Raw genomic sequence first — 57,671 nt, forward strand, 5'->3', positions numbered from 1 at the left:
GGAACTCTTCAATTTGACCACTCTGGTCAATGAGCTTTAGCTTTTTCAAAGCTAAGAATCTACAACTCTTATGATATAATCTACATAAAAAAGTAACTAATTTGAATAACCAAAATAAAAGTAAAAAAATATTTCTTCTATATACACTTATCAGCATTGGTTTTTTAATCTTTTTAAGTGTAATGCTGCTAACAGTATTAAAATCTCGCCACCTTCCATCTCTTTACACTGAAGAATCTTCTAAAGCACAAAGAGGCTCAATAATAAGTGCTGACGGATTTCATATTGCAACAACAAAAAAGCTATACAAAGCAGTTGTGAACACTCACTATATAGACCCGCAAAAGATGGAACTATTTGTTGAACTTTTTAGCATCTACTCTGGAATTAGTTTAAAAGAGATCAAAAAAAGACTCGGGAAAAGAAAAGGTGTTGTTGTTCTAAGCTACAACATTCCTGAAAAAAGAGCACAGTACTTAAAAAAACTTGCCTTTGAACTCAGGCGTTACAAAGTGTTTGTTGAGAGAAAAAATCCACGAACAGGACAATCTACCCTTCATGGATTAAGTATAATTGAAAGTGGAGAGAGCAGAGAATACCCTTATGGAGATCTTTTAACACCTATAATTGGTTATCCGCATAAACTAGAAGATGATGGCTACACATATATAAAAGGTGTAAAAGGTCTTGAAAAAAGGTTTGAAGAAGCTCTAGCTGCGAGGCAAAATGAAATTAGCCAAGGCAAAAGAGATGTAAACGGATACATCATATTAAATAAAGAAAGTTTCTCAAAACCGTATATTAACGGCCTTAATATAAAACTTAATATTCCTGTCGGATTGCAAAAAAGAGTAGAGAAGATGCTTGACTCAATGAAAGGTGAATTAGAAGCCAATCAAATCATCTGTGCAATTATGAACTCTAAAAATGGTAAAGTAATTACTATGGCTAGCTCAAACAGATTTATGCCAAAGAACATTCAAAAAAGTGACTACCCATCTTTAAACAGTGCAATGACAGAATATAGTTTTGAACCTGGAAGTGTTATTAAAACAATCACGTTTGCCATACTTTTGGACAAAGGCCTTGTAAACCCTTATGATTTAGTTAATGGACATAATGGTCGCTTTCAAATAGGAAGAAAAATTATAACTGATGAGCATAAATATGATTGGCTTAGTGCAGAAAATGTAATAGTGCACTCATCAAACGTGGGCATTGCTCAACTAGCTCAAAAACTAAGTGGTTTAGAATTCTATGATGGTCTTAAAAGTTTTGGTTTTGGTCAATCTTCTACACCTGATTTGATGTATGAAAAAGAAGGTTCAGTCCCAAGTAGTACAAGACTAAGCAATGAAATATATAAAGCAACATGTTCATATGGTTACGGGATGCAAGCAAACCTTATGCAGCTTATTCGTGCTTATAGTGCTTTTAATAATAACGGCAGAATAATAACTCCAAAAATAGTGAGTAACTTTATAGATGCAAGAGGAAATAACATACCAATAGAAAACGGAGAACAGGTTCAAGTAATAAAGAGTTCTACGGCTAATAGAATAAAAAAAATACTTATTAAAACCGTAAATGAAGGAACAGGGACAAAGACAAAAACAGATGGCTTAATCATTGGTGGGAAAACTGGAACAGCACATAAGGTTGAAAAAGGACAATATGTAAACAAATACAATACAGCCTTTTTAGGTTTTGCGAACGATCAAGAAAGCAAATATACTATTGGTGTAATTGTAATTGAGCCTAAGAGTAGTCAGTTCGCTGCTCAAACTGCTGTACCTGTTTACAAAAAAATTATTGACATAATGGTTGAAGAGGGGTATCTAAAGCCAAATATTGTCAAGTAATCTAGTATTACCAACTTTTGCTTCTACTAAGATCACTGTATTTCCTATCTCGACTTCTTTTATTATCTCAAAATCACGGTTAAGTATTTCTACATAAGAAATTTCTAATGGGGAAAGTATCTCTCTCATCTTTTTTATAATCTCCTTAACATCCACTATTCCTGAAGAAAGCATCTTTGCAGCTATGTGAAGTGATGATGAAATCTTTAGTGCCTCTTTTCTCTCTTCTTTTGATAGATATACGTTCCTGCTGCTAAGTGCCAGACCGTCATTCTCTCTAACAGTATCTACTGCAACAATTTCAACACTCATAAAGAACTGTTTAACCATTAAGCTTATAAGGTTTAACTGCTGTGCATCTTTTTTTCCAAAGTAAGCTTTTGTTGGGTTCACAATATTTAAAAGTTTCATCACCACTGTTAAAACGCCGTTAAAATGTGACGGACGGCTAGTTCCTTCTAAAACAAATCCACGAACATTAGGTGCTAAAATACTAACTTCATCACTGTCATATATATCTGTTGCATTTGGAAAAAATAGAATATCTACACCACTCAGCTCACAGATTTTTTTATCTGCCTCATCTTTTCTCGGATATTTATCTAAATCCTCGCCTTTTAAAAACTGCGTTGGATTGACAAATATTGAAACTATCACAATTTCATTGGCTTTTCTTGCCTCTTTTATAAGAGTAATATGCCCTTCATGCAGAGCACCCATAGTTGGAACAAAACCGACACTTCGATTTCCTTGAAAACCAACTGTTTTGTCATAATTTTTTAAATACTCTTTTAACTCTAATGGAGTAGAAATAATCTTCATTTTAAGCCTCAATTTAATATAATCGCATTATATAACAAATAGGTTTATTTATGGACAACTACGAATACACAGAACTCTTAAAAAATTTAAATTTAAAAATGAACAACATTACTGGTGTTGTAGAACCTGATAAACTAACAAGCAGACTAGAAGAGATAGAAGAACTGGAAAACGATCAGGACTTTTGGAACGATGCTGATAATGCCGCAAAAATTCAAAAAGAAAAAACACAACTTCAAAGAAAACTAGATAAATATTCAATTGCAAAAGATGCTATCACAGATGCTCTGGAGCTTTATGAGATGGCTAAAGAAGAAAACGATGAAGACTCAATAGAGTTGTGCTTCAGCGATGCTAGTGACTTAGAACAACTTATCCTTAACATGGAAGTAGAAGTCCTCTTAAGCGGTGAAACTGACTCTAACAACGCTATTTTATCCATTCATCCTGGTGCTGGCGGAACAGAGTCACAAGACTGGGCTGAGATGCTACTTCGTATGTATAAAAGATGGGCTGAGAGACATGGCTTTGGCGTAGAAGTTTTGGACTATCAAGTTGGTGATGAAGCTGGAATAAAAGATGCCTCCATACTGATTAAAGGTGAAAATGCATACGGATACTTAAAAGTAGAAAATGGGATACATAGACTTGTTCGTATCTCACCATTTGACTCAAACGCTAAACGACATACTTCTTTTAGTTCTGTAATGGTTTCACCAGAAATTGATGATGATATAAACATAGTCGTAGAGGACAAGGATATTCGTATTGACACTTATCGCGCAAGCGGTGCAGGTGGGCAACATGTAAATAAAACAGAATCAGCTATACGAATAACTCATATAGCAACTAATGTTATTGTCCAGTGTCAAAATGACAGATCTCAACACAAGAATAAAGCAACCGCAATGAAGATGCTAAGATCTCGCCTTTATGAATTGGAATTAGCAGCTCAAAAAGCTGAAATTGCAGGTATCGCAAAGAGTGAGATAGGTTGGGGACACCAAATTCGATCGTATGTTATGCAGCCATATCAGCAGGTTAAAGATACAAGAAGTAATGAAGCCTATTCAAATGTATCTGGCATCTTAGATGGAGATATAGACAAAATGATTGAGGGAGTTTTAATCGCTCAAAACAAGCAGAGCACTATTAGATAGTAAATATTTCTTTAAAAAATAAAGCCTAATTCGCTGGCTCATTTTTTCTTACAAAACTATATCCTAAAAATCCAACACCTAAAATCATAGCTATTATAGTCAAATATCGCATCTGTTTAGCCTGAGTGTCCTTAAACTCTTCAAGGAATTTAGATGTATCTTTCTTTTGAGGTTTTTTTGAGCTACTTCCGCTTCCACCTGCTACTTTAGCTTCCATTCTAGCTATATTTGCAGCAGCAATTTCATTTTGAGTAAATCCTTCTTTTGGTGTAACCCAAAAATGTACGACAAAACCAATTAGAAGCATTAAAACACCTGCGATTCTAAGTATCAATATTTTATTTTTTTCAAAAAATTCCAAAGTTCACCTTTTAGTTTACCAATTATAGTGCAAATTATGTCAAAATCACAATATGAATCTACTTAAAGAATTTTCACTTGATGATAAATGCTCATATCTTGACAATACACAACAGACAACTCATTATAAAGTAATTGATGATTGCGATGCTCTACAATGCCAAGAACTGATAGAGAGAGGGTATAGAAGATTTGGCAAAATGTTCTTTAGACCAATTTGTGCAAATTGTAATGAATGTAAAAGTATCAAAATAGATGTAAGCAATTTTAAATTTTCCAAATCTCACAGAAGAGTTCTTAAAAAAGCAGAGTTTATAAAGAGCTACATACAAATACCAACTATGACGCAGGCTCATTTAGCTTTATTTGAGAAGTACCATCTTTATATGAAAGAAAAGAAAAATTGGGATCATAGCAAAACGAACCCACAGAGCTACTACAGTTCATTTGTAAACGGACATAACGGTTTTGGATACGAAGTACTATATTATCATGAAGACAAGCTGATAGCTGTAGACCTAATCGATATACTTGAAGATGGTATTTCATCTATATATTTCTATTATGATCCCGAGTATATGAAGTATGGATTAGGAAAACTGTCATTACTATTTCAAATAAAATTTGCTGAGTCTCAAAATAAAGAATGGATATATCTTGGTTACTATGTAAAAGATTGCTCATCACTTTCATACAAGGCTGACTACAAGCCATTTCTTACACTACAGGGAAGACCAACAGAAGATGAAGAGTTTAATTGGGTTTAGCTAACTCTTCTACCTGTTCTTTACGAATTTCACTCTTTTTTTTAATAAGTTCTTCTTCTAAAGTTTTTTGAATAGATTCTTGCTTTTCTTTATCTTTTTCACGTATACGTTTTATCTTAGCTTCTTGGATCTCTTTTATAGAAAGTCCATGTTTTTTGGATGAATCTTGCTTCTCTTTTAGCATCTCGTCTTCATCTAAATATTTTTGGATTACACCTGTTGCATTCATATCTGTACAATGTGCAAAATAATATTCTAATATTTCAGATTTATGTTTTGATGTATCCATAAGCCCAGAATTCACAGTTTTAAAGAACAGTTCATTATCTTGACTGATGAGTGATGATTTATAAGAATTAACAGTAGTTCTATGGAAGAAATCATTTGTTTTTGATAATTCTCTAATAGTTTGTAAATACTTTTTTTTATCTATATTTTTATCACCAGCTTCTATTGCATACCCTAAATCTTTGGCTTTATAAACTTCTTTAACATATGAATCTATTTTTTTCTCATACTGAGAGAATTCAGGCATATCTTTTAACTTTTCAATATTATCTACATTGTTATATATTACATCACCTAGCGCAGAGTATACCTTAGGATTTTGTGCCATTAAAAATGTTGCTAAAAGAGCTAAAATAACTAATTTAATCATAAAATATCCATAAAATTTATTTTTTCGTATTATATCAGAATAATAATGATAGAATTATCACATGATTGATATATTAAAAAAAGAATTGACTATATACACCGCTTTGCTCACGCTGCTGATTTTTCTTATGCATCCAGATATGCTAAGTGATCCAACTGTTAGACTTGGACTTATGCAAGATAAGGCTAACTATGTACATCCGCTACTGTATACGTTTTTTGTATACTTAATACTCTTTTTTCTAAGAGCTGTTTCTGGTTTTATTGCTAAGTTATTTGAGAAAAAATAAAAGGTAAGTTTAAATAAGTTCAACACTTCCAAAAGGAAGTGTTGAGGGAGAAAAAGTAATATTAACCGTTTCTCTTTTTCTGAATCTCTTCAGATACATTTTTAGGAACTTCTTCGTAGTGATCAAATTCCATTGAATATGTAGCACGTCCTTGAGTTGCAGAACGAAGGTCAGTTGAATAACCAAACATCTCAGCAAGTGGAACAAATGCGTCAACAATCTTGTTACCTGAGCGGTCACTCATATTGCTAATTTGACCACGACGACGATTAAGGTCACCGATAACGTCACCCATGTAATCTTCAGGAACTTCAACTTCAACTTTCATAAGTGGCTCTAAGATTGATGGACGTGCTTTACGACAACCCTCTTTAAATGCCATAGAAGCAGCAAGTTTAAATGCCATTTCATTTGAATCAACATCATGGTATGAACCATCATAAAGTGTAATATCCATGTCTTCCATAGGGTAACCAGCAAGTACACCACTGCCCATAGTCTCAGCACAACCTTTTTCAACTGCAGGAATAAATTCTTTAGGAATTGCTCCACCTTTAATTTCGTTGTGGAATACAAAACCAGTTCCAGTTGCACCTGGTTTGATTGTAAGGTAAACATGACCGAATGCACCACGACCACCAGATTGTTTAGCATACTTGTATTCTTGATTAACTGTATCTTTAATAGACTCACGGTAAGAAACCTGTGGAGCACCAACTTCAGCTTCAACAGAAAATTCTCTTTTCATTCTATCTACAAGAATTTCAAGGTGTAACTCACCCATTCCTGAAATAATAGTCTGACCAGTCTCTTCATCAGTATTAACTCTAAAAGATGGATCTTCAGCGGCAAGCTTACTTAGTGCAATACCCATTTTTTCTTGGTCAGCTTTAGTTCTTGGCTCAACAGCAACAGAGATAACTGGTTCAGGGAAATCCATTCTCTCAAGAACAACTTTCTCACCAACACATAAAGTATCACCCGTAGTAGTTACTTTCAAACCAACAACAGCACCAATTTCACCTGCGTAAATTGATTTAACTTCTTCACGCTTGATAGCATGCATTTTAACTATACGACCAACTCTCTCTTTCTTATCTTTAGTAGAGTTATGCACGAAAGAACCAGCATCTAATGAACCACGATAAACACGGATAAAAGTCAGTACTCCAACAAATGGATCTGTCATAATTTTGAATGCTAATGCTGCAAAATCACCCTCGTCTGTTGATGGAACTGCAACGTGTACTTCTTCATCATCCATCAAAGTACCCTCAATAGCTGCTGATTCCATTGGAGATGGTAAATAAGCAACAACAGCGTCAAGTAAAGTTTGAATACCTTTGTTCTTAAATGCTGTACCACAAGTCATTGGAACGATTGCCATACCAATTGTCGCTTTTTTGATTGCTGCAGCAATCTCTTCATTAGAAATTTCTTCACCTTCTAAGAATTTTTCAGCAAATTCATCATTACCATCAACTTCAGATATAGATTCAAGCATTTTTTCTCTATATTCGTCAGCTTTGTCTTGTAAAGAAGCAGGAATTTCTTCAACATGGTAGTTAGAACCCATAGCTGCATCTTTATCCCATACAATTGCTTTCATTAGAACAAGGTCTATAATACCGTCAAATTCAGCTTCTGCACCAATTGGTAGTTGAATTGGAACCGGATTACCTTTTAGTTTTTCACGAATTTGATTTTCAACTTCGTAAAAATCTGCACCTGTTCTATCCATTTTATTAACAAAAACAATTGAAGGAACTTTATAACGATTTCTTTGTCTCCAAACTGTTTCTGATTGAGGTTGAACACCACCAACAGCACAGAATACTGAAACAGCACCATCAAGTACACGCATAGAACGCTCAACTTCAATAGTGAAGTCAACGTGGCCCGGAGTATCAATAATATTTATCTGCTTGCCTTCCCACTCACAAGTTGTAGCAGCAGAAGTAATTGTAATACCACGCTCTTGCTCTTGCTCCATCCAGTCCATAGTAGCAGCACCATCATGAACCTCACCGATTTTATGCTCAACACCAGTATAAAATAAAATTCTTTCTGTTGCTGTAGTTTTACCAGCATCGATATGCGCAGCAATACCGATATTTCTTACATCATTTAATTTGTGACTTCTTGCCATTGTTAGTACCTTGTATAAATTAGTTGAGAGATTACCTCTTTTATAAATAAATTATATTTACTTATAAAAGAGGTTTTAAATCTATAATAAATGTTAACACAAAAGTTTGCAAGCAAACTTGAGCTTTGCTTAGTGAGCAAAACATGTGTTAACCTAGTAAAGGGAATTACTTCCCTTTGTGTGTAAAAAAAGTAGTGCTTACCAACGGTAATGAGCAAATGCTTTATTAGCTTCTGCCATTCTGTAAGTGTCTTCTTTTTTCTTGAATGCATTACCTTTATCAGATGATGCGTCCATTAATTCATTTGCTAATCTCTCAGCCATAGTTCTTTCATTTCTCTTACGAGCAGAATCAATTAACCATCTGATAGACAGTGATAGTTGACGTACCGGGCGTACTTCTACTGGAACTTGATAAGTAGCACCACCAACACGGCGACTTTTAACTTCGATAATAGGTTTAATATTTTCGATTGCTTCATTAAATGTGTCTATACCAGTTTTTTCACCACGAGAGCTAATAATATCCATTGCACTGTAAATGATTTTTTCTGCTGTAGATTTTTTACCATCAAACATAATTTTGTTAATAAATTTCGTTAAAACTTTGCTTCCATAAACTGGGTCAGGCATTATTTCACGAACGGGAGCTTTTCTTCTTCTCATTTTTGAATTTCCTTTTCTTCAATTCTTTCAAATTTACTCAAAATAAAGCCACTTAAAGCTTATCCTGTGCTAGCTTGATTTAATAAATTTTAAACTTCTAATTAGAAGTTATTTTACTTTTGGTCTTTTTGTTCCATATTTAGAACGAGCAACCGTACGGTTAGCAACACCAGCAGTATCTAACGCACCACGAACGATATGGTACTTAACACCCGGTAAATCTTTAATACGACCACCACGAACAAGAACGATTGAGTGTTCTTGAAGATTATGACCCTCACCACCGATATAAGAAATAACTTCGAAACCTGAAGTTAATCTAACTTTTGCAACTTTTCTTAAAGCCGAGTTAGGTTTTTTTGGTGTAGTTGTGTAAACACGAGTACATACACCACGACGCTGTGGACAAGATACAAGAGCAGGTGATTTAGATTTCTTAACCACACGTTTACGCTCATTACGTATCAATTGATTGATTGTAGGCATACAATTCCTTTACTTTATTTTTCCAGTAGAATTTAACTCTCCAATTTTTTGGGAGTTATAGACGCGTAATATTATACAAAAAGTGATTAAAGTTAGCTTATTTTAAGTGTGGATTAATATTTGTAGTAGGAAATGAGAATAAATGCTCCTACGCAAAAGCGTAGGAGTAGGAAATGAGAATTAAACTATCTAACTTCTTCATTATGGAAAACAATTTCTTGATCTTTATATATACCAGTTCCAACAGGAATAGTACGACCAATAATTACGTTTTCTTTAAGATCATTAAGATCATCTACCTTAGCTGATACTGCTGCTTCAGTAAGAACTTTAGTTGTATCTTGGAATGATGCAGCTGAGATAATACTATCAGCAGCGACAGCAGCTCTTGTAATACCAACCAAGAACGGCTCAGCAATCGCTGGACGACCACCAAGACGAGTGATTTTTTCATTTTCGGCTTTAAATTTAGCTTTTGAAATCAAGTCACCTTGAATAAACTTAGTATCACCAGATTTTACAATTTTAATTTGTCTTAGCATCTGAGTAAATATAACTTCAATATGTTTATCAGAGATATTAACACCTTGAGAACGATAAACTTGTTGAACTTCACTAACTAGGTAATTATAAAGTGCTTTAACACCCATAATACGAAGTAACTCGTGTGAAGAAATAATACCAGTAGTAAGTCTCTCACCAGCGTGGACAAAGTCACCTACTGCAACAACAGCAACATGAGATTTATCTACAAAATACTCTTTTATAATTCCATTCTCAGATGCAATAATAATACGTATTTTGCCACGTAATGGCTTACCGAAGCTTACTGTACCATCAATCTCAGAAATAAGTGCAGTTGCTTTTGGACGACGACCTTCAAAAAGTTCAGATACTCTTGGAAGACCCCCAGTAATATCGCTTGATTTTTGAAGTGCTTTTGGTGTTTTAGCAATTATATCTGCTACTTTAACAGTTGCGCCATTTTCAACAAATAGAGATGACTTAGCATCAATTGCATATCTTAATAATTCACCATCTTCTGTAGCAAGTACAATTGTTGGCTTGTATTCAGCTGAGATGTGGTCGTTAATCATAAGACGTGTTTTACCAGTTAACTCATCAAGTTGCTCTGTTGCTGTCGTTCCTACTATGATATCTTCATATTTAACTACACCATTCGCTTCTGTGATAACTGGATTAGAATATGGATCCCATTCTGCAATCACAGTTGACTCGTCATTTTTAGGTTTAGCTATAAGAGTTTTTGCACTTACACTAGCATCATCTTCAGTCACAATAACAGAACCACGTGCTATATAGTGTCTAATTGCTTCACGGTGATTAGAATCAACTACAGTAGCAAATAAACCTTTTTCAACTACTTCATATCCAGCAGTTAAGCCTTCAAATCTCTCTAAATAGTCACCTTTAAGTAAGAAATACTTAACAGTACCCTCTTCTTTTGCTAAGATTTTTTGAGTTACAGGAGCACCATTATTAACTAAAATCTCAGATGCATATGGGATACGACTTGGTACATTCCAACCATCTTTAATTGTTTCAACAATTGACTCGTCTTCAGCAACTAAACTTCCACTTTCATATGGGAAATAATATTTACCTTCAATTTGTCCAGCAACACCAGCCAACTCATTTGGTTTAGCTATTTCATTTTTACGAAGAGCATAACGAACAGTATCTTTATCAGATGTTACACTGATTAAAACTTCATCGTGAATTGTTTGAATCTCAACACGACCTGCGAATGGAGCTTTAATTTTAGGTTCAACTAAAAGTACTGCAGCATTTCTTCTGTTAGCAACAATATTTTTACCCTCTTTTGAAGCGTAAGTTTTAAGGTTATAATAACGGATGAAACCTTCTTTTTCTGCAACAACTTGGCGCTCTTGCGCAGTTGAACTTGCAGTTCCACCAACGTGGAAAGTACGAAGCGTAAGCTGTGTACCAGGCTCACCAATTGATTGTGCAGCAATTATACCAACTGCTTCACCAGTACGAACAATATAACCAGTAGCAAGGTTAACACCGTAACATAGAGCACATATTCCATTTTCACTTTTACAAGTTGTTGGAGTTCTAATATGTGCAGTTTTTATTCCTGCCTCGTGAATAACTTTAGCACTAACTTCATCAAGAAGAGTGCCCTCAGCAAATAAAATCTCATTAGAAATTGGGTCAATAACATCATCAGCTAAGACTCTACCATTAAGTCTGTCTTCTAAAGACTCAATTAGAGTATTCTGATCAGAAATATCTGAAATCTCAATACCTTCGTGCGTATGACAGTCATGCTCAACAATCTTAACATTTTGAGCAACATCAACAAGCTTACGAGTCAAATATCCAGCATTTGCTGTTTTAAGTGCTGTATCGGCAAGACCTTTTCTAGCACCGTGAGTTGAAATAAAGTACTCAATTACATTAAGTCCCTCTTTAAAGTTTGAAACAATTGGTGTTTCAATAATCTCACCACTTGGTTTAGCCATAAGACCACGCATACCAGCTAACTGGCGAATCTGTGCTGCAGAACCACGAGCACCAGAGTCAGCCATCATGTGAATCGAGTTAAAGCCATCTTTGTCAGTTTGAACAAGCTCCATCATCTGTGATGCTAGAGTATTATTAGTATCTGTCCAAACATCAATGATTTTATTATATCTTTCTTGTTCAGTTAAAAGACCTGCTTCATACTGCTTTTGAATCTCGATAACTCTATTCTTAGAATCAATTATTTTAGCTGGTTTTGTTTCAGGAATAATGATGTCAGCTATAGATATAGATACACCAGATTCTGTTGCATGCTTAAAACCTAAATCTTTAAGACGATCAAGAAACGATGCTGTAAGTCCAATACCACCATGTTTTTGAACATAATCAACTACTTCATTGATATACTTTTTCTTCATAACTCTGTTCCAAAGCTCAGCAGGAACGAAGTCTGGTAATATTGCTTTAAGAAGCATACGGCCTGCAGTAGTGTGAAGAATTCTACCATCAATTCTTGTTCTAACTTTTGCATGTAAATCAAGTGCATCATGCTCAATAGCAATTCTTACTTCATCAACATTTGCAAAAAGTTTATTAGAACCCTTAACACCATTTTTCTCTAAAGTAATATAGTATAAACCTAAAACCATATCCTGTGAAGGTGTAGCGATAGCCTTACCTGATGCAGGAAGCATAATATTCATAGAAGCAAGCATCAGTACTTTACATTCAGCAATTGCAGCTGAAGATAAAGGTACGTGTACAGCCATTTGATCCCCATCGAAATCGGCATTGAACGCCGCACAAACTAATGGATGAAGCTGTATAGCTTTACCATCAATTAGTTTAGGGTGAAATGCTTGAATTGAAAGCTTGTGAAGTGTTGGTGCACGGTTAAGCATAACCGGGTAACCATCAACTATCTCAGCTAGACATTCCCAAACTTCGTTTGTTTTGTCTTCAATCATTTTCTTAGCAGCTTTAACTGTTGTTGCATAACCTTTATCTTCAAGTTTAGCAATCAAATGCGGCTTAAATAGTTCAAGAGCCATTTTCTTAGGAAGTCCACACTGATCCATACGTAAGTTTGGTCCAACAACAATTACAGAACGTCCAGAGAAATCAACACGCTTACCAAGTAAGTTTTGACGGAAACGACCCTGCTTACCTTTAATAATTTCACTTAATGATTTAAGTGGACGCTTATTAGCACCTTTTACAGCATTAGCACGGCGACCATTATCAAATAATGCATCTACAGACTCTTGAAGCATACGTTTTTCATTACGAACAATAATCTCAGGAGCTTCTAGTTCTACTAGGCGCTTAAGTCTTTGATTGCGGTTAATTACACGACGGTAAAGATCATTTACATCTGAAACTGCAAATTTTCCGCCATCAAGAGAAACAAGAGGTCTTAAATCTGGTGGCAGGACTGGTAAAACAGTTAGCATCATCCACGCAGGATTATTACCAGAGTTTAAGAAAGACTCAATAACCTTAAGTCTTTTTGCAATTGTTTTTCTTTTTGCTTCAGATTTCGTAAGTTCTATATCTTCTTTAAGTTGAGTAAATAAATCAACTAAATCTATAGAATCTAGTAAATCACGAACAACTTCACCACCCATACGAGCTTTAAAGCCTAATTCACCAAATCTTTGAACTAAAGTACGGTACTGTTCTTCATTTAAAACATCATATTTTAAAACTGGTGTTTTAGCTTCTGCATCATAGTATGATTCTCCACCAGACTCAACAATGTATGCTTCATAATAAAGTACACGTTCTAAATCTTTCATTTTGATACCAAGAAGAGTACCAATTCTTGAAGGCAACGAGCTAACATACCAGATGTGTGCAACAGGAGTTACAAGTTCGATGTGACCCATACGGTTACGACGAACTTTAGTGCTTGTTACTTCAACACCACATTTCTCACATACAACACCTTTATAACGCATCTTTTTATATTTACCACAAAGACACTCATAGTCTCTTACAGGTCCAAAAATTTTCGCACAAAATAGTCCATCACGTTCAGGTTTAAGAGTACGATAGTTAATAGTTTCTGGCTTCTTTACTTCACCATGACTCCAAGACATCACCTTTTCAGGAGAAGCTAAACGAAATTGTATTTGCTTAATATCTTTTGGTCTATTATCTTCTGTTACTTGTATAGGTACTAATTTACTCATCGTCTTTAACCTCGTCAAAAATCTCTACATCAAGAGCCAGTGCTTGAAGCTCTTTTGTTAATACAAATAGTGTTTCAGGAATACCAGAAGCTGGGATTAACTCACCTTTTGTAATTGCTTTATAAGCACGAACACGGCCATCTACATCATCTGATTTAATAGTTAGCATCTCTTTTAGAACTGCAGAAGCACCATAAGCTTCTAGAGCCCAAACTTCCATCTCACCAAATCTTTGTCCACCGAATAGTGCTTTACCACCAACCGGCTGTTGAGTAACTAAAGAGTATGGTCCAGTTGAACGAGCATGGATCTTCTCATCAACTAAGTGATGTAGTTTTAAGATATACATGTAACCAACGTTAACACGCTCTTTTATCTTCTCACCTGTCATACCGTTATAAAGCACAGTTTTACCGTCTGCATCCATTTTTGCTAATTTAAATAATTTATCAAATTCTTCTGCATTTACACCTTCAAATATTGGTGTTGCAAATCTGATACCATTTGACCAGTCACGAGCATAATGTAAGAATTTCTCATCACTCATAGCCCCAATTACTTCTACTGCATTCATCATTTTTGCAACATCTGCAATTGCTATCATTTTAGAACGAAGATTATCTATGAAATCTTTTTGCTTAGTCTCGAACTGCTCTAAGATTTGGTTACCAAGTTCACGACCTGCCATACCTAAGTGCATCTCTAAGATTTGTCCAATATTCATACGAGATGGAACCCCTAGAGGATTCAGACATACATCAACGCTTCTTCCATCTTCCATATATGGCATGTCAACTTCAGGAACTATAATAGAAACAATACCTTTATTTCCGTGACGTCCAGCCATTTTATCACCAACTTTTAGTTGACGCTTAGTAGCAATATAAACTTTTACATACTTAACAACACCATTTGCTAGTATGTCATCTTTTTCTAAAATATTTAATTTTTCTTCGTGCTCATCACGGAAAAGTCTTTTCTCTTTTTGGAAGTAGTTTTTAGTTTTATTGTACTCATCTTGAATCTCTTCTGAGAATGATTTAACAATAGCATTCATCGCAAAACGGTTTACTTCTACTAAATCTGCACCATTGATAATATCTCCAGCTTTATACGCAGTATCGCCAATTTTAATATCATTTACTAATGCTTCTTTTGTTAAAAGTTTAGTAATGCGAAGCATCTCTTCTTTATCAATCATAAGAAGACGATCATAGTGCTCGCGCTCTAAGTAATCTCTCTCTTCTTTTTCAAGCTCAAGTGCACGAGGATCTTTGTCATAACCTTTTTTAGTAAAGATTTTAACATCAACAACTACACCTTCCATACTTGGAGGACAGTAAAGTGATTTATTGATAACGTGACCAGCTTTTTCACCAAAAATTGCACGAAGCAGACGTTCTTCTGGAGTTGGTTTAACTTCACCTTTAGGAGAAACTTTACCAACCAATATCATTCCACCATTAACTTGAGTACCGATTTTAACAATACCACTTTCATCAAGGTGAACTAACTCATCATCTCTAACATTTGGAATATCACGAGTAATCTCTTCTACACCATGTTTAAGTTCTCTAGCTTCAAGCTCTTTTTCGTAGATATGAACTGAAGTAAAAGCATCTTTACGAATCAGTCTCTCTGAGATTACAATAGCATCCTCAAAGTTATAACCATTCCAAGGCATGAAAGCAACCATAGCATTAACACCAAGTGCTAACTCACCTTGATCCATATTTGGACCATCAGCGATTACTTGTCCAGTTTTCACTAAATCACCAACATTAACTATTGGTTTTTGAGAAAAAGAAGTGTTTTGATTCGTACGTAAGTTCTTCTGTAATGGATAGTAATCTATATAGATTTCACCATCATCATCACCCATAACATAGATGTGTTTTCCATCTACTTTTTCAACTACGCCTGATCTTTTAGCTTTAATACATTCCCAAGAATCACGTGCAACAAGTTTTTCAACACCTGTTCCTACCATTGGAGACAAAGGTCTAAGCAGAGGTACTGCTTGACGTTGCATGTTTGATCCCATTAGTGCACGATTGGCATCATCATGCTCTAAGAACGGAATAAGTGAAGCTGCAACACCAACAACCATATGAGAGGAAAGGTCTGCGTATTGACATTCAACAGGTGGACGAAGTAAAATCTCACCATCTATTCTTGTTGTAACAAGAGTATCAATGAATTGCCCGTTATCATCAAGTTTATTTGATGCAGCAGCAATTTTAACGCCCTCTTCTTGAGTAGCTGTAAGGTAAACTATTTCATTAGTTACTTTACCGTCTTTCATAACTTTATATGGAGCTTCAATAAAACCATGCTCATTTACTTTTGAGTAAGTTGCAAGAGTATTGATAAGACCAATATTTTGACCCTCTGGAGTCTCAATTGGACATATTCTACCATAGTGAGTCTGGTGAACGTCACGCACTTCAAAACCAGCACGTTCCTTAACAAGACCACCTTCACCTAGAGCTGAAAGACGACGTTTATGTGTAACTTCAGATAGAGGATTTGTTTGATCCATAAACTGAGAAAGTTGTCCACCTGAAAAAAATTCCATAATAGTAGATGTAATCATTTTTGAGTTGATTAAATCATGTGGCATTAACTCAGCCATTGGCCCACTCATAGTAGATAATTTATCACGAATAGCTTTTTGCATTTTGATAAGGCCGTTATGTAACTCATTACCTAAAAGCTCACCGATAGAACGAATACGACGATTACCTAAGTGATCTCTATCATCAATATGACCTTGGCCATTTTTAACTTTAATTACATATTTAACAGAATTAATAACATCTTCATGAGTTAATACTGTTACATATTCAGGAATATTAAGTCCAAGCTTATGATTCATTTTCATACGACCAACTTTAGTTAAGTCATATCTCTCTGGATCAAAGAAAAGTTGATTAACAAAAACTTTTGCAGCCTCTTTAGTTACTGGTTCACCTGGTCTCATAACTTTGTAGATACGAATCGCAGCTAAATCATTTTCATCTTCAATATCTTCAGTTTGTTTAAGCAGTTTAAGTGAATCAGAATCTGCATTAAATGCATTAATAATAGAGCGATCAACACCTTCAGCTAAATCATTTGCAACTTTAAATTCACTAACACCTATTTCAGTCATCTTCTTAAGTTTAGTCTCATCAATATGAGTCATTGTGTCAAAAAGTATTTCACCTGTCTCAGGGTCAATTATTGGCTCAGCTAAATAACGATCAATAAGAGTTTCAAGAGGATACTCCACTGATTTCAATCCATCATCAATAAGTTTTTGTGCTTTTTTTACTGAAAGTCTTTTTCCAGCTGGCACATGAATTTTACCGTTTATATCAATTAAATCATATGTAAGTCTTGCAGCAAAATCGCTTGGATTGAAATCCATAGTAAATTTATTATCTTCAATACTTATAGTTTGAATAGGATAGAATAGTTTTAAAATATCTTGTTTAGAATATCCTAAAGCACGGAACATAATAGTTACAGGAACTTTACGACGTTTGTTAATTCTCATATAAAGGATATCTTTTGGATCATACTCAAAGTATAACCAAGATCCACGATCCGGAATGATTTGACCTGTATAAATCAGTTTATTTCCAGCTGTTGTTGACTCTTCTTCTTTAAAAATAACACCTGGTGATCTGTGAAGTTGATTAACAACAACGCGCTCTACACCATTAATAATAAATGAAGTTCTTTCTGTCATTAGTGGAATATCACGAACAAATATACTTTGCTCTTTTATATCTTTAACACCTAATTTTTCTTTAGTGTTCTCATCTCTGTCCCAAAGTACAAGACGTGTTTTCATTCTTAAGCTAACAGCATAAGTAAGGCCACGTTCCATACATTCTCTAACAGTATATTTAGGGTTTGCTACTTCGCTGCCAATATACTCAACAGTGAGTCTATTTTGAGTGTCATGAATAGGGAAAACTGATTGAAATACTGACTCAATACCACTAGCTGATCTATCTTTAGCATCTAGCATCAAAAAGTTGTCATATGAACTTTGTTGAAGTTGTAGTAAGTTTGGTACTTCTATCTGTTGAGGAGTTTTAGAGAAGTCTACACGAAGACGGTTTCCGGAGTATAAAGTGTTTAACATATGCTACCTCGATAAGTAATTAGTATCATATTCAAGCGTCCTTGAATGATTTTTGTGGGGCTCTAAAAGAGCTTATTTTAACAGTGCTTATAAACGACATAAGGGCACTTTTACAAAGAGACAAAATCTCATTGTAAAAGCGCCCAGAATTTGAGAGCCGAAGCTCTCATAAAAAGTGTTAATAGATTACTTAACTTCTACAGTAGCACCAGCTTCTTCAAGCTCTTTTTTAGCTGCTTCAGCAGTTTCTTTATCTACACCCTCTTTAATTGTAGACGGTAATGCTTCAGTTGCTTCTTTTGCTTCTTTAAGACCTAAGCCAGTAAGAGCACGAACAGCTTTAATAACACCAATTTTCTTAGCGCCAGCATCTGTAATAATTACATCAAACTCAGTTTGTTCTTCAGCAGCAGCACCACCAGCAGCAGCGCCACCAGCCATTGCTACAGGTTGTGCAGAAACACCGAATTTTTCCTCAAATTCTTTTACTAATTCAGAAAGTTCTAATACAGAAAGTCCTGAAATAAATTCTAATACGTCTTCTTTAGTTACAGCCATGTGTAATCCTTAATTTTATTTTATTTTTATAGTTTTAACTGCTTAAGCAGCTTCTTTTTTTTGTCTTAGTGCGTCAAGACCAATTGTAAAGTTCGCAATAGGTGCCATCCAAGTAGCAGCAAGCATTGCAAGTAACTCTTCACGTCCTGGAAGTTTAGCGAATGCTTCAACTTTAGAAGCATCTGAAGCTTCACGGTCAACATAAGCAGATTTAATTACAAATTTACTATTTGTTTTAGCAAAATCAGCAGCAACTTTAGATGTTGAAACAGAGTCTTCACCCCAAACTAAAATGTTTGTATCTTTTAGCTCAACACCAGTCAATTCAGCATTTTTAAGTGCTATAGTCGCTAAAGTATTTTTAACAACTTGAACTTTTACCTCTTTAGCACGAGCGCTTTCTCTTAAACTTTCTAATTGAGGAACAGTCAAGCCTTTGTAATCACAAAAGATTACAGCTTGCGCGTCTTTAAACTCAGTAGAAAGTACTTCAATAATTTCAGCTTTTTGTGTTTTTGTCATAGAATTTTCTCCTTTCCAGACAACACTTCAACAGGCATACCACATATGTAGTAAATTAAGCTTTCGCTCCTATATCTCTAGTCCATAAAATGCAGTTACCAAAGTAGTAACTTTATAGTGCCTTAACAAAAATTAAGACACTAAAAATCACTAATATTTATTTAATATCCATTAGTTCACTAGAATCAAGCTTAAGTGCAGGACTCATAGTTAAACTAAGCGCAGCATTTTTAATGTAACGACCTTTTGCAGATGCAGGTTTTTGCTTGTTAATAGCTCTTACAAAAGAAATTAAATTTTCATTAATCTGAGTAGCTTCAAAACTTACTTTACCGATACCAGCATGAATGTTACCTTTTTTATCAACTCTAAAGTTAACTTGACCGCCTTTAACATTTTTAACAGCAGTCGCAACATCTGGAGTAACAGTACCTGTTTTAGGATTTGGCATTAAACCTTTTGGTCCTAAAATACGACCAATTTGACCAACTAGTCCCATACAATCTGGTGCAGCAACAACTACATCAAAATTGAAAATTCCATCTTTTATTTGTTGCACTAAATCATCAGTACCAACTATATCAGCACCTGCTGCTTTAGCTTCATCAGCTTTTACGCCCTTTGCAAAAACAGCAACACGAACTGTTTTACCAGTACCATGAGGAAGAACAACTGCACCACGTATCATTTGATCAGCATGTCTTGGATCAACGTTTAGATTAAGTGCAACTTCAACAGTCTCGTCAAATTTTGCACTTTTAAGGTCTCTTACTGCGCTTGATGCGTCAGTAACGCTATATGCTTTTGTATTATCAATTTTTTCTAATAATTGTTTATATCTTTTACTCATTTTCAAATTCTCCTATGTAATTCTGCCACAAATTTTATAATCATTGTGGTCGATGATTTAATTTTTTAGTCTACTACTTCTATACCGATTGAACGAGCTGAACCAGCTATAATATTAGCAGCCATTTCTTTATTATCAGTGTTTAAATCTTTCATTTTTTGTTCAACAACTTCCATTAATTGAGCACGAGTGATTTTTCCAACTTTATTTTTAAGAGCATTATCACTACCTTTTTTAAGTCCTGCTGCTTTCATAAGTAGCGCAGAAGCTGGTGGTTGTTTAGTAACAAAAGTAAAACTTTTGTCTGTATAAACTGTAATAATAACTGGAACTTTGAATCCCATTTGAGGTTTTGTTTTCTCATTAAATGCTTTAGTAAATTCCATGATGTTAACACCACGTTGTCCTAAAGCTGGTCCTACTGGTGGAGCAGGTGTTGCTGCACCAGCTTGAATATGAAGCTTAATATAGCCTGCAACTTTTTTTGCCATGTTTGTTTCCTTTTTGTGATTTAAATTATTTTTTCAACTTGAGTGTAAGAGATGTCAACCGGAGTTGCTCTACCAAAAATTGAAACGTTTAGTTTTAGAGTACCATGCTCTAAATCATACTCATCTACAGTCGCCGTAAAGTTTGCAAATGGTCCATCAATAATACGAACTGTTTCACCATTATCAAAATAAACTTTTGGTTTAGGTGCTGCACGGTTATTTACACGATCTAAGATAACATTAATATCATGCTCACTAAGAGGTGTCGGTGTATTTGCTTCACCGATAAATCCAGATACTTTTGGTAATGCAGTGATAAGATGCTGAACTTCAGTATTTAAGTCAATATTTGCAAAAACATATCCTGAATATAGTGAACGCTCAGTAATCTTCTTTTTTCCGTCTTTAACTTCGATAACATCTTCAGTAGGAACAATTACCTCTGATATAAAATCTTGTAATCCCATCTCTTCTATCATATTTAAGATAGCTATACGAACAGCTCTCTCGCTACCGTAGGTCTGAATAGAGTACCATTGATGTGCCATGTTTTCTCCTTAACCTAAAATTGCTGACATAACTGATGACATAAATAAGTCAACTAAAGCTAAAAAAGCTGCAATAACAGTAACAACTATTAAAACAGAAATATAAGCTTGCTTAACCTGACCTTTCGTAGGAAAGATTACCTTAGTTAACTCTGATCTTGCATTTCTTATGTGTGTACCTAAATTCATTAAACTTTCCTAAAAGTGCATTGATTATAAATAAAGCTGCTCAGCTTCACTAATAATTAATGGAGTGGCAGGCGTGGAGGGATTCGAACCCCCAGCACCCGGATTTGGAATCCGGTGCTCTACCATTGGAGCTACACGCCTACGTAATTAATAAATAGGACAAAGTCCCATTTAAGACCAAAAAGAGATAAAACTATTACAGCTTCATCTCTTTGTGAGTTGTATGCTCTCTACAGAACTTACAATATTTTCTTACTGAAAATTTTTCAGTATGGATTTTCTTATTTTTAGTTGTGTGATAGTTACGACGAGTACATTTCTCACAACCTAAGTGAATCGCTTCTCTCATGTTAATTTACCTTTAATAGTGATTAGTGCAAAATTCGCGAAAGCGAATTATGCAAGAATCTCAGCAACAACACCAGCACCAACTGTTCTACCACCTTCACGGATAGCGAACTTAGTACCTTGTTCCATTGCAATTGGGTGAATTAACTCAGCAGTAATACTTACGTTATCACCTGGCATAACCATCTCAGTACCTTCTGGTAAAGTGATTGCACCTGTAACATCAGTAGTACGAACGTAGAACTGAGGACGGTAACCGTTGAAGAATGGAGTATGACGACCACCCTCATCTTTACTTAGTACATAGATCTCAGCAGTAAACTTAGTGTGAGGAGTAATAGTACCTGGCTTACAAAGTACTTGACCACGCTCAACATCATCTTTACCGATACCACGAACTAGAATACCACAGTTATCACCAGCAAGAGCTTCGTCCATTTCTTTACGGAACATTTCTATACCAGTTACTGTAGTTTCTTGAGTATCTCTAATTCCAACAATTTGGATTTTGTCAGCAATTTTAACAGTTCCACGCTCGATACGACCTGTAACAACAGTTCCACGACCAGAAATTGAGAAAACATCTTCAACTGGCATTAAGAAATCTCTGTCAGTCTCACGAGGAGGCTCAGGAATAAACTCATCTACAGTTTTCATTAGTTGTTGAATTTTAGCTGACCATTCACCAAGAGTACCAGTTTTTGCTTCAGCAAGAGCTAAAGTTGCAGAACCTGCAGTAATTGGAGTATCATCACCTGGGAAATCATACATATCTAAAAGTTCACGAATTTCCATCTCAACTAGTTCAAGAAGTTCTTCATCGTCAACCATATCTTCTTTATTCATGAAAACAACCATGGCAGGAACACCAATTTGTTTAGATAAAAGAATATGCTCACGAGTTTGTGGCATTGGGCCATCCGCTGCAGAAACAACTAGAATAGCTCCGTCCATTTGAGCAGCACCAGTAATCATGTTCTTAACATAATCGGCGTGACCTGGACAATCAACGTGTGCATAGTGACGAATGTCCGTCTCATACTCAACGTGTGAAGTAGCGATAGTAATACCACGCTCTCTTTCTTCTGGTGCATTATCGATTGCATCGTAATCCATAAGTTCTGCACCGTTAGTTACTGCTAATACCGCAGTAATAGCTGCTGTTAATGTTGTTTTACCATGATCAACGTGACCAATAGTACCAATGTTTACATGCGGTTTATTACGCTCAAACTTTTCTTTTGCCATAGTGTCCTCCGACTTTAATTGTGAATAGAAACGGGATTGTACCCAAAAATCATTCAATTATTGCTTAAATTTAAACTATTATTTTTTAAATGGAGCTCACGAGCGGATTTGAACCGCCGACCTCTTCCTTACCAAGGAAGTGCTCTACCCCTGAGCCACGAGAGCACAGACAGTAATAGTATGAATATACACAAGCAATAATTGCATAATTTTTTTATTTTAATATTAGTTTTTTTTGATTAGATTTAAAGCTATATAGATATTTATATAATATTCTATATATGAAGTAATTTAAGTTGAAATTGTACTTCAGCTTCCAGAAAATATAAGGCTTTCAATGGAGCGGGTGAAGGGATTCGAACCCTCGACAGCCTGCTTGGAAGGCAGGAACTCTAGCCACTGAGTTACACCCGCATGTGCCATTGAAATGGTGGTGAGAAGAGGAGTCGAACCTCTGAACCCGTAGGGAGCGGATTTACAGTCCGCCGTCGTTGGCCACTTGACTATCTCACCAAGTTAATATATCTGGTCTAACACTGTTTCTAATATTCTATTTCAATGGTGCTGGCACGAGGATTTGAACCCCGGGCCTGTTGATTACAAATCAACTGCTCTAGCCAACTGAGCTATGCCAGCATCGAAATTGAGCCAGAATTATAGTGCAAAAGTTTTTCTATGTCAAGGGTTTTTTAGAGAAATTTATAAAATCTTCATCTTTTAATATTATTGGCTCTAATTTACCCATATATTCATGAATTTCTTTAGCGATTTTATCTAAAAAGCTAGGCTTAATATGATTTATGTATAACCTTATGTCATCTCTTTTTATCTTATCTATGCTTTTAAAAAGCAACTGAGGTGTTAAATGTTTACTCTCTTTTGCAAGAATTGGCATACTTGATGGGAACGAGCATTCTATAACTATTGAATTTATATCTTTTCTAGCATCTATCATTTCTATTACATTATCTAAAGAGTAAGTGTCTGCTGTTATTAGTACAGAATCTCCTTCCCTTTTAAATATATATCCACAACTTGGCACTGTATGGTCCGTCTTAAAGGCTTCAAGAGATTCATCTTCATTAAGCGAATACTCTTTATCTAATTCTATTTCTGTATAAGACAATGCAGGTGTATCTGATTTACTAAGAGTAATTTTTGAAAAGTCTGGCCATATCAGATCATTGAAGAAATGTTTTTTAAGAGCTTTAATAGTCCCAGGCAATCCTAAAATATTTAAAGTCTTAGTTCTTAAAGAGAAATAGTTATCCAATATATACGCTATATCGCTAATATGATCTAGATGTGAATGTGTAAGCCATATATTTTCTATATGAATACTTTCTTCATCTAATGTAGCCAATATATTTCCGGCATCTATTACATTGCTCTTATTTAGTAAAAATGAACTTGTACCAAAGCCTTTTGCTCTTGTTCCATAAGCTCCAAGTATTTTGATTTCTTTGGTGTTTACTTCTTTATCAACTACCTTTTCTTCGTATGCATCTTTAAAATGTTCTCTAACTGCCAAGATATCTTCTAAATTTTCAAAGAACAGATCTATTAGTTTTGGATCAAAGTGTTCACCTCTCTCTTCTTTAAAAAGCTTAAATATTCTCTCATCATCCCATGCTTTTTTATAAACTCTATCAGAACCAAGTGCATCGAACACATCAGCCAAAGCAGTAATACGACCATAAATATGAATCTCTTCACCCTTCAACTTTCTTGGGTATCCATTTCCATTCCATTTTTCATGATGCTCATATGCCACTATTGCTGCGGCTTGAAGAAGAGGTCTGTCAGAGTTCTTTATCATGCCGAATCCAAGTTCTGCATGAGTGTCCATTACTTTTCTCTCCTCATCGTTAAAACGACCAGGCTTTTTTAGTATTGCATCCGGGATTGCAACCTTCCCAATATCATGCATAGGACTAGCTTGCTTCAAAAGTTCAGCTTCTTTTGCTTCCATCCCATACGCTAGTCCTAAAATTCTTGAATACTCTGCAACTCTCTTTACATGGTTACCAGTCTCTTTACTTCTACTCTCACCAATAGCACCCATTGTAAAGACAACTTCTTTTTGCGTATCTTCTATCTCATTTGTTAGACGTGCAGATACAAGAGTCTCAGCCGCGTATGTACTAGCCAACATAAGACGTTCCATATCTCTTGTGTCAAACAGACCTTTTTCACCCTTATGATTAATAACTTGAAATGCGCCAATGATCTCATCATCATTATCAAACATTGGAATCACCATCATACTTTTTGTACGGTAACCTGTTTTCTTATCTATATCAGGATTAAATCTGTCATCAAGGTAAACATCATCAATAATTATTTTTTTACCAGTTGTAATAGAACTACCGACTATTCCAGAGTCTATTGGAAGTCTTATAGCATCAATACCGTGAGCTACCTTTGTCCAAATCTCTTGTTTTTCTTCATCTACAACCCATACCGTACATCTGTCTGCAGAAGTTAGTGCTCTACCCATGTTTGCAAGAACCATTATAATGTCATTGTATGCTCTCAGAGAAGAGACCTCAGTCAGGTATGTAAATATCATTTGTAGTATTTCGTTAGCACCTAAGCTTCTTGCATGTTTCATTATAATTACCTCACTACTTTGTTGTCATTTTGTGAACACCCCATGGCTGTTCATCTTTAATATGTGGTAGAAAATACTTTGATGGATGATCATCATAATCTTTAACTAATCTATCAAATAATACTTCTGCTTTTTTAAAGTCACCACTCTTATATATTCTAAGTGCCTCGTCATATAGTTTTTTAATCTCTCTTGATTTATCACTATCTGGCATAAGCTCATGCAGAAGTACTGCTTCATCTTTACCTTTTACTTTTACTGGTTCTATCTCTCTATGTATAAACTTATCACTGATTTTTGCTACGGTAAACTCTGTAATCAAAATATTTACACCATAGTTTTTTGTCAGACCTTCTACTCTAGATGCAAGGTTTACACCATCTCCAATAACAGTATAGTTAAACCTAGTATCTGAACCCATATTCCCAACGACTACATCTGCCGTATTTATTCCTATACCTATTCGGATTGGATTTATACCTTCAAGAGCCAACTCTTCATTTAGTACATCAAGTTTTTCTATCATCTCTAAAGCACTCTTACATGATGCATCTGCATGATCTTTAATATCAACAGGAGCATTAAAAAACGCCATAACAGCATCTCCAATATATTTATCAAGCATTCCACCATTATCTAAAACTGCATTTGTCATAGGAGTGAAGTATCTATTTAAGAGAGTAATCAAACTAACAGGATCCATAGATTCTGAGATAGTTGTAAATCCACGTATATCACTAAAGAGGATGCTAAGCTCTTTACTCTCACCACCAAGAGCTAGTGCTTCAGGGTTTTCTATAAGCTTGTCGAGCAAATCTCCAGAGAGGTAACTTGAAAAAGCACCACGCATAAACTTACCGCTTTGTTCCTGCAAGTTAAAAGCAATAGCCTCTACGGCGACCAAACTCAGCACTAAAGATATTAAAGGATAAAAAAGATCAATATAGATCATGTCAGTTACGAACAAATATCTTATGTAAGCATATACTATTAGATAGACAATTATATTGATAACTACTCTATGTAAAATCTTTTTAAATAGAAGTACTAAAATAAACGGTAGCAGAACCATCAAAACAATCAACAATGGAGTTATATTCTTTGGTTCTTTAATAAGATGGTTTTCCAGCAGGTTAGATATAAAAGTATAATGAAGCAGTGGACCAGGCATAGAGCCCATCGGTGTACTAACTACATCACCGGCACCAACATCAGTAATTCCAAGAATAACCATTTTGCCTCTGAAATATTCCTGTTTAATCTTGCCAGTTGCAACATCTAAGAACGATACTACATTATACTGCTCTGGATTGTAAAAGTTAAGTCTTATAAAACCCTTCTTATTTACTCCTATTATACGTTCATTTATCTCTATATGAGATTCGTCTACTCTCTTAACATCCTTGTTAAACTTTAATCTAAGACCCTGCATTGCTAAAGATGGATATAGAATATTTTGAAAATATACAGCTATAGGATATGATCGAAGAAGATGATCACTCTCGCTAAGAGTAGAAAAACTTCCGCTCAAAGAACACGCTTGCAAAATAGGAACAATATTCATCTCTGCAAAAGGTGCGTGAACAAACTGAGGATTTTTAAATTCAGAGATTTGTGACTGAAGCAGATCAAGAGATGAATCACCTAAAATCTCTAACTCTTCATTACTTATATTCTGAGTAGATTTAGCTCTTAAAAAGAAACCGCATACACTGGAGTTAAGTCCCAAAAGAGACTCTGCCAATGCAGAGTCTTGCTCCTGCGAAGTTGGCTCTGAAAAGATCATATCCATCAAAACTACATCAGCTTCTAAAAGACCGTCTATCCCCTTCGCAATTATCTCTCTCTTCCAAGGCCATCTGCCAAACTCATTTACGCTTGGCTCATCAACAGCTACAAAGACAATATCTTTGCTAGGAGTTTTTTTCTGAAGGTCGAAATTTATATCGTTGTAACGTAGCGAAAAGCTCTCAAACGGTTCAACCTTATACATTTGTAACAGTAATGTTATAAGTAATATAGGTATTAAAACACCAAGATAGAGAAGTTTTTCTTTCATTTAATCTACTTTATAGATCCCATAAGTTTCTCAAAACGTTCAAACTCTGCGTCATCTTCTTTAGTCCAAGCACTCTCATTAACTTTTTTACCATCAAAAGAGATTGTGTTTCCGGCTTGAAGATCAAACTCTTTAGTCATGAGAGCTGCGCCTTTGTTTTGCTCGTTCAGGTATTTTTGATATGCCGCTTCTTGTTCTGACAAGTACTTATTGTACTCTGCCTGAACTGCCTTTCTGTAAAGTTCAAACTCTTCTTTTATACTTTGGATTCCAACTACACCCTCTTTTAGTTTTACAGAAGCCTTTTCTCCAGAGTCAACGATGAAAGTAGTTCCCTTAATCCCGATAATGGCGAAAGGAGTTTTAACTTTAAGAGAGTTCTTTGCATCTCGTGAAGTGATTTTATAAAAAACTTTACCTTCTGTTTGTTCTGCCAAGTTTGCTGAAGAAAAGTGTAAAGTAGAACTTGCATCAAGAACCAGAGTCGAACCGTCTAAAAGCTTTATAATCGCATTTGCTTCTTTAGAAGTAGTGATTAAGTCACCTTTTTTTACTTCTAAGCCCTTGCTAACTTGACTCTTTTTAAATGAGCCCTCACTCTTAATTTTTACATTTCCTTTTACTAGATAAACACTTCCTATAGCTGAACTTGCACTCGCTACTGTAACAGATAATAAAGCTATAAAAAGAGATATTAAAATTTTCTTCACAATAAACCCCTATATTCATTTTTACCTATTATATCATTTAAATTGATACAATTAGATAAAAATATAACGACACAAAACACAAGGATAGATATGCTAAAAATACTGTTTTCACCATCAGAAGGCAAAAATAGCGGTGGTGAAGAGACTCCTAAAGAGCTTCTTGGTTCTAACGACGCGAGGAAAGATATTTTAAATGAATACAACAGCATCGTTATGAGTAGCGATGAAGAAGCTATTAAAAATCTCTTTGGTTTTAAAAAAATGAGCGATTGTGAAGCTTATGTAAACGATCTGTTCAACTCTCCACTTATGTCTGCAATAGAGAGGTATCAAGGCGTAGCTTATGACTATTTGGACATAAACACTTTAGATGCACAGCAAGTAGAGTATCTAAAGAAAAATACTATAATCTTCTCAAACCTCTACGGCCCTATCCTCGGTGGAGATGCAATTGCAAACTATAAAGTAAAACAGGGGAATGATATTGGTAGTATAGTTCCAGACAAATTTTACAAAGATAGATTTACGTATCAGTTAGATTTGTACTTAAACAACGATGACATTCTAGACCTTCGTGCAGGTTACTACGACAAGTTTTACAAAGTGACAAAGCCATACACTACTCTGAAGTTTTTAAAAGATGGCAAGACTGTAAGTCACTGGGCCAAAGCATATAGAGGTTTGGTTTTAAGAGCGCTTGCAAAGGGCAACATAAACTCTATGGAAGAGTTCATGTCTTTAGAGATAGACGGACTTCAGATTAAAGAGATAAAAGTTATCAAGAATAAAACAGAGATTGTATATAATATCGTTTAATTAAAAGGAAGTCCATTTGCAAGATTCACAAGAATATAAAGATAAAAAAGCATATTTTGATAAGATAATTACACTTTACGGCAGAAATGTTGTTGTAGAAGTACTCCAAGACTCATCCGTTGAAGTTCACAAACTACACATGGCATCTAGCAACAAACCCGATGGAGCTATAAAGACTATCTTAGCACTTGCAAAGACAAGAAAGATAGAGATTACTTACCATGAGAAAAGCTCTCTTAGCAGAATAAGTAAAAATGCAAAGCAAGACCAAGGTGTTGCCGTAGACATTATCGCTCAGACTTACAAGAGTGCTCACGAAATTAAAGATATGAAAAGCTTTAGACTTATAGCACTTGACGGCATCCAAAATCCTCAAAATCTAGGGATGATTATTCGTTCATGTGCTGCTGGGAATGTAGATGGAATCATACTTCCTAAAAAGAGTTCTGCAAAAATATCTCCACTTGTAATCAAAGCAAGTTCAGGAACGCTTTTTAAACTTCCAATTTATTACTGTAATACTCTTGATGAAATTTTTCCAGACCTAGATGCAGATACGAGAATATACTCTCTATCATCACATGCAAAAACTAGCATCTATGATGTTGTACCAACAGAAAAATCAATATTTGTTTTAGGAAATGAGAGTGATGGAGTGAGTCCTGAGGTTGAAAAACTTTGTAATGACTCAATAAGTATACCGATGCAAAGAGGAGTTGAGTCACTCAATGTTGCAGTGACCGCATCTCTTCTAGCATTTATGAAATAAGGCTACTTAACTAGCCTTTTTATAACATCTTACGTAAAATGTGTCATCCATCTTTTCTCTATTGAATGCACCCGATAAAAAGTTCACTACAAATGCCTCTTTACTTGTTGCATGTCCAAATGTCTTAGATGACCAGTAGTTGTCAGATACTACATATTGGAAATTTCCTGAGATAGTAGGATTGTACACTTTTGTATCTATGATTGAAAAGAGTTCTACAAAACCTGGTAACTCCCAAGACTTATGTCCGTCTAGTTCTAAGTTTTTACAATAACCTACTGCTTCTTCAAAACTTCTCTTTGTTGTTGAAACATCTTTTGTGTCTTGCCATAGATAGTTTGTTTTTGTATCTTTGATAGTATTTTCAGAGTTCTTAACAATATCAGCGTTTGCAGTGAATGCTATACATAAAGATAAGATTAATATTTTTAATTGTTTCATTAAAAATCCTTATAATTTTAAGTTTGCTGATTGTAACCATATTGATTTGAAATGTGACTTAAGTAAAAAATATTTTACTAAAATATTAAATCTTCCTCAGAATCCTATCAAGAACACTTGTAGATAAAACTCTTTTAAATCCTCCAAGTAGATGCGTAGCCAGAGTGTTGTAGTATCTGGGTTGTGGTTTTTTGGATTCTAGTGCGTGGAGTATATTTTTTATAACAACGTCAGAGTTTTTTGTGAAGGGGTCATTGTCTTTTTCTTTTACAGTGAGCAGCTCTTCGTTGTATTCTTTCTCAAAAATACTTCCTTCTGAGACTACATTTTTTTTAAACATCTTTATAGCATTTTTTCGAAAGTCTGAACGGACTGGTCCTGTGTTTATGGTACATACATAAATATCTGTCTCCATAAGTTCTAGGCGTAGTGTGTCACAGAGACCTTCTATAGCATATTTTGAAGCGTTGTAGGCTCCACGAAAACGAAGCGAGATGATTCCTAAAACAGAGGAGTGCTGAATGATTCTTCCATAGCCTTGTTTTCTCATAATTTTGATGGCTTGACGTGTAAGTTCATGAAGTCCAAAAAGGTTAGTCTCAAACTGCTCTCTTAAAACATCAGTAGTTATATCTTCTACAGCTCCGGGTTGTCCGTAGCCTGCGTTGTTAAATACTGCGTAAAGTTCTGCTCCATCTTTTGTAATGTTGTTTAGAACTTCTGTTATGGCATCTGCAGAAGTAACATCAAGCAAAAAAGTCTCTAGACCTTCATCTTGAAGTCTTTTTACATCCTCTGCATCTCTAGCAGATGCATAAACCTTATAACCGTTGTTGTGTAGGTAGTGAGCAGTGTCGTAGCCTATACCGCTAGAACAACCAGTTATTAAGATGTTTTTTTTCAAGAAGTCATAATCTCGTAAGGTCTTTTTATCTCACTGATAACCTCATCGACACTCATGTGACGAGATTTACGTAAGAACTCTTTGCCGTCTAAATATACTAAAACAGTAGGTATCGCATAGACATTAAAAAAAGGAGCTATATCTTCACTCTCTGAGATATCTACACTCTCTACTTTAAAGTCTGTGAAGTTAGCATCTAGAGCATCCATGAGTTTAGGTTTTAACGCATGACATACGTTACAAGTCGGTGCTGAAAAGTAGACCATTACAGCTAAGTTTTCTTTTATAGTGTTATTTATATTTTCAATTGTTTGCATGGAGAGATTATATTATAATACCACTATGAGTTCAATAATATTTTCAATTCTTGGTATATATATTTTTATTGTCGTGGGTTTCATCGCTAAGATGAGTTTTAAAGACCAGATTGACGATAAGACTATTACACTTATAAATGTCTATTTCCTGCAAGTCTTTTTAACTTTTTGGGGACTTCTTATCCGTCCTATCGACATCACACTTCTTTACGCTCCTAGCATCTACCTTGGCATCGTTGTCGTACTTCTTTTAGTCTCAGTTGTAGTTGCTAAAAAACTATTTGAATCTCCAAAAGAGTACTCCATCGCAACAGTTGCCGCCATCATAGGAAACACAGGAAACCTTGGCATCCCCATAAACATAGCTATCTTTGGTGAAGAGTCCATTCCCTACACGACAGTAGTAAACCTTATGAATGTTTTTGTGGTCTATACTGTAGGTGTTTTTTACTATTCTCGTGGAAGCTTTGATACTAAGACATCTCTACTAAACATCGTAAAACTTCCTATCCTTTGGGCGGCAATACTAGCCATACTTCTTAGCATCTACGGATACAAACCTTCAGGTGTAGTTTTAAATACTCTGATGATGGGGGCTTATGCATCTATGACTATGCAGCTCTTTCTCTTTGGCATCTATCTCTATGGGACTAAGATTCAGGAGATCAGTAAGACCTTAGTGATTTGGGTCTTAACATTTAAGTTCCTGCTACTTCCTGCTATTGCCTTTTTAGTTCTAGTAAATATAGAACTTGACCCTATGATAAAAGGAATCATCTTTATAGAGCTGATGATGCCGCTAGCTGTCGCAAATGTAAATCTTGCATCTCTATATGACTGTAGCCCAAGAGTCGTGACTGCTTTAGTATTTTTGTCTTCAGTAGTTTTCTTGGGAGTTATATTTGTAGCTGTGGAAGTTTTGGCTTACTTATAACCTAAGCTGCAAATAACAACTTAGATTAATCTCTACACTAATTATTTTTTTCATTAGGCATATTGGTAGGTAAAGCATATGGTGTTGTGCAGATAGGTTTTCCCATCGAGACCGATCCACCATTCGGTCTCCCAATTTTTGACTTTTCACATATAAATTTAAATAATCTATGTGCTTGTGTTTCAGGAACAATAATTTGTACAAATTTCATTGAACTTCCATTACTTATCTTCGTTGATGATTTAGAGACAAATTGACCACGACAACCGGTACTGTCTGCCACTTCTATCCCCTCTTCTTCTCGTAAACTTCGCATCAACTCCCGATCAACTCCATCATCAGGTAGTATACAGGTTATGAGTCTTACATCTTGTAGATGATCTTTTGCAAAAGTATGGAAATCAGAACTCATTGTGGCCCTTCCTTTTCTAAAGTACTCAGAACAGCCTCAGGTATATAAGTAGCAACTTTATCAAGAGCGGTTGCATAAACAACACCAGCTCCAGGTCTGTTAAGACCGAGCTTCGTGTATAAATGATGAATAAGTAAATCACGGTTTTCTATTGAAGTCATCATAGTCACGACATCTTTGTCAACCTCTACAGCAATCCCCCAAAGACCTAGACGTTCACGAATACCCGCACCTCTAGCATTAAAAATTATTTCACCACTCACCCCAACTTCACGTGCCATGGCAACAACTTTTTCTCCAGATCCATGCTTAACGATGCATGTCACTGCAACAACATCCGATAAATACGTAATATTAGTTTTCATATAACACCTTCTACCACTTCAAGAGTGGATGATTTTTGATTTTTACCAGATTGCTTGAGAAGTGACTTCTCTTTATAACTCGACCATTGTCCAAATATTAAAACAGAAAGAATTGGGCCGATTGATGCCATACACAAAATACCAAACCCTTCAACAGCATGAGTAGCAGTCCCAAAACCAAGACCCAAAGCTAAAACAAGAGGAACAGTCACTGGACCCGTTGTTACACCAGCACTATCCCATGCAATATTTACAAGTGTTTCGCTTGAAATCACAGTTAAAAAAATAGCCAAAGAATAACCACCAACTAGTAACCAAACCAAAGGCAGGTTAAAAATCAACTTGGCAAGTCCCAAAGCAATACCAAAAGCTACTCCAAAAGAGACAGTGATAATAAGCTCTTTTTTCTTAATCATTCCATTCGTCAACTCTTCAGCTGTAATTCCAAGTGCAGACAAAGCAGGTTCTGCAATTGTAGCCCCAAACCCAAGAAACCATGCAAATACTATAGCTAACATCAATCCAAATCCATAATTATACAGAGGTGAGTTTGGCATTCCATCTACCAGCATAAATGCAGTTGGAACAAAACTTCCTGCCGTGCTTCCTAGCATTGACAAGCCATAAGTCAGACCAATATTAAACACACACATTCCAGCAACAGTCAATCCTATCCCAAAAAATATTTCTGCTTGTTTTTGTAGACGTTTACGTAAGATAACACTCAAGATTAAAAAAAGAAAAGCGACCAAAGGTAAGATAGCACGAATACCTGAAATAACTTCAACAACTGGACTGCGCTCATACCAAGCAATTGCTTCTGAACCTGCCATAGTGGATAGACCTTGTGCAGCTTGTATGATTTCCATAGGAGATTGGACAGAAGCCACATAAAGCGTCAACAAGAGGACTCCGACAACGGGGAAAAGAGATGCCAAAGTGACAATACCAAAACCGGAAAGACCACCTTCTCCCTTTCCTGCGGCGGCAGAAATACCTACGCCAAGAGCCAAAACTAAAGGTACTGTAACAGGTCCTGTCGTGACTGCACCCGCATCCCAAGCAAGACCAAGTACAGCATTAAGCTGAGGATCACTTGTCATGTATAGCGTTGGAATCATCACTGCAGCCAATGAGGCATAGATAAACGGTTTTAAACTCCATCCATACAATAACCTAAGCGTTCCAATCACCGTAGCCAGTCCTACAGAAACACCAACGACTAACACTAGTACACCGGAGTAGTCATTAAGTAAAGTGAACAGATAAGGAGCTTTTTCAACCGATACAATTTGCCCAGCCATTTTCAAAGCCCCGATTGCAGGTTCAGCGAAGGTGACACCAACACCCAACAATAAGGCAATTATTAAGACAAAAGGCAAGGCGAGTTTCCGTGGTAAAGTTTCACCGATAATCGCACCTAAAGGCATTAGCCCAATTTTAAGTCCTTCCATAAACAGCATTAGTCCGACAATAACTGCAAACATACCGCCTACAATAAACCAACCACCTTCTACCAATTGACGAAGGATTAAAACTTGGAACAACATAAGATAAAGAGCCAAAGGAACCACTGCACTAACTTGTTCCATAATACGAGAAGACAAGAAAGGACGAAGTAGAGCTAGCTTTTCACGTGCTTTAAGGGTTAATCTAGAATAGCGATGTGGGATAAGTATACCACTTGAGTCAAACTCAATATTTGGTAAAATGTCATTGTACCGTACCTCAGAAACTTGTGTTCCAGTTGCTCGAGTATACTGAGAATAACTGAAGGTTTGAATATCTTCAGTAGTATCAGAGGGTGTAGTGTCTTCATTCATATCGATTCCTTGATTAGTAATAATTAACTAAACTTGAAAATATCTGTATAAATAGTTTTGGCAACTAGAGAAAAGTTCTCTAGTTAGCCATCGTTTGTAATAGAAGTGATAAGTTCTTTTAAAACATCTTCACATTTATCATTGTCTATCTGACAAGTACCAGCAGCACCGTGACCACCACCGCCATATTTATACATTAGCTCGCCAACATTAGTTTTTGAACCTCTATCGATGATTGATTTACCTGTTGCAAAAACTGTGTTTTGTTTTAGGAATCCCCAAAGTACATGTATAGAAATATTTATCTCAGGGAACATTGCATATATCATAAAACGATTACCCGGGTAGATGATCTCTTCATCTCTTAAATCAAGAACAATCAAGTTATCATGAACAGTAGAACATCTCTCTAACTGATCTTTAAACTCGCCTGCATATTTGTTAAATAGATCAACTCTCTCTTTTACATCAGGAAGAGTCATAATATCTTCTATTCCGTGGTCATGACAGTAGTCAATAAGATCCATCATAAGATCATAGTTTGAGATTCTAAAATCTCTAAATCTTCCAAGACCTGTACGTGAATCCATCAAGAAGCTGAGTAGATCCCAGCCTTTAGGATTTAAAATATCTTCTTTTGAGAACTGAGCCGAATCTGCTTTATCAACTGCAACCATCATGTCTTCACGAATCATAGAGAGGTCGTTGTCTTTAACATAGTGATCATAGACAACACGAGCAGCAGATGGAGCATCTGCGATAATTATGTGATTGTCAGCTTTTTCATTACGAACAGTTTCACTCTCATGGTGATCAAAAACTAAGTGAGCTTGTGGAACATAAGGCAGATTTGTGATGATATCATTCTCAGTAATAACTATCGTACCGTCTTGCATATCTTTTGGATGCACAAACTTAATATCATCTATCAACTCTAACTGTTTTAAAATTACAGCACAAACAAGACCATCCATATCACTTCTAGTGACTAAACGAAACTTTTTACTCATAGTTATTACCTTCTAATTTATAATTGCCTTGATTATATATCAATGTTATTAAAGTTCATCTGAATAAGCTTTATATTTTTGACAAATCATCATACGCAAGTTTACGAATCCAGTCATTAAACTTGATATCGTTTTTTATACAATAAGTTGCAAATGTTTTTAACTCTTCTGGTGTTACCATCAGCTCTATTTCTACAAGCTTTTCATTTAAACTTACCAAGCTCTCTATTGTTTTATATTCTGTTTTCATATTAAGAAGAACAACTTAGCTTGATGTTTTTTGACTTTAAAGGTGTTGCTTTAGCCAGATGCTCCAACTCTAGATGCTCTTCAAATGGACTGTGAGCAACTATGAGTAATTCATCAATCATCGAGTACTCTCCCTGTTGTGCTTTTTCTATAGCTTCTTGTAAGATATGATTTTTCAAGATGTATTTTGGATTAGTTTTTAGCATCTGAGTATGTCTCTTTTCATTAGACAGGGTCTCTTTTTTTAGTCTCTCATCATAAGCATCTAGCCATTCACTAAGTGGTGTCTGAAACACTGCCATATCTAAGATATTTTTTTTATCTCCATCATAAGCAGAGAGTGTTCTAAAAAACTTCGTATAGTCTATAGTCGCACTCTCTAAAGAACCCAGCATCCACTTAAAGAGTTCTATATCTTTTTCATCTCTCTCATAGAGTCCCATCTTTTTATACATGATGCTTAGATACTCTTCTTCATAGCTAGTACCAAAGGTCTTATCTAAGATCTCTAAAGCTCTGTCATGATTTACTATCGATGATAGTGCCACTGCAAGTTTATGCAGGTTCCAGTGAGCGATGCCGGGTTGGTTTTTAAAACTGTAGCGACCATCTACATCTGTATGATTACAAATATATCCAGACTCATAATCATCCAAAAATGCAAAAGGTCCGTAGTCTATCGTTCTTCCATCTATGGACATATTGTCAGTGTTCATAACTCCATGGTTAAAACCTACACTCTGCCATCTGGCAATAGTTATGGCTGTATTTCGAACTATCTCTTCATACATCTTCACGTACATTCCCTCTACATCTTTTAGATGCTCGAATGATTCATCTATGACATAGTCTGCAAGTTTTTGAACCCTTGCATGCTCACCTCTAAAGTTAAAGTACTCAAATGTACCAAAACGAACCCAAGTAGGAGAAAGACGAAGAACTATTGCACCTTTTTCTCTCTCCTGTCTTGTTACATCGGAATCACTTCCAATAAGAGCGAGTGCTCGTGAAGTCTCGATGCCAAGACCATGCATCGCTTCAGACATGAGATACTCACGAATTGATGAGCGTAAAACTGCCCTTCCATCACCCATACGGGAGTATAGAGTAAGACCGGAACCTTTAAGTTGCAGGTTTTGACCATTTACCTTACCTAGATTTATAGCACGTCCATCTCCAAGTCTATAAACAAAATGCCCAAATTGATGACCTGCATAACACATGGCAAATGTATCTGAGCCTTCAAGGGAGTAAGTGCCATTTAGTATACCTACTAGATTTTCATCTTTAGTTATATCCTCATCTACTCCTAAGAGTTTTGCAGCATCCTTAGATACAGAGATAAGGAAAGGATCTTTAAGTGGTGTCGGTTCTACTTCATCAAAAAATATAGGATCAAGTTCTCTATATGGAGTAGTAAGTTTTAATTGTGATAGTTTCATAATCATGTTTTAACATTAGCCTTATTAAAAAAACCTATATAAAAAAAACAAACTTTTTTCTGTAGTACGATTTAAGAATAGTTTATTAAACTACTTGCATGAATAAATCACTACAGATGGTATATGAGTACCACAAAACTACAAAACATGCTCAACATAAATATGCTCGCTCGCTTGGCTACATGGACTGGAATACGCAACCCGACCCATTTAGAGTTTACAACGGAGCTAAAACTATAAAACTACCTTTAGCAATACAAAACTCAACTCCACCATATCATCTGCTAGATGCAGAGCTACCATCAGCCCCAGTTGTAAAAGAGTCTATCTCTCAGCTTTTGCAGTTCTCTATGGGTCTAGCTGCTTACAAAGAATCTGATGGAGGTTCATGGGCAGTAAGATGTAATGCTTCTAGTGGAAACCTACATCCGACTGAGACTTATCTTGTGCTTCCTCCTCTTATGCAAGAGCAAGTTGGTAAAAGTAGCATCTATCACTACAGACCAAAAGATCATGCACTAGAAGAACTTGCAAGTTTTGAGACATCATTCTGGAAAAAACTGCCAGAGGGAAGTTTCATAGTAGGACTATCTAGCATCTCATGGCGTGAAGTTTGGAAGTATGGAGAGCGTGCATTTCGCTATACGCAGCTAGATGCAGGACATGCATGGCAGGCTTTTATAGTATCTGCTAAGATGCTTGGATGGAAAGTGAATAGACTAGACAGCGTAAGCGATGCTGACATCTCTACTCTTTTAGGACTGACTCAAAAAACAAGATTCTTTGAAGATGAAAATCCAGATATGCTTTTTGTTATCTCACCCAAAGATGTAAACCCTAAACTATCATTAGATGCATTAGTAGATAGTGTTCCACTAAAGTTTGAAGGCATAGCAAACAAACTAAGTCCATCCATGCAAAAGTGGGATATAATCCCCGCAATAGAAGAAGCAACATCAGATGCACAAATCCCTCAGCCAACAACTCTAAGAAGTGAGATAACAAGAACTCCAAGTAGAGAGTCAAAAGACGTAGTTCTAAACAGACGAAGTGTTCATGTAATGCAAAAAGATATTTCTACAATTACAAAAGAGCAGTTTCATAATATGCTCTCTAGTATTTTAGATTCTCAAGATGCAAAAGAAAATTCTGCCCATTTAGCTATCTTTATTCATCAGGTTGAGGGTTATCAATCTGGTCTATATATTTTAGTGCGAAACTTTAGAGATAGGGATGACTTGGAAAAAGAGATGGACGCCAAGTTTCGTTGGAGTCATACAGAGTTTGAGCATCTCTACCTGCTTCAGACAAGAGACCTTTGTGCAACCTCAAAAGCCATAAGCTGTTCTCAAGACATAGCAAGTGATGGAGCATTTAGTCTTGGAATGTTGTGTAACTTCACTGATCAGCTTCAAATGTATGGAGCACATAGATATAAAGAACTTTACTGGGAGTGTGGAGCTATCGGTCAGCAACTATATTTAGAAGCCACTTCTATGGGACTCTCTGGAACAGGAATAGGATGTTTCTTAGATGATGATATGCATGGTCTGCTTGGACTTACAAATAATCGTTATCAGATTTTGTACCACTTTACTGTAGGACGTGGTTATGTGGATAGCCGTATTGCGACTCGACCGGCGTATGAGAGTTAAACTACTCATGAACTTTCCAAGAATATCCGTATCTATCCATATGATATTCTTGGTTTTGTTGCTCTAATATCTGACGTTCATTATCAACAAAGATTAATGATATAGTAAAAATAAACAGATCCATCAATATTACAATTATTAAAATTTTCAATGTAATGACTCTCTCTCTATTTATAAGATTAGCGTCCATACCATATAGTTTATGAAGTATAGACGATTATAATTATTTTATTTTCTCTAAAATTGAATCTACAGAGAAACCAAATTTCTCAAACAATAGTTCGGCAGGAGCAGATGCACCAAAAGTGTCCATGCCGATAACTGTATCAGCAAATCTGTACCACTCTAAGCCACGAGCCGCTTCAATAGCTACAGTTTTTGTTCCCTCTTTAATGATAGAAGAGATATAAGAAGCGTCTTGTTCTATGAAAAGGTCATAACAAGGAACAGATACAACATTCACTGGAACATCCATGCTATTTAGTGTCTCTTTAACTTTAAGAGCAAGTTCTACTTCACTTCCAGAAGCCATAAGAGTAATCACAGCATTTTCATCAGCCGATAATAAGTAACCACCCTTAGATATCTCACCAACTGCCGGAGTTGGAAGAACTGAAAGGTTTTGACGAGAACATACAAATGCAGATGGAGATTTACTCATCTGCAGAGCTACTTTCCATGCCTCAACATTTTCAGCACCATCAGCCGGTCTCCAAACGTAGAAGTTTGGAAGTGCTCGGAACTGAGAAAGATGCTCAATGGGTTGGTGAGTCGGACCATCTTCACCCACACCAATACTATCGTGAGTCCAGATAAAGAACTGCTGGATACCGGTAAGTGCTGCGATACGAGCAGCAGGTTTTAGATAGTCTGAAAATACAAAGAATGTAGCCGAGAAAGGTAGAAGTGGACCATAAAGAGCCATTGCATTTACGATAGATGCCATTGCATGTTCACGAATACCGAAGTAGATATTTCTACCTTTTGGATAAACACCCATGTCGTTTAAATTAGTCTTGTTTGATGGACTAAGATCAGCTGAACCACCTAAGAAACTAGGAATCCCTCGAGCGATAACGTTCATAATTTTACCGTTAGTACTACGAGTGGCATCTGCTTTATCAAAAGTTGGCCACTGGATACGAGAGAAATCAGGGTTTTGGAGTGCTGCTAAAGCTTCATTTTGCTCCATTAACGGAAGAGTCTTTTGTCTGTGAATCCATTCACGCTCTACCAAGTCACCATCTTCAATAGCACATCTAAAACGAGCCATTACATCTTCATCAACAAAGAACTTTTTCTCTGGATCGAATCCTGCATCAGTTTTAGCTTGAGCAATAACATCATCTCCAAGAGGCGCACCGTGAGAATGGTGAGAACCTTCTAACTTACCAGCACCCTTAGCAATGATAGTGTTAGCAATAATGATAGTTGGTTTAGTATTTGATTTTGCAGTAGTGATAGAAGCGTCTATTTCATCAAAGTTATGACCGTCACACTCTAAAACATCCCAACCCTGAGACTCGAAACGACCACGGATATCTTCTGATATACTCAAGTCAGTTGAACCCTCGATAGTAATACGATTTGAATCATAGATAAGAATAAGATTATCCAGTTTGTTGTGTCCAGCAATTGAACAAGCCTCATAAGAGATACCCTCTTCTAAATCGCCATCACCACATAGACAGTAAACGTTATGGTCAATCAGCTCTGCAGTCTCAGAGTTAACTTGAGAACCAACAAATTTTGAAGCCATAGAAAAACCAACAGCATTAGCAATACCCTGACCTAGTGGACCAGTAGTAATCTCAATACCTGCCGTATGTCCGTATTCTGGATGCCCAGGAGTTTTAGAATCAAGTTGACGGAAGTTTTTTAAATCTTCTACTTCTAAACCGTATCCCCAAAGGTAGTAAAGAGAGTAAATAAGACCAGTTGCATGACCGCCAGAGAAAACTAATCTGTCACGGTTTAACCACTCTGGATTTTTTGGGTTGTGGTTCATGTGCTCACTAAGGACTACAGCTATATCTGCAAGACCCATTGGTGCACCAGGGTGACCTGAGTTTGCTGCTTGAACCATATCTGCTGCTAAAAATCTTATCGAATCTGCCATTTTTTGACGTATTACATTACTCATTATTACTTCCTTAATTTTATTCCATAAAATGAAGGGAACCTTCATTTATTAGTCCCGCAAAGGAACAAGTCCCTTTACTCCGCTTGCACCGCTGTGGTGACTAAAGTTTAGTTTTTATGTCTATTTATATATTTTGTAAGTAGTGGTGAAAGTTCATTTTTCAGGTTCTCATCAAAACTGTTTAACTCATGAGTAAGCTCATCTGCTAACGCATTTGCTTCACTCATCGCAACATCTAATCCTAAAATAGTTACGAAGCTATTTTTATCTTCATCATTATTTGTAAGCTTTCCAGCTTCTTCTGAACTTTGAGTAACATCAAGTATGTCATCTTGAATCTGAAATAGAAGTCCAAGCTTTATACCAAAAGCATAAAGTTTGTCACCCAGTTCCTCTTGTCCAACTATAATAGCTCCCATTTTCAGTGAAGCTGCTATTAGTTTTGCAGTTTTGTTTGTGTGTAAAATTTTTATATCAGCAACATTAAGTGGTTTGTTTTCAAAATAACAGTCAATCGCTTGACCTAATACCATTCCGTTTAATCCACCATTTTTTGCCAACTCTTGGATGAGTTTTACTCTTGTATAGTCTGAAAAAGGTGCATTACTTAAAACTTCAAAAGAGTAAGTATTGAGAGCATCTCCAACAAGTATTGCTGTTACTTCATCATAAAGTACATGCAGTGTAGGCTCTCCCCTACGAAGAGGAGAGTCATCCATAGCAGGTAAATCATCATGAATTAGTGAGTACGTGTGTAGTAGTTCAACTGCGTAAGCAGCATGTCTAGCACCGTCTAACATAAGAGAGTTGTATGCAGCGACAACACCAAGCAGAAGAGCTGGTCTAAACCTTTTCCCACCGGCTATCAGCATCTGCTGCAATGCTTTCTCATAAGTAGGGTGAATACTCTTTGATGTTGGTAAATTCTCTAATAAAAATGTCTCAAAATTTTGCATGTGAAATTATATATGTACTCTTGTTAAATGACTATTAATTTCTATGCACTTTCACTGTAAATCATAAAATCATTTTTTGAAGACTTTTTAATACTGTACATAGCTTTATCTGCATAGTTAAATAATGAATCAATATTTGTAGCGTGCTCAGGAAAAATACTTATGCCGATACTTGCTCCAACTGAAGATGCTGGCAGACCTTCATAGTCTTTGCTTATCTCCTTAATAATTCGTTTAGCAACCTTCTCAACATATACTAAATCGCTTAAAGTTCCTATGGCAACAGCAAATTCATCACCGCCTATTCTTGCAATAATATCCTCTTTACGGAGTAAAGACTTTATTCTACTTGCAACAGTTTGTAAGACTTCATCACCTTTTGCATGTCCATAATTATCATTGACTGCTTTAAAACCATCGAGATCTATAAACAGCAAAGCAACTGAGTGTTTATGGCGAATAGCATAAGCAGTAATTCTTGCAAGTTCTTCTTTTAGAAGATATCTGTTTGGTATATCTGTTAGCTCATCGTGATGAGCACGATATTTTAGTTTTTCGTTTGCTTTTTCTAGTTGGGCACTGGTCTCTAAAAGTTTTTCATGTTCTGCTTCTAGCTTAGTGTTAGCATTTTTCTCTTTTTGATCAATGAAATATTTGATCAAATAATAAATTCCAGATAGTCCAACTGATATATTCAGAAGAAAAAACAACTCTACTGCAATTTGAGGCATGAAAGTTGTATGGTTTTCGATAAGTGTTTGATCAATGAGTGTAGAAATAACAACAAGAGACATAAAGGCATGAAACCAAGAGAGTGCTTTATCACTATCTTCATAAGTAAGGGCAGCTATTGGGGCAAAAAAAGCCCATATCATAACAAAGCTCCCAAGAGCAAAACCACCAAGAGACCACATAAGAAAAAATGGTAAAAGAAGTACAAGTATCATCTGTGTTTTTTGTAAAAAGACTATGTCTTTTGTTTTATTCAGATGCCAAAGGTTGAATAGAGATATAAGACTATAAGAAAGTGGAATAGAAGCAGATAGATAATGATCTAAATATAGGTATAAAAGTCCCCAAACTAAGGCAGCAGGGCCAATAATAAGAGGGACCATAGTTAATGAAGCTTTTTTAAGACGCTTTGTTTCACTATCAGTCGGCAGGGATCCTATATTAACACAAGCTTCTAAACATCTTTTAGCAATTGCTAACAAAACTTCCCCTTCTCAACTTACTTATTACTTTTTACTTTACCCTTGATATTTACAAAAAATTGAAAATGCTCTCTTTCAAACAAAAGAGATGCAAAGTATTTAAAGTCACTTATATGTTCTCTTATATCGGCAATAATGCTTACCTTTACGCCATTTACCTGCATAAGTCTATCACCGACTTTAAGTCCATAACCCTCAAATTCATTTGCAATTTTTAAAATAGTTAAGTTCTTACTAAAGTATATCCCTTTTTGCTCTAAAAAAGTATCGCTTATGTATCCACCGCCATATCTTTTTTGAGTTTTAACTTTAAAAGTAAAATATTTTGAGTCTCTTTTTATTTTAACACTATGTGTGGAGCCAACTTTTGAAAACAAAATCTTTCTCATTAAAGTAGCGCTATCCTTAACTTTTTTACCAGCAAAGTCTACAATAGTATCACCCTCTTGAAATGGGTTATCTTTTATAAACGGATTTACTCTTGTTATGGTGATAGATTTTTTTATATCATCAACTCTTATTCCAATATCTCCATATTGGGCAGATTTACTCTTTAAAAATCTCTCTAGATATTCTTTTTGGATTATTCCCTGAGGCGTAACTATTCCTTCTAATGCACAGCAACTATTTAGAAGTAAAGCAGGAGTTGCAAGAGGCTCATTAAAAGTTGCGAAATTATTTAAGCCAATCTGATCTTTAACAATCTTACCCTCGATAGCACGTTTATTATTAACAGAAGCAACACCCAAGGAGAGATGATTATTTATCTTAAACGGATGTTCAAATTTTGTTCTATCTTCTACAAGATAAAGAGAGAGAAAAGGATCATATTTTATTATTTTAGCGTTTGGAAGATGTGATGAAAAAAGCAATCTTTTATTTTTTAATACCGGTATTTGAAGTGTTTGATATTTTATAGATTTTGAGTCAGTTATTTTTAGCTTACAAGATTCATAGCCGCCTTTGCAGGCAAAAAGATTTAAAAGAAGAAAGTTTAGAGCTAAAAATAGCCTAAACATTTATTTTGATCCAAAAGGGTTCATTCCACCCATCCCACCAAGCATGCCTAATGCGCTACTTTGCTGATTTTGTTGAACCATTTTATTTATATCATTTAAAGCACCGATAAGCATGATTTGTAGTGAATCTTTATCAGACATTAGCGAATCATCAATATTTAAATCAATAACCTCACCCTTGCCATTCATACTAATCTCAACCATTCCACCGCCACTCTTTACATTGAAGACTTTAGACTCAAGTTCAGCTTGAAGTTTATTTGCATTTTCTTGCATACCTTCGAGCATTTTACTCATATCGCCTAAATTACCAAACATTTCTAAATACTGTCCGCTATATAATCTATATTGTTGTTATCATCTAAAATAACAACTTTTGGCTGGTAAGTCTCTAAGTCTTTTTCATCATAAGTTGCATATGCAACAATAATGATTTTATCACCTTTGTGAACTTTTCTAGCAGCAGCTCCATTTAAACAAATGTCTCTTTTGCCTCTTTCGCCTAAGATAATATAAGTTGAAAATCTTTCACCGTTGTTTACATTTAGTATTTCAACTTTTTGTCCGACTCTCATCTTTGCAGCTTCCATCAACTCTTCATCTATCGTAATCGAACCAACATAGTTTAAGTTGGCATCAGTTACAGTTGCGCGATGAATCTTGCTGTATAACATATCTATAGTCATCTACTTTTCCTACATTCCCATCTGTTTTTTCATCTCAGCAGGACTTATTGGATCATCCCACTGCTCAGAATTGATTACATATTCAGAAACAACGTTTCCACCAATAATATGCTCTGATATTATTTTATCAATTTTTTCTTTAGTTAATCCTGCATACATAGTATGTCCTGGCTCAACTAACATAATTGGACCTGAAGAACAACGGTTCATACAAGAAGTACGAATAGGCTGAACAGTTCCCATAATTCCTTCTTGCATTAGTTTAGTAGCAAGATATTGAAATAAATCTTGAGTTTGTGGTGTAACACATGATGGTTTTGGCATACCTGGAGGAGCTGATTGCTCACATTTAAAGATATAAAATGCCGGTTGAGGGATTCCCATAAATCTTATCCTTTGGAATTTTTATTGGAATTATAACTAAAATATACATATAAAATCTCATACGCAAAAACAAGTTTGTTTTTTTAAGCTAAATAGCAACTTTTTAGCTATAATTCACACAATAAATTCAAACAATAACAAGGTCAATAATTTGAAAAAGATTATACTATTTTCTCTACTAATTACATCTCTTTACTCATCTGAGGCAAAAGTCTACATGGGTATAGGTGGTGGTTACATGCACGAAACCTTTTCTGATGCCGCTAGTACAACAAATGCAGCAGAGATTGGAAAGATAAAGATAGGTTACGGGATAAGAGAGGCATACGCTATAGAGTTCTCATTTGATTATCTTAAAAACGACGCTAATATTTTTTCAACAACAGGAAAAGATAGCGATAAATTCGGAATGAATGTTGAACTTGTTAAGGCATTTGACTGGGATATCTTAATTAACCCATACTTTAAAGCTGGATTTGGAGCAGGTTACTTTGATATAAATCACGCTTCTAAAAATTCTCTAAACTATGGTACGTTTAATGTTGGTCTTGGCTTTTTTATTCCTATCAATGAGCATTTTGATATCGAAGTTGGGTATGATTATAAATATGTATCTTATGAAAAACTAACAGCTACAAGTGATGAAGTTAATTCTCACATGAATGGCGCTTATGCAGGATTTAACGTAAGATTTTAAAAAAGAGAGAGCAAATGAATTTGCACACCATCGAAGAAAAAATTTTACTTCTTTGTCCATATGTACAAGAAATTGTTGTTACTCTACATAATGGACGCCCATTTGCGACTATCTATCCTAATTTTCAAACACTAAAATCTGCATATATTATAAACATAGAGAGTGAAATCCGTTGGTACGGGGTAGAACTCTACAACATGGAAGTAGAAGAATCTAGAAAAGTTCGTGGGTATATAATCTCTACTCTTCCTCTACCAAGAACAGCATCTGGCGAATTTGACACTATAAGATTAGAAGAAATAATTTCTAATGATAAAACAACTCAAACTGCATCAGCATCTGAAGATGAGCCAGCAGATAATCTCTATCAAACAATAAAATCACATCTATCTTCGATGAGTCATGCAGTAATACTTCCATCTTCACATCTTGAACTTGACCTCAAACTTGACTCACTTGATTATGTAGAACTATTTGTATTTATTGAACATAGCTATGGTGTTAAGATTGACGAAAAAACCTTCTCCGCTTTAATGATTATGAATGATTTATACAAATATATAAAAGAGCATAAAGAATATATTAATCCTACTAAAATAGAGTGGGATGAGATATTAAATGAAGAGCATGAGGGAGAACTGATATTTTCTCCATTTATTATGTTTACATACAAAACACTTTTATTGCCATTTTTTAAACTCTTTTTTCGTCTTGAAGTAAATGGAGTAAAAAATATTCCCTCATCTTCATGCATCATTGCTCCTACACATCAGAGTATGCTAGATGGTTTTTTAATAGAAGCCACTCTTCCTTATAAAATATTAAAAAATACATTTTTTCTTGCCTTCAAACAGGTATTTGGTACTATCTTCTTTAATCCTATAGCTAAACACGGGCAGTCCATTTTAATAGATGCCAATATAAATCTCAAAGAAACTATGCAACACGCTTCACTGCCTTTAAAGAAAAAAAAGAATCTGGTTATATTTCCGGAAGGTGCTAGAACTAGGGATAGAAAACTACTGGAGTTTAGACCATTCTTTGCGATGCTCTCAAAAACACATAATGTACCGATTGTTCCAGTAATAATAGATGGAAGTTTTGAAGCACTTCCAAGCGGAAAAATATTTCCAAGACCTAGAAAAATAAAACTGACATACCTTAAACCTATTTATCCGAAAAACATGACTTATAGTGAGTTGACAAATCTTGTAAAAAGTACTATTGAGGAACAGATGTGAGTTTCCTAGAGCTCTTTAAACGACCTTGTCTTATTGGAGCTCATAGAGGTTCCCGTGCTCTGTATCCTGAAAATACTCTCTGTGCACTTGAAAAAAGTATTGGTCATTGCGATTTTATAGAGATAGATGTACAACTAAGCAGTGATAAAATTTTAGTTGTAATGCATGATGACACACTGGAGAGAACTACCAATATTAAAGAGTTGGATGCTTACAAATCACGTGAGCCATACAAAGTTTCTGATTTCAGTTATGAAGAGTTGTCTACACTTGATTATGGAAGTTGGTTTTATAGTGATGAGATTAAACCTGAACCACTACTTACTCTTAAAATAGCACTAGAGTTTATAAAAGAAAATCATCTTTTTATAAATATAGAGATTAAAGATATTCATAATTCCTTTGAGGATAAAGAAGTTATTTCTTTAGTACTTCAAGAGATAGCTGAGTCAAAAATAAAAGATCATGTTCTTATATCTTCATTTAGACACCAGTATCTTCTACTTTCTAAAGAGATACAACCTGATATTCCAACGGCAGTTTTAGTTGAAAAAAAACATCCGAAAAATCTTATCAACTATCTAAAATCACTAAGAGTAGATGCTTACCACTGCAGTGATAAACTTGCAGATGAAATTACAGTTGGAAATTTGAAAAGCACTGGGTTTTATGTAAATATATATACTGTCAACGATCCAATTAGGCGTCAACAGTTATTTGATATGGGAGTTAATGGGGTATTTAGTGATTATCTAGAATAGTTATTTAATATTTAAAAGTTCTCTAACAACTTCTCTATCATCAAAAGGGAATTGTTTGTCATATATTATCTGAAAAGCTTCGTCACCTTTACCAAGAATAACAACTACTTCTCCCTCACCCTGATCATCAAGTGCCATCTCTATTGCTTTTTTTCTATTAAGCTCAACACTTACGATGCTCCTATCTTCAATACCTTCTAAGATATCATCTACAATCGCTTGTGGATCTTCATTTCTCGGGTTGTCACTTGTAATGTATACTTTCTTTGCAAGACTAGCGGCAACTCTGCCCATAAGAGGACGTTTTTGCTTATCTCTATCTCCACCGGCTCCAAAGACGACTAAAAGTTCTTTTTCTTTTAGAGCATTTAAGACTTGTTGCATACCATCTGGAGTATGTGCAAAATCTACTATAACATTTGGAAGCTCACAGACTTGTTCCATTCGACCACTTACACCTGCAAAGTTATCTACTACTTCAACTATCTTCTCTAATTTTTCATCAACTAAAAGATCTACTGCACCGATTGCTGCCATTAAGTTGTAAAGATTGAAAAAGCCATGAAGAGAGGATGTAAATGGCACTACTTCTTTAAAATGCTGAATTATACCACTAGATGCATTGTTAAGTGAGTATGCCATTAGCTTATATGAGGCAGGATTTTCTATGCCATATGTAAAAGTGTTTTTAATATTAAAAGCAGATCTTGGCTCATCTTTATTTATAAGCTTTTTGCCTTCATCTTGAAAAAAACTATTTTTTACTGCTATGTATTCACCTATAGTTTTATGGTAATCTAGATGATCTTGTGTAATATTTGTTAGTATTTTAAGCTCAAACTTTAAACCCTCTATACGTTCTTGAGCGATAGCATGAGAGCTTACTTCCATAATAAAAAATTCACATCCAGATTCAACAGCTTGATATATATGCTTGTAAGTATTTAATACACTTGGAGTAGTTAAAGATTTGCCTTCAATTACTTCATCATTCATAAAAAAGCCACGAGTTCCCTGCATCGCAGTTTTGTAGCCTAAATCAAGTAAAAAAGAGTATATAGCACTGGCTGTTGTAGTCTTACCATTAGTTCCAGTAATCCCAACTATCTTGATTTTATCAATACCAAATAACTCTGCTATATCTTTAATATTAATTATTGAATGAGCACCATTATCCTTGGCATCTTGAAGATATTTCTTATTTTGAGCACTTAGGACAAAAGCTGTGTCTGCACCACACTCTGATGAGTTTTCACTTACGTATTTATACTCTTGGTTTGGTAATTCAATTTTCACTTTTTTTACTCTTTGCCAACTTTTTAAGTAGTTTTCTCAGTAACACATCACTAGGATAAACACTAAGTGCATTTTCCAAGTAAGTTAGTGCCATCTCTGCAAAACCGTGTTCAATTAGGTTTTCTAAAAAATCTATAAAATCTTCTTTTTGAGTAATAATTACGCGAGTAGAAAACATAATATTCTCAAAAGTTTCTTTAAAACCTGCACCCTTGTCTAGAATGGCTTTAAAATCTTGATAAAGTATCCCGTCTTCAAATTCTAGTCTCTCACGTATAGGCTCTGAAAAAACTTCACTTAGCTTCTCTACCGTACCATCCATAGTTTGTAATATATCACTCATAATATTATCAGCTGATTCTTTATCTTCATCTTTTAATATTTCATAATAATCAAAAAGAGCCTCAGCACCACCCTCACCACTCAAAGCCATCTCAGATAAAATCACACCATTATACGCCTCTTTTGAGTTAGGAAAATCCTGCAAAACTACTGCAAATTTCTCCAATGCATTTTTATAGTCTGACTTACTAAAGCACTCTTTAGCTTGTGTTAATGTTTTATGTTTGCTAATGCCGTTCATTTTTTTCACTTGTTTTAAAGATTATCTATATCGTTTTCCATACCTACCGGTACATTTACAACTGTAAGCTCCGGATGTATATCCATTCTTAGTTGTCTCTCCACACCATATTTTAGTGTACTACCACTACTTGCACACCCTATACATGCACCTTTTAACTGAACATAAACATTTCCATTTTTTACAGTTATAAAGTCTATATCTCCACCGTCTAATGCTAATGAAGGACGAATTTTATTTATCGCTACCTGCACTGGATTCATTAACTCTTCGTCAGTAAATGGAATCATCTATTATCCTTTAATATTCTATATACATAAAATATGACAATATCGCTTAACAAGTCATAAAAAATTAAATTACCTTGCTACTTTTAGTCTTTTAAGGCTAAAACTTCATGCACATAGCTTGGTTTTCTCATTCCAACAAGGATGTAATCTATACTATCTCTTTGCATTAAAAATCTTAATGCGCATTCTTGTAAAGATGTATCACACTCTTTAAAAAAATCTTTTAATTCAATTCTTGTTTTTTTTGAGCATTCATGCAAAACCATCTTTCTATACTCTATAAAAAACAAATCAATAAAGTTCAGCATTACTTCTCTGTTTTTATCATCTATGGCTTCAAGAGAAACTCTGATATGTGGAATTATTTGAGCATAAAAAAACGAGTCATAATCACCAATCCAGCCAAACTTGTGTTTTGAAGCATCTAACTCTTCTAGAAGATTGTAAAGAGGTTGAAGCAACTCGTTGTCGCATACATCAAGCAACTCATTTAGGTGATGGTAATACTCATTTGATTCTTCATAATCAGCTAATCTATACATTGATTTCTCATACTCAGCATTTAAAGGCCTATTTACTAAAACTCTTAGTCCATTCTCTTTTGCCCAAGAAGCACATTTTAAACCTTCTCTCTCAAGAATATTAATCGGCAGTTCAATAGTTGTAAAATTATGAGAATCATTTCCTACCTCTTCAGATGCTCTATCTGCAATTGTTATAAGATCTTCATACGGTAAAAACTCATCAGAATTATGGTTTTTTGAAAAACTATTTGAACTTATTCCATAAGAAGAAATTCTTCCATTTTTAACCTCTTCTTCAAGAGCAGCAAAAGCACTATATAGTCTTCTGTACATCTCATCAAGTCTATCGTCTTTTTCTACATTTTTATTGATTGCGTCAAGAAGGTAGTACTCTGGATTATGTATCAAATAGCAATCAAGTTTATTCATCTCCAAACGTCTAAGTGATTGGGTTAATTGATCATGTATGAATGATTTTGAGATAGAGTGAAAACAATCTTTAGTAAACTCAACAACTTCTTCAAAAGGTTCATCTTTATGTCTCTCCAAATTAGCACCTTGAATATATCCAAACTTACTAATTACTTCTACATTTAATTTAACATCTTCATTAAACTCTCTAAATGCAAGTGCAATAGCTCTCTCAGCACCTCCATCCATGTAGTTAGAGGATGTGTCTATCATCGTTAAACCTGAATCGATTGCTTCTTTTAATGCTTCTATATGCTGTGGATTATAATCACTTATTCTATAAGTTCCAAATGCGAAATTACTCATAATGTCTCACTTTTTGTTAAAGTATTTTAGAATTGGGAAGTTTTATTTTGAAAAAAGCACAGTAAGTTGTGCGTGGGCGTTATGCCGAATAAAACTCAGCGTTAGCGTAGGAAAAGGAGGTTGTGTTCCCTTTCCTTATTGAATATAGTTATTATACTAATTCAATAAATGCCATAGTAGTAGCGTCACCACGACGAATACGAGTTCTAATAATTCTAGTATATCCACCAGCACGATCAACGTACTTAGGAGCTATTTCGTTTACTAAAGTTTTAGTTGCTTCTTTACTTTGAAGCGCCGCGAATACTGTTCTATGAGCATTAGAATCATTCTTACCAGCTATTGTGATAAGTTTTTCAACATAAGAACGAAGCTCTTTAGCTTTAATAACAGTAGTTTCAATTTTACCATGTTCAATTAACGAAATACTAAGGTTCTTAAGTAAAGCAGCACGGTGTGCACTTGTACGACCTAGTTTACGGTATCCATGACGATGTCTCATCTATAATTCCTCTATTAAGCCTGTGCGGCTTCTATTTTCTTTTTTAACGCACTTACTACATCATCTGCAAGGTCTGCACCAACAGCAAAACCAAATTCAAGTAGTTTATCTACGATTTCATCATATGACTTTTTACCTAGGTTTTTAACATTTTTAAGGTCATTTTGACTCATTAATGCTATTTCACCTACCAGTTTAATGCTTGAGCGATCAAGACAGTTAAAACTTCTTGCACTTAAACCTAAACTATCAATATGAGTTACTAATTTTTTAAGATCAGGGTTTTCTTCAACACGTTCCATTGTTGTTGCAGCTTTAATACTGATCTCTGAGTTAAATACAGCTAATTGAGCATACATAACTTCTAGAGAGTTTTTAAATGCGTCTAACGGAGAAATTTGTCCATCAGTTCTAATATTTAAAATTACTCTTTCAAAGTTAGGATTGTCTTCTACAAGAACATTCTCAATTTTGTATGTTGCACTACGAACAGGAGTAAAGTAAGCATCTAATGCTATATATCCATCTTCTAGTTCATCATGAGTATCTTCACTTGGAACATAACCGATACCTTGTGCAATTTTAATTACAAAGTTAAGAGTTGAGTCTTCGTTAAGAGTTGCAAGTGGAGCGTCTGGCGTTACCACTTCAACTTCATCACTGTTAAGGTCTGCACCTTTAATAGTACATGGCCCAGCGAAGCTATAGCTAATCTTTGCTTCTGAAGCTTCATCTTTAAGCTTAAAGCGAATCTCTTTAAGGTTTAAAATAAAATCAGAAATATCTTCAAGCATACCACGCACTGAGTCAAACTCATGCTTAGCACCTTCGATTTTAATAGCAATTGGTGCATAACCAACTGAACTACTTAATAAAAAACGGCGAAGTGGATGAGCTAAAGATATAGCATAACCTGTTTCAAACGGGTATGCCATAATATTAGCTTCATTCTCACTAATCTGTTCTACCTCAAATTCTTGAGGAGCAAGTGGAGTAGTTTTAATCTTTTTCATCTAACGCCTTTTATTAACTATTATTTAGAGTAAAGCTCAACGATTAAACGCTCTTCAACAGGAATAACAACTTCTTCACGCTCAGGTAAACGAGTAAAGATACCAAATACTTTATCAGCATCAATATCAACCCATGGAGCTAAACCAGTCTGATTAGTTAATTCCATAGCACGAACGATTTGATTGTTTTTCTTGCTTGATTCACGAACTTCAATTTTCTGACCAGGTTTTACACGGTAAGAAGGAATATCTAGTTTTTTGCCATCTACAAGTAGGTGACCGTGAGTAACAAGTTGACGAGCAAAACGACGAGTCGAAGCAAAGCCCATTCTATAAACAACATTATCAAGTCTGCTCTCGATTAGAGTAATTAGGTTTGTACCTGTATTACCTTCACGACGCTTAGCTTCAACAAACAGTGCACGGAATTGCTTCTCAGAAACACCATACATGAATTTTGCTTTTTGCTTTTCATTAAGTTGTAAACCATACTCAGAAACTTTCTTACGACGCTGACCATGTTGACCAGGACCATAAGGTCTTTTTTCTAATGCAGATTTACCTGCTAAACGACGCTCACCTTTTAAGTTAAGGCTTACACCGAATCTTCTTTCGATTTTTTCTACTGGACCTCTATATCTTGCCATCAGTAATCTCCTTAAACTCTACGACGCTTAGGTGCGCGACAACCGTTGTGTGGTAATGCAGTAACATCTTTCATAAATGTAACGCGAATACCTTCGATAGCACCTACAGCTTTAGTTGCTGTCTCACGACCTGAACCAGGACCTTGAACTTTAATACCAAGTTCTTTTATACCATGTACTTGAGCTTTAGCTACCGCATCTTCTACAGCAGCTTGAGCTGCGAATGGAGTAGATTTTTTAGAGCCCTTGAAACCTAAGCTTCCAGCAGAACTCCAAGCAATCATATTGCCCATTTCATCAGTAATAGTTACAAGAGTATTGTTAAATGATGCAGAAATGTGGCAGATACCACGTGCAATATTTTTCTTTACTACTTTTTTTCTAACAGCTTTTCTTTTTGCCATCTATAATCCCTTACGCTGCGCCGACAGTTTTACGTTTACCCTTACGAGTACGCGCATTTGTCTTTGTTTTTTGACCACGACATGGAAGACCACGACGGTGACGAAGACCTCTGTATGAACCTAAATCCATAAGTGCCTTAATATCCATAGCAACTTTTTTACGTAAATCACCTTCAACCATATGGTTTTCACGGATTTCCGCAGTAATTGCTGCTACATCTGCTTCGTTTAATTCGAAAACTCTTTTGTTATAGTCTATACCTGTCGCGTCTAAAATTAGACGAGAAGCATGTAAACCAATACCATAGATGTATGTTAGACCATACTCTACTCTTTTCTTTTTAGGTAAATCAACACCGGAAATACGAGCCATGGTTATCCTTGTCTCTGTTTATGTTTTTTAACTTTGCAGATTACTCTTACAATGCCTTTTCTTTTGATAACTTTACAGTCATCACACATCTTCTTCACTGAAGCACGTACTTTCATAGAAAGCTCCTATATTTATCTTATAAAAACAGAACTAGTCCAATTTTTATTAAATCATTAATGCTACACGTTTTCACGCGAGAATCAATGAGTTTTAATTTGTCTTTGCTGCATGTAGGCGAACAATCTTTTGCTTGCCAATACTTTTATCTATATATAGTATATAAAGATAGAAATACTCAACTATTATGTTAAAACAGCAAAGCGGATGAGGATTGTATCCAAATAAATGTAAAAGATTTATTAAGAGAGATTAATTTGATTACCTTTCTCTAACAAAAGCTTATTTAAGTGCTATAATAACCCTTAATTTAGACTATTCCCATATTACACTGACACCATACTCTTGATTTAGCACTATATGTTTATTGTAGTAAACCTTTTTACCATATTTTTTACTCAGAAGTTCTACTTCAATCGACTCTTCTTCAAGAAGTTCTCTTACTTCTTTATATGAAAGCCATTTTCCATACCCAGATAAGGTGTTTTGCCAAATTTTAAAATCACAGGTAGACGTTTGAGTCAGTTCAAACATTTCACCATCTTCTGTTTTCCACTCTGCATTTGAGCATGCGTATAGCTTTACTTTTTTACCTCTTACCTCTTTATCTCTAACTTCAATATCTCCACCATCGCAGTATGGGCATTTTCCTAAAATCATTTAAACTCCTAAAAAACTATAAAAGAATAACTTATATTAAAAGTAAGCATAAAAAAGATGACACATTGCAATACAATTGTTGTTTTTAATAAAATATTTATCGTATACTGTTATAATTTACGGTAACTTATAAATAAATCTAGATTAGGTATAGCATATGAAAAAAGTCTTAGTAGTTGATGATAGCCAAACAGTATTGAGTATGTTAAAATCAGAAATAGAAAAATATAGTGATATTAAGCCTTATTTTGCATCAAGTTACAAGGAAGCTATGCGCCTTCTACGGGAACATCAAGGTAAATTTCACGCTGCACTACTTGATCTTAATCTTCCAGATGCTCCTGAAGGTGAAGTTGTTGCACTAGCAAACTCTCATAACATTCCTTCTGTTGTACTAACAGGAACAATTGATGAAAAAGCACAACTCTCTCTTCTTAAAAAAGATGTAATAGATGTAATCTTAAAAAATGATCCATCTAGTATAAAATTTGCCGTTAAAGAGATATCTAGAACTTTGAAAAATTATGACACGACTGTTTTAGTAGTTGATGATTCTAAACTGTTTAGGCAAATTTTAAGAGAATGTTTAGAAAAAATCAAACTAAATGTAATTGAAGCTACAAATGGACAAGAAGCATTAGACCTTTTAAACAATAAAGAGAACAAGATATCTCTTATTCTTACGGATTATGAGATGCCAATAGTGAATGGACTAGATCTTACATTTAAAATAAGAGAAAAATATAAAAAAGATCAACTTGGTATTATCGTTATTAGTTCTGCTGAAGCGCAAAATGTAATAAGTAAATTTTTAAAATTTGGTGCAAATGATTTTATCAACAAGCCATTTACTGAAAATGAGATAATTACAAGAGTTAACTCTAACCTGGAACTTTTAGACCTTTTTGACAAAATCAGAGATATGGCAAATAAAGATTTCTTGACAGGTGCATACAACAGACGTTACTTTTTTGACAGCGGAAATTCTACATATTCAAAAAATAAACGAAATGATACTCCACTTGCAGTAGCTATGATAGATATAGACAAGTTCAAAAACATTAATGACACATATGGACATGATATAGGTGATATAGCAATAAAAGAAGTTAAAAAGATATTAGATGAAAATCTAAGAACATCTGACCTCATGGCACGTTTTGGAGGCGAAGAATTTTGTATACTTCTTGAGGACATTTCACTTGAAAACATAAAAGTACTTTTTGAAAAGATAAGAAAGAAGTTTGAAGACAATGTTATAGATATAAATGCAACGGCTATTTCATATACCATCTCTACAGGTATATATTTCGGTTTTTCAGATTCACTTGAAGATATGATTAGACTCTCTGATGAAGCACTCTATACTGCCAAAGAAAGCGGCAGAAATAGGGTTGAGATAAAGCAATAAAATTGTATTAGTAAACATTTTGCTAGAATTTCACTATGAATTCATACCTAGATAAATTTAACGACTCTATTAAAAATACACTTTTTGTAAAGCTTCCAGAAGATGAACAAAAGTTTATAAAAGAAAAATCACTTGCACTGAAGTTTTCTCATCAAGAGATAAAACAGATAGTTGATATTGCTCGCGATCTTAGCATCTGGGATGAAAAAAGCATTCTAGAAATATTCCCCGACCATGATCAAAAGAAAGTTGTTTTTGCAAGACTTCGCAAAACATACGAAGATATACGCTCCAAACCAAACTCCTATGAAAACTTCGAACTAAAAAACATACCTCAAGAACAAAAGTTCACTTTTAAAACAGAGGCAAAAGAGGGATTTGGTCTTGGGCTCTGTCCTGTTGCATCCCAGAAGACAAGATGCTGTAATCTTCTAACTCTCGATGCAGTTGAGAGTTGTGGTTTTGACTGTTCTTACTGCTCTATCCAATCTTTTTACAATCAAAATACTATTACTTTTGACAGCAGCTTTGCAGATAAACTAAAAAATCTAAATCTCGATAGAAATAAAACCTACCACATTGGTACTGGTCAAGCATCTGACTCACTTATGTGGGGAAATCGTGAAGGCATCTTAG

At 35.2% G+C, this 57,671-nt stretch carries 60 protein-coding genes and 5 tRNA genes (1 of these 65 cut by a window edge); 13 read left to right on the plus strand and 52 right to left on the minus strand.

All coding sequences use genetic code 11. The features are described 5' to 3' along the window. Positions 1–101: 101 nt before the first annotated feature. Positions 102–1,862 (plus strand): peptidoglycan D,D-transpeptidase FtsI family protein, encoded by a 1,761-nt coding sequence (locus SMGD1_RS04400; RefSeq protein WP_008338851.1) that lies wholly within the window; start codon positions 102–104, stop codon positions 1,860–1,862. Here SMGD1_RS04400 and panC read toward each other — a convergent pair. Beyond that, the gene (gene panC / locus SMGD1_RS04405) at positions 1,839–2,684 is read right to left on the minus strand and encodes a pantoate--beta-alanine ligase (protein ID WP_008340757.1); all 846 of its coding nucleotides are present in this window, start codon (positions 2,682–2,684) and stop codon (positions 1,839–1,841) included. The two genes, SMGD1_RS04400 and panC, sit on opposite strands and share 24 nt — an antisense overlap. 50 nt (positions 2,685–2,734) lie before the next feature. On the opposite strand from panC, the gene prfB reads away from it, so the two are divergent. Next, the gene (prfB, locus tag SMGD1_RS04410) at positions 2,735–3,844 is read left to right on the plus strand and encodes a peptide chain release factor 2 (protein WP_008338787.1); all 1,110 of its coding nucleotides are present in this window, start codon (positions 2,735–2,737) and stop codon (positions 3,842–3,844) included. A 25-nt stretch (positions 3,845–3,869) separates the two neighbouring features. Here the strand turns inward: prfB and SMGD1_RS04415 are convergent, their stop codons facing one another. Continuing rightward, positions 3,870–4,205: a hypothetical protein gene (locus SMGD1_RS04415; protein WP_008339132.1), complete on the minus strand. Its 336-nt coding sequence runs from the start codon at positions 4,203–4,205 to the stop codon at positions 3,870–3,872. Between the two features lie 52 nt (positions 4,206–4,257). Between SMGD1_RS04415 and SMGD1_RS04420 the strand changes: the two genes are divergently transcribed. Further along, positions 4,258–4,971, plus strand: a complete 714-nt coding sequence (locus SMGD1_RS04420) for an arginyltransferase (protein ID WP_008338719.1) — start codon at positions 4,258–4,260, stop codon at positions 4,969–4,971. On the opposite strand, the gene SMGD1_RS04425 is transcribed toward SMGD1_RS04420, so the two are convergent. Further along, a complete protein-coding gene (locus SMGD1_RS04425) occupies positions 4,958–5,629 on the minus strand; it encodes a hypothetical protein (RefSeq protein WP_008339055.1) in 672 nt (223 codons plus the stop codon). The two genes, SMGD1_RS04420 and SMGD1_RS04425, sit on opposite strands and share 14 nt — an antisense overlap. A 61-nt stretch (positions 5,630–5,690) precedes the next feature. On the opposite strand from SMGD1_RS04425, the gene SMGD1_RS04430 reads away from it, so the two are divergent. After that, positions 5,691–5,918: a hypothetical protein gene (locus tag SMGD1_RS04430; protein WP_039920215.1), complete on the plus strand. Its 228-nt coding sequence runs from the start codon at positions 5,691–5,693 to the stop codon at positions 5,916–5,918. 61 nt (positions 5,919–5,979) lie between these two features. On the opposite strand, the gene fusA is transcribed toward SMGD1_RS04430, so the two are convergent. The 21 genes from fusA to SMGD1_RS04530 form a co-directional block, all read right to left on the minus strand. Continuing rightward, positions 5,980–8,067 carry an elongation factor G gene (fusA, locus tag SMGD1_RS04435; protein ID WP_008338850.1) on the minus strand — a complete coding sequence of 696 codons (2,088 nt, stop codon included), beginning with the start codon at positions 8,065–8,067 and terminating at the stop codon, positions 5,980–5,982. Positions 8,068–8,265: 198 nt separating this feature from the next. Beyond that, the gene (rpsG, locus tag SMGD1_RS04440) at positions 8,266–8,733 is read right to left on the minus strand and encodes a 30S ribosomal protein S7 (RefSeq protein ID WP_008339153.1); all 468 of its coding nucleotides are present in this window, start codon (positions 8,731–8,733) and stop codon (positions 8,266–8,268) included. A gap of 108 nt (positions 8,734–8,841) precedes the next feature. Further along, the gene (rpsL, locus tag SMGD1_RS04445; RefSeq protein ID WP_008338735.1) at positions 8,842–9,219 is read right to left on the minus strand and encodes a 30S ribosomal protein S12; all 378 of its coding nucleotides are present in this window, start codon (positions 9,217–9,219) and stop codon (positions 8,842–8,844) included. A 185-nt stretch (positions 9,220–9,404) separates the two neighbouring features. After that, positions 9,405–13,925: a DNA-directed RNA polymerase subunit beta' gene (gene rpoC, locus SMGD1_RS04450; RefSeq protein WP_008339148.1), complete on the minus strand. Its 4,521-nt coding sequence runs from the start codon at positions 13,923–13,925 to the stop codon at positions 9,405–9,407. Beyond that, positions 13,918–18,063, minus strand: a complete 4,146-nt coding sequence (rpoB, locus tag SMGD1_RS04455) for a DNA-directed RNA polymerase subunit beta (RefSeq protein ID WP_008338971.1) — start codon at positions 18,061–18,063, stop codon at positions 13,918–13,920. The genes rpoC and rpoB overlap by 8 nt, the downstream gene beginning before the upstream one ends. 186 nt (positions 18,064–18,249) lie before the next feature. Then, the gene (rplL, locus tag SMGD1_RS04460; RefSeq protein ID WP_008338903.1) at positions 18,250–18,621 is read right to left on the minus strand and encodes a 50S ribosomal protein L7/L12; all 372 of its coding nucleotides are present in this window, start codon (positions 18,619–18,621) and stop codon (positions 18,250–18,252) included. 42 nt (positions 18,622–18,663) lie between these two features. Further along, on the minus strand, positions 18,664–19,143 hold the full coding sequence (rplJ, locus tag SMGD1_RS04465) for a 50S ribosomal protein L10 (RefSeq protein ID WP_008339073.1): 480 nt from the start codon (positions 19,141–19,143) through the stop codon (positions 18,664–18,666). A 157-nt stretch (positions 19,144–19,300) separates the two neighbouring features. Further along, positions 19,301–19,993: a 50S ribosomal protein L1 gene (gene rplA, locus SMGD1_RS04470; protein WP_008339163.1), complete on the minus strand. Its 693-nt coding sequence runs from the start codon at positions 19,991–19,993 to the stop codon at positions 19,301–19,303. 65 nt (positions 19,994–20,058) lie between these two features. Next, positions 20,059–20,484, minus strand: a complete 426-nt coding sequence (gene rplK, locus SMGD1_RS04475; RefSeq protein WP_008339177.1) for a 50S ribosomal protein L11 — start codon at positions 20,482–20,484, stop codon at positions 20,059–20,061. Positions 20,485–20,504: 20 nt separating this feature from the next. Continuing rightward, complete coding sequence (nusG, locus tag SMGD1_RS04480; protein WP_008338895.1) at positions 20,505–21,032, minus strand: transcription termination/antitermination protein NusG; 528 nt, start codon at positions 21,030–21,032, stop codon at positions 20,505–20,507. 9 nt (positions 21,033–21,041) lie between these two features. Continuing rightward, complete coding sequence (gene secE, locus SMGD1_RS04485; RefSeq protein WP_008339026.1) at positions 21,042–21,221, minus strand: preprotein translocase subunit SecE; 180 nt, start codon at positions 21,219–21,221, stop codon at positions 21,042–21,044. Positions 21,222–21,286: 65 nt separating this feature from the next. Then, positions 21,287–21,362: transfer RNA gene (locus SMGD1_RS04490), tRNA-Trp, on the minus strand. Positions 21,363–21,417: 55 nt separating this feature from the next. Continuing rightward, positions 21,418–21,570, minus strand: coding sequence for a 50S ribosomal protein L33 (rpmG, locus tag SMGD1_RS14550; protein ID WP_008338881.1), 153 nt, complete (start codon positions 21,568–21,570; stop codon positions 21,418–21,420). A gap of 47 nt (positions 21,571–21,617) precedes the next feature. Next, positions 21,618–22,817 carry an elongation factor Tu gene (gene tuf, locus SMGD1_RS04495; protein WP_008339112.1) on the minus strand — a complete coding sequence of 400 codons (1,200 nt, stop codon included), beginning with the start codon at positions 22,815–22,817 and terminating at the stop codon, positions 21,618–21,620. A gap of 90 nt (positions 22,818–22,907) precedes the next feature. Then, a tRNA-Thr gene (locus SMGD1_RS04500) sits at positions 22,908–22,982 on the minus strand. A gap of 173 nt (positions 22,983–23,155) precedes the next feature. Beyond that, positions 23,156–23,231: transfer RNA gene (locus SMGD1_RS04505), tRNA-Gly, on the minus strand. Between the two features lie 14 nt (positions 23,232–23,245). After that, positions 23,246–23,330: transfer RNA gene (locus SMGD1_RS04510), tRNA-Tyr, on the minus strand. A 46-nt stretch (positions 23,331–23,376) separates the two neighbouring features. Next, positions 23,377–23,453 (minus strand) — tRNA-Thr (locus SMGD1_RS04515). A 37-nt stretch (positions 23,454–23,490) separates the two neighbouring features. Next, a complete protein-coding gene (locus tag SMGD1_RS04520; RefSeq protein WP_008339174.1) occupies positions 23,491–25,431 on the minus strand; it encodes an HD domain-containing phosphohydrolase in 1,941 nt (646 codons plus the stop codon). 13 nt (positions 25,432–25,444) lie between these two features. After that, on the minus strand, positions 25,445–27,490 hold the full coding sequence (locus SMGD1_RS04525) for an adenylate/guanylate cyclase domain-containing protein (protein ID WP_008339047.1): 2,046 nt from the start codon (positions 27,488–27,490) through the stop codon (positions 25,445–25,447). 5 nt (positions 27,491–27,495) lie between these two features. After that, positions 27,496–28,200 carry a FecR family protein gene (locus SMGD1_RS04530; RefSeq protein WP_008338973.1) on the minus strand — a complete coding sequence of 235 codons (705 nt, stop codon included), beginning with the start codon at positions 28,198–28,200 and terminating at the stop codon, positions 27,496–27,498. A gap of 90 nt (positions 28,201–28,290) precedes the next feature. Between SMGD1_RS04530 and SMGD1_RS04535 the strand changes: the two genes are divergently transcribed. Together SMGD1_RS04535 and SMGD1_RS04540 are read left to right on the plus strand one after the other, a co-directional pair. Beyond that, positions 28,291–29,016 carry a YaaA family protein gene (locus SMGD1_RS04535; RefSeq protein WP_008338702.1) on the plus strand — a complete coding sequence of 242 codons (726 nt, stop codon included), beginning with the start codon at positions 28,291–28,293 and terminating at the stop codon, positions 29,014–29,016. A gap of 16 nt (positions 29,017–29,032) precedes the next feature. Then, positions 29,033–29,785 carry a TrmH family RNA methyltransferase gene (locus tag SMGD1_RS04540; RefSeq protein ID WP_008338769.1) on the plus strand — a complete coding sequence of 251 codons (753 nt, stop codon included), beginning with the start codon at positions 29,033–29,035 and terminating at the stop codon, positions 29,783–29,785. 6 nt (positions 29,786–29,791) lie between these two features. Here the strand turns inward: SMGD1_RS04540 and SMGD1_RS04545 are convergent, their stop codons facing one another. The 3 genes from SMGD1_RS04545 to SMGD1_RS04555 form a co-directional block, all read right to left on the minus strand. After that, positions 29,792–30,226, minus strand: a complete 435-nt coding sequence (locus SMGD1_RS04545) for an Lcl C-terminal domain-containing protein (protein WP_008338941.1) — start codon at positions 30,224–30,226, stop codon at positions 29,792–29,794. Between the two features lie 85 nt (positions 30,227–30,311). After that, positions 30,312–31,130: an SDR family NAD(P)-dependent oxidoreductase gene (locus SMGD1_RS04550; RefSeq protein WP_008339094.1), complete on the minus strand. Its 819-nt coding sequence runs from the start codon at positions 31,128–31,130 to the stop codon at positions 30,312–30,314. Next, positions 31,127–31,447: a thioredoxin family protein gene (locus SMGD1_RS04555; RefSeq protein WP_008339155.1), complete on the minus strand. Its 321-nt coding sequence runs from the start codon at positions 31,445–31,447 to the stop codon at positions 31,127–31,129. The genes SMGD1_RS04550 and SMGD1_RS04555 overlap by 4 nt, the downstream gene beginning before the upstream one ends. Before the next feature lie 25 nt (positions 31,448–31,472). Here SMGD1_RS04555 and SMGD1_RS04560 point away from each other — a divergent pair, with 25 nt between their 5' ends. Further along, positions 31,473–32,381 (plus strand): AEC family transporter, encoded by a 909-nt coding sequence (locus tag SMGD1_RS04560; protein WP_139064123.1) that lies wholly within the window; start codon positions 31,473–31,475, stop codon positions 32,379–32,381. Positions 32,382–32,418: 37 nt separating this feature from the next. On the opposite strand, the gene SMGD1_RS04565 is transcribed toward SMGD1_RS04560, so the two are convergent. From SMGD1_RS04565 to SMGD1_RS04590, 6 genes are all read right to left on the minus strand, one after another. Continuing rightward, complete coding sequence (locus SMGD1_RS04565; protein WP_008338767.1) at positions 32,419–32,793, minus strand: hypothetical protein; 375 nt, start codon at positions 32,791–32,793, stop codon at positions 32,419–32,421. After that, positions 32,790–33,119 carry a transcriptional regulator gene (locus SMGD1_RS04570; protein WP_139064124.1) on the minus strand — a complete coding sequence of 110 codons (330 nt, stop codon included), beginning with the start codon at positions 33,117–33,119 and terminating at the stop codon, positions 32,790–32,792. The genes SMGD1_RS04565 and SMGD1_RS04570 overlap by 4 nt, the downstream gene beginning before the upstream one ends. A gap of 35 nt (positions 33,120–33,154) precedes the next feature. Then, complete coding sequence (locus SMGD1_RS04575) at positions 33,155–34,981, minus strand: DUF1538 domain-containing protein (protein ID WP_008339082.1); 1,827 nt, start codon at positions 34,979–34,981, stop codon at positions 33,155–33,157. A gap of 83 nt (positions 34,982–35,064) precedes the next feature. After that, positions 35,065–35,991, minus strand: a complete 927-nt coding sequence (locus SMGD1_RS04580; protein WP_008338992.1) for an exopolyphosphatase — start codon at positions 35,989–35,991, stop codon at positions 35,065–35,067. A 70-nt stretch (positions 35,992–36,061) separates the two neighbouring features. Beyond that, complete coding sequence (locus tag SMGD1_RS04585; protein WP_008338955.1) at positions 36,062–36,241, minus strand: hypothetical protein; 180 nt, start codon at positions 36,239–36,241, stop codon at positions 36,062–36,064. 1 nt (position 36,242) lies between these two features. Then, the gene (locus SMGD1_RS04590) at positions 36,243–37,682 is read right to left on the minus strand and encodes a protein adenylyltransferase SelO (RefSeq protein WP_316680470.1); all 1,440 of its coding nucleotides are present in this window, start codon (positions 37,680–37,682) and stop codon (positions 36,243–36,245) included. A 98-nt stretch (positions 37,683–37,780) separates the two neighbouring features. On the opposite strand from SMGD1_RS04590, the gene SMGD1_RS04595 reads away from it, so the two are divergent. Further along, positions 37,781–39,337 carry a SagB/ThcOx family dehydrogenase gene (locus tag SMGD1_RS04595; protein WP_008338809.1) on the plus strand — a complete coding sequence of 519 codons (1,557 nt, stop codon included), beginning with the start codon at positions 37,781–37,783 and terminating at the stop codon, positions 39,335–39,337. Between the two features lies 1 nt (position 39,338). On the opposite strand, the gene SMGD1_RS14555 is transcribed toward SMGD1_RS04595, so the two are convergent. The 8 genes from SMGD1_RS14555 to SMGD1_RS04630 all read right to left on the minus strand — a co-directional run bounded on the left by SMGD1_RS14555 (position 39,339) and on the right by SMGD1_RS04630 (position 45,739). Next, positions 39,339–39,527, minus strand: a complete 189-nt coding sequence (locus SMGD1_RS14555) for a hypothetical protein (protein WP_008339078.1) — start codon at positions 39,525–39,527, stop codon at positions 39,339–39,341. 33 nt (positions 39,528–39,560) lie between these two features. Continuing rightward, the gene (gene tkt, locus SMGD1_RS04600; protein WP_008338761.1) at positions 39,561–41,480 is read right to left on the minus strand and encodes a transketolase; all 1,920 of its coding nucleotides are present in this window, start codon (positions 41,478–41,480) and stop codon (positions 39,561–39,563) included. A 107-nt stretch (positions 41,481–41,587) separates the two neighbouring features. Continuing rightward, positions 41,588–42,436: a polyprenyl synthetase family protein gene (locus SMGD1_RS04605; RefSeq protein WP_008338922.1), complete on the minus strand. Its 849-nt coding sequence runs from the start codon at positions 42,434–42,436 to the stop codon at positions 41,588–41,590. Between the two features lie 41 nt (positions 42,437–42,477). Further along, a complete protein-coding gene (locus tag SMGD1_RS04610; protein WP_008338772.1) occupies positions 42,478–43,650 on the minus strand; it encodes a GGDEF domain-containing protein in 1,173 nt (390 codons plus the stop codon). A gap of 17 nt (positions 43,651–43,667) precedes the next feature. Next, positions 43,668–44,669 carry a DUF7488 domain-containing protein gene (locus SMGD1_RS04615; RefSeq protein ID WP_008339118.1) on the minus strand — a complete coding sequence of 334 codons (1,002 nt, stop codon included), beginning with the start codon at positions 44,667–44,669 and terminating at the stop codon, positions 43,668–43,670. After that, positions 44,670–44,987, minus strand: coding sequence for a YbaB/EbfC family nucleoid-associated protein (locus SMGD1_RS04620; RefSeq protein ID WP_008340763.1), 318 nt, complete (start codon positions 44,985–44,987; stop codon positions 44,670–44,672). Positions 44,988–44,989: 2 nt separating this feature from the next. Beyond that, positions 44,990–45,355, minus strand: coding sequence for an aspartate 1-decarboxylase (panD, locus tag SMGD1_RS04625; protein WP_008338953.1), 366 nt, complete (start codon positions 45,353–45,355; stop codon positions 44,990–44,992). A 9-nt stretch (positions 45,356–45,364) separates the two neighbouring features. Then, entirely contained in the window at positions 45,365–45,739 is a 375-nt protein-coding gene (locus SMGD1_RS04630) for a (2Fe-2S) ferredoxin domain-containing protein (protein ID WP_008338890.1), read from the minus strand. Between the two features lie 151 nt (positions 45,740–45,890). Between SMGD1_RS04630 and SMGD1_RS04635 the strand changes: the two genes are divergently transcribed. The 3 genes from SMGD1_RS04635 to SMGD1_RS04645 are packed head-to-tail and all read left to right on the plus strand — an operon-like array spanning position 45,891 to position 48,438. Then, positions 45,891–46,436, plus strand: coding sequence for an outer membrane beta-barrel protein (locus SMGD1_RS04635; protein ID WP_008338994.1), 546 nt, complete (start codon positions 45,891–45,893; stop codon positions 46,434–46,436). A 14-nt stretch (positions 46,437–46,450) separates the two neighbouring features. After that, on the plus strand, positions 46,451–47,677 hold the full coding sequence (locus SMGD1_RS04640; protein ID WP_008338728.1) for a 1-acyl-sn-glycerol-3-phosphate acyltransferase: 1,227 nt from the start codon (positions 46,451–46,453) through the stop codon (positions 47,675–47,677). After that, entirely contained in the window at positions 47,674–48,438 is a 765-nt protein-coding gene (locus tag SMGD1_RS04645; RefSeq protein ID WP_008340767.1) for a glycerophosphodiester phosphodiesterase, read from the plus strand. Before SMGD1_RS04640 ends, SMGD1_RS04645 begins: the two co-directional genes overlap by 4 nt. Here the strand turns inward: SMGD1_RS04645 and SMGD1_RS04650 are convergent, their stop codons facing one another. From SMGD1_RS04650 to SMGD1_RS04700, 11 genes are all read right to left on the minus strand, one after another. Continuing rightward, entirely contained in the window at positions 48,439–49,734 is a 1,296-nt protein-coding gene (locus tag SMGD1_RS04650; protein WP_008339083.1) for a UDP-N-acetylmuramoyl-L-alanyl-D-glutamate--2,6-diaminopimelate ligase, read from the minus strand. It abuts the gene before it with no gap. Continuing rightward, positions 49,724–50,317 (minus strand): hypothetical protein, encoded by a 594-nt coding sequence (locus tag SMGD1_RS04655; RefSeq protein WP_008338731.1) that lies wholly within the window; start codon positions 50,315–50,317, stop codon positions 49,724–49,726. Before SMGD1_RS04655 ends, SMGD1_RS04650 begins: the two co-directional genes overlap by 11 nt. Positions 50,318–50,331: 14 nt before the next feature. Then, positions 50,332–50,607: a NifU family protein gene (locus tag SMGD1_RS04660; protein WP_008338707.1), complete on the minus strand. Its 276-nt coding sequence runs from the start codon at positions 50,605–50,607 to the stop codon at positions 50,332–50,334. A gap of 83 nt (positions 50,608–50,690) precedes the next feature. Further along, complete coding sequence (locus SMGD1_RS04665; RefSeq protein WP_008339075.1) at positions 50,691–51,908, minus strand: aldo/keto reductase; 1,218 nt, start codon at positions 51,906–51,908, stop codon at positions 50,691–50,693. 151 nt (positions 51,909–52,059) lie between these two features. After that, positions 52,060–52,410: a 50S ribosomal protein L17 gene (rplQ, locus tag SMGD1_RS04670; RefSeq protein ID WP_008339147.1), complete on the minus strand. Its 351-nt coding sequence runs from the start codon at positions 52,408–52,410 to the stop codon at positions 52,060–52,062. A 14-nt stretch (positions 52,411–52,424) separates the two neighbouring features. Continuing rightward, the gene (locus SMGD1_RS04675) at positions 52,425–53,423 is read right to left on the minus strand and encodes a DNA-directed RNA polymerase subunit alpha (RefSeq protein ID WP_008338920.1); all 999 of its coding nucleotides are present in this window, start codon (positions 53,421–53,423) and stop codon (positions 52,425–52,427) included. A 20-nt stretch (positions 53,424–53,443) separates the two neighbouring features. Then, entirely contained in the window at positions 53,444–54,070 is a 627-nt protein-coding gene (gene rpsD, locus SMGD1_RS04680; protein WP_008339077.1) for a 30S ribosomal protein S4, read from the minus strand. 11 nt (positions 54,071–54,081) lie between these two features. Further along, positions 54,082–54,474, minus strand: a complete 393-nt coding sequence (rpsK, locus tag SMGD1_RS04685) for a 30S ribosomal protein S11 (RefSeq protein ID WP_008338704.1) — start codon at positions 54,472–54,474, stop codon at positions 54,082–54,084. Between the two features lie 10 nt (positions 54,475–54,484). After that, positions 54,485–54,847: a 30S ribosomal protein S13 gene (gene rpsM, locus SMGD1_RS04690; protein WP_008338725.1), complete on the minus strand. Its 363-nt coding sequence runs from the start codon at positions 54,845–54,847 to the stop codon at positions 54,485–54,487. Between the two features lie 2 nt (positions 54,848–54,849). After that, positions 54,850–54,963: a 50S ribosomal protein L36 gene (gene rpmJ / locus SMGD1_RS04695; protein WP_008338806.1), complete on the minus strand. Its 114-nt coding sequence runs from the start codon at positions 54,961–54,963 to the stop codon at positions 54,850–54,852. A gap of 316 nt (positions 54,964–55,279) precedes the next feature. After that, entirely contained in the window at positions 55,280–55,624 is a 345-nt protein-coding gene (locus SMGD1_RS04700) for a hypothetical protein (protein WP_008339046.1), read from the minus strand. 157 nt (positions 55,625–55,781) lie between these two features. Here SMGD1_RS04700 and SMGD1_RS04705 point away from each other — a divergent pair, with 157 nt between their 5' ends. Next, positions 55,782–57,035 (plus strand): GGDEF domain-containing response regulator, encoded by a 1,254-nt coding sequence (locus SMGD1_RS04705; protein WP_008338892.1) that lies wholly within the window; start codon positions 55,782–55,784, stop codon positions 57,033–57,035. A 35-nt stretch (positions 57,036–57,070) separates the two neighbouring features. Beyond that, positions 57,071–57,671 carry the beginning of an SPL family radical SAM protein gene (locus tag SMGD1_RS04710; RefSeq protein ID WP_008338856.1) on the plus strand. 650 nt of this gene lie beyond the right edge of the window, so only the first 601 of its 1,251 coding nucleotides appear in the window; its start codon is at positions 57,071–57,073; the stop codon falls past the right edge of the window.

The sequence above is a fragment of the Sulfurimonas gotlandica GD1 genome, from assembly GCF_000242915.1.
GTDB lineage: Bacteria > Campylobacterota > Campylobacteria > Campylobacterales > Sulfurimonadaceae > Sulfurimonas > Sulfurimonas gotlandica.

Bases quoted from the DNA above. Each gene is read 5' to 3' on its own strand.
- panC (WP_008340757.1), bottom strand. From the start codon at position 2,684: ATGAAGATTATTTCTACTCCATTAGAGTTAAAAGAGTATTTAAAAAAT.
- prfB (WP_008338787.1), top strand. From the start codon at position 2,735: ATGGACAACTACGAATACACAGAACTCTTAAAAAATTTAAATTTAAAA.
- SMGD1_RS04420 (WP_008338719.1), top strand. From the start codon at position 4,258: ATGAATCTACTTAAAGAATTTTCACTTGATGATAAATGCTCATATCTT.
- SMGD1_RS04425 (WP_008339055.1), bottom strand. From the start codon at position 5,629: ATGATTAAATTAGTTATTTTAGCTCTTTTAGCAACATTTTTAATGGCA.
- SMGD1_RS04430 (WP_039920215.1), top strand. From the start codon at position 5,691: ATGATTGATATATTAAAAAAAGAATTGACTATATACACCGCTTTGCTC.
- fusA (WP_008338850.1), bottom strand. From the start codon at position 8,067: ATGGCAAGAAGTCACAAATTAAATGATGTAAGAAATATCGGTATTGCT.
- rpsG (WP_008339153.1), bottom strand. From the start codon at position 8,733: ATGAGAAGAAGAAAAGCTCCCGTTCGTGAAATAATGCCTGACCCAGTT.
- rpsL (WP_008338735.1), bottom strand. From the start codon at position 9,219: ATGCCTACAATCAATCAATTGATACGTAATGAGCGTAAACGTGTGGTT.
- rpoC (WP_008339148.1), bottom strand. From the start codon at position 13,925: ATGAGTAAATTAGTACCTATACAAGTAACAGAAGATAATAGACCAAAA.
- rpoB (WP_008338971.1), bottom strand. From the start codon at position 18,063: ATGTTAAACACTTTATACTCCGGAAACCGTCTTCGTGTAGACTTCTCT.
- rplL (WP_008338903.1), bottom strand. From the start codon at position 18,621: ATGGCTGTAACTAAAGAAGACGTATTAGAATTTATTTCAGGACTTTCT.
- rplJ (WP_008339073.1), bottom strand. From the start codon at position 19,143: ATGACAAAAACACAAAAAGCTGAAATTATTGAAGTACTTTCTACTGAG.
- rplA (WP_008339163.1), bottom strand. From the start codon at position 19,993: ATGAGTAAAAGATATAAACAATTATTAGAAAAAATTGATAATACAAAA.
- rplK (WP_008339177.1), bottom strand. From the start codon at position 20,484: ATGGCAAAAAAAGTTGCAGGCTATATTAAGCTTCATATTCAAGCTGGT.
- nusG (WP_008338895.1), bottom strand. From the start codon at position 21,032: ATGGCACATCAATGGTACTCTATTCAGACCTACGGTAGCGAGAGAGCT.
- secE (WP_008339026.1), bottom strand. From the start codon at position 21,221: ATGAATTTAGGTACACACATAAGAAATGCAAGATCAGAGTTAACTAAG.
- rpmG (WP_008338881.1), bottom strand. From the start codon at position 21,570: ATGAGAGAAGCGATTCACTTAGGTTGTGAGAAATGTACTCGTCGTAAC.
- tuf (WP_008339112.1), bottom strand. From the start codon at position 22,817: ATGGCAAAAGAAAAGTTTGAGCGTAATAAACCGCATGTAAACATTGGT.
- SMGD1_RS04520 (WP_008339174.1), bottom strand. From the start codon at position 25,431: ATGAAACATGCAAGAAGCTTAGGTGCTAACGAAATACTACAAATGATA.
- SMGD1_RS04525 (WP_008339047.1), bottom strand. From the start codon at position 27,490: ATGAAAGAAAAACTTCTCTATCTTGGTGTTTTAATACCTATATTACTT.
- SMGD1_RS04535 (WP_008338702.1), top strand. From the start codon at position 28,291: ATGCTAAAAATACTGTTTTCACCATCAGAAGGCAAAAATAGCGGTGGT.
- SMGD1_RS04545 (WP_008338941.1), bottom strand. From the start codon at position 30,226: ATGAAACAATTAAAAATATTAATCTTATCTTTATGTATAGCATTCACT.
- SMGD1_RS04555 (WP_008339155.1), bottom strand. From the start codon at position 31,447: ATGCAAACAATTGAAAATATAAATAACACTATAAAAGAAAACTTAGCT.
- SMGD1_RS04560 (WP_139064123.1), top strand. From the start codon at position 31,473: ATGAGTTCAATAATATTTTCAATTCTTGGTATATATATTTTTATTGTC.
- SMGD1_RS04565 (WP_008338767.1), bottom strand. From the start codon at position 32,793: ATGAGTTCTGATTTCCATACTTTTGCAAAAGATCATCTACAAGATGTA.
- SMGD1_RS04575 (WP_008339082.1), bottom strand. From the start codon at position 34,981: ATGAATGAAGACACTACACCCTCTGATACTACTGAAGATATTCAAACC.
- SMGD1_RS04580 (WP_008338992.1), bottom strand. From the start codon at position 35,991: ATGAGTAAAAAGTTTCGTTTAGTCACTAGAAGTGATATGGATGGTCTT.
- SMGD1_RS04585 (WP_008338955.1), bottom strand. From the start codon at position 36,241: ATGAAAACAGAATATAAAACAATAGAGAGCTTGGTAAGTTTAAATGAA.
- SMGD1_RS04590 (WP_316680470.1), bottom strand. From the start codon at position 37,682: ATGAAACTATCACAATTAAAACTTACTACTCCATATAGAGAACTTGAT.
- SMGD1_RS04595 (WP_008338809.1), top strand. From the start codon at position 37,781: ATGAATAAATCACTACAGATGGTATATGAGTACCACAAAACTACAAAA.
- SMGD1_RS14555 (WP_008339078.1), bottom strand. From the start codon at position 39,527: ATGGACGCTAATCTTATAAATAGAGAGAGAGTCATTACATTGAAAATT.
- tkt (WP_008338761.1), bottom strand. From the start codon at position 41,480: ATGAGTAATGTAATACGTCAAAAAATGGCAGATTCGATAAGATTTTTA.
- SMGD1_RS04605 (WP_008338922.1), bottom strand. From the start codon at position 42,436: ATGCAAAATTTTGAGACATTTTTATTAGAGAATTTACCAACATCAAAG.
- SMGD1_RS04615 (WP_008339118.1), bottom strand. From the start codon at position 44,669: ATGTTTAGGCTATTTTTAGCTCTAAACTTTCTTCTTTTAAATCTTTTT.
- SMGD1_RS04620 (WP_008340763.1), bottom strand. From the start codon at position 44,987: ATGTTTGGTAATTTAGGCGATATGAGTAAAATGCTCGAAGGTATGCAA.
- panD (WP_008338953.1), bottom strand. From the start codon at position 45,355: ATGACTATAGATATGTTATACAGCAAGATTCATCGCGCAACTGTAACT.
- SMGD1_RS04630 (WP_008338890.1), bottom strand. From the start codon at position 45,739: ATGGGAATCCCTCAACCGGCATTTTATATCTTTAAATGTGAGCAATCA.
- SMGD1_RS04640 (WP_008338728.1), top strand. From the start codon at position 46,451: ATGAATTTGCACACCATCGAAGAAAAAATTTTACTTCTTTGTCCATAT.
- SMGD1_RS04655 (WP_008338731.1), bottom strand. From the start codon at position 50,317: ATGAACGGCATTAGCAAACATAAAACATTAACACAAGCTAAAGAGTGC.
- SMGD1_RS04660 (WP_008338707.1), bottom strand. From the start codon at position 50,607: ATGATTCCATTTACTGACGAAGAGTTAATGAATCCAGTGCAGGTAGCG.
- SMGD1_RS04665 (WP_008339075.1), bottom strand. From the start codon at position 51,908: ATGAGTAATTTCGCATTTGGAACTTATAGAATAAGTGATTATAATCCA.
- rplQ (WP_008339147.1), bottom strand. From the start codon at position 52,410: ATGAGACATCGTCATGGATACCGTAAACTAGGTCGTACAAGTGCACAC.
- SMGD1_RS04675 (WP_008338920.1), bottom strand. From the start codon at position 53,423: ATGAAAAAGATTAAAACTACTCCACTTGCTCCTCAAGAATTTGAGGTA.
- rpsD (WP_008339077.1), bottom strand. From the start codon at position 54,070: ATGGCAAGATATAGAGGTCCAGTAGAAAAAATCGAAAGAAGATTCGGT.
- rpsK (WP_008338704.1), bottom strand. From the start codon at position 54,474: ATGGCAAAAAGAAAAGCTGTTAGAAAAAAAGTAGTAAAGAAAAATATT.
- rpsM (WP_008338725.1), bottom strand. From the start codon at position 54,847: ATGGCTCGTATTTCCGGTGTTGATTTACCTAAAAAGAAAAGAGTAGAG.
- rpmJ (WP_008338806.1), bottom strand. From the start codon at position 54,963: ATGAAAGTACGTGCTTCAGTGAAGAAGATGTGTGATGACTGTAAAGTT.
- SMGD1_RS04700 (WP_008339046.1), bottom strand. From the start codon at position 55,624: ATGATTTTAGGAAAATGCCCATACTGCGATGGTGGAGATATTGAAGTT.
- SMGD1_RS04705 (WP_008338892.1), top strand. From the start codon at position 55,782: ATGAAAAAAGTCTTAGTAGTTGATGATAGCCAAACAGTATTGAGTATG.